The organism is Sorangium sp. So ce296 (genome assembly GCF_051529605.1).
In the GTDB taxonomy this organism is placed as follows: Bacteria; Myxococcota_A; Polyangia; order Polyangiales; family Polyangiaceae; genus Sorangium; species Sorangium cellulosum_D.
Map to the genome: position 1 here is coordinate 806,304 of NZ_CP150325.1, position 57,671 is coordinate 863,974.

Below are 57,671 nucleotides of genomic sequence, written 5' to 3' on the forward strand. Positions count from 1 at the left end.
GCCCGCGCTGCCGTCCGCGACGCGGGCGATCCCCGCCGTGCTCGCGACGATGTGCTCGAGGCTCTCTCGCATGAAGCGGATGTGGCCGAGCTCCTCCGTCGATTCCTCGTCGCTCTCCCTGACCTCCTCGTCGGCGATCATCCGCCGCTTGAGCGCCTCGATGGCGCCGAGGTCGCGCGCCGCGTCCTCGGCCGCGTCCGCGAGCTCCGCGGTGACGCCGCCGAGGAGCGCGACCTTCGCCGCCTCGTTCATGTACCGGCTCGCGTCGCTCGCGAGGGTGACGTGCAGCGTCAGATCCTCGTACGACGCCTCGGCCCGCCGCTGGAAGATCAGCATCTCCGCGATGGTGAAGTAGAACGCTCCCCCGGCGACGAGGACCGCTGCCAGCGCGACGCCGAAGATGGAGGCCAGTCTGGCTCGAATGCTCATGGGGAGCGGCTCCTGCTTCCGTGCTCCAGGGGTTCATCGCCGCCGCGGGCGAGCTCGATCTCGGTCGTGACGAGGAGCAGGAGCCCGACGTCGGGCGTCTCCCCGGCGAGCCCGAGCTCGAGCGCGGCGCCGAGCTCCAGGCCGGGCGCCGGGTGCCAGAGCACGCCGGACGCGACGGCGAGCGACGCGGCCTCGTCGAGCTCGGCGGCGAGCTCCACGGTCGGCGCCACGGGGCCGACCGGCAGGACGACGGCCAGCGCGACGCCAGGGCTGAGCTCCGCGGCGCCGCGCCGCGTGGCCGGCAGCCGGACCTCCGCCGAGGCGGAGAGGCCCACGTGGACGCCAGCCATCGCCTTGTCGACGCTCACGAACGGCTCCAGCGCGTAGCCCGGCGGGCCGAGCTCGCGCGCGCCGGCGGGGAGCGCGGCCTCCAGCCCCGCCGACAGCGCGAGCCCGAGCGCCCCGCTGTCGACCAGGTTGACCATCGCCCCCGCCTGGACGGCGCCGAGCCCGGCCGTCGCCCCCCGGTCGTGGCGCACGAGCTCGAGGGGGAGCTCGGCCCCGACCTGGAGGCGATCGGTGATGCCGAGCTCCAGCAGCAGCGGGACGCCGAAGCGGACCCGGCGCCCGGCGCGCTCCCACGCCGGCGCGCTCGTGACCTGCAGCTCGAGCGCCTCCTGCGGGAACGGCGTCTCGCCGAGGAACAGCTCCTCGACCGGGGGCTGCGCCGGCTCCCCCGCGGCCTCGGCCCGCTCCCGCTCCGGCGGCGCGGCCGCCGTCGACGCGGCCAGGAGCAGGCCCAGCGCGATCCCGGGGCGCGCGCGCCGCGGCGCGGTCGCCGCCGCCGGCTTCCGGGCGGCCGGCGGGCGCCTCGGGCGCCCTCGAGGCGGTCGGCCCGCGCTCACGGCGCCGGCTCCGGCCCGGCGCCGCCGGCCTCTGGCGGGGCGGCGAGCGGCAGCTCGATGACCGCCGACGTGCCGCGCGACCGCGGCTCGAGGGCGAGCGTGCCGCCATAGCGCCGGGCGACGCGCGTCGCGATGTTCAGCCCGAGGCCGAAGTGACCCGGCTTCGTCGTGGTGAACGGGCGCAGGATCGCCTCGCCGTCCACCTCGCCGGTGGAGCCCCCGGCGTCGGTGACGTCGATCAGGTACCGCGCGCCGCTCGCGGCGCCCTGCACCGTGACCACGCCGTCCCCTGGGGTCGACGCCACGGCGTTCTCGATGAGGCACCTCACCGCGACGGCGAGCTCGATCGGGTCCGCCTCGACGTCGCCGTCCTCGGCCGAGAGCTCGATGCGGGCCCCGGACGCGCCGACGCGCGCGCACGCCGCCGCGCGCCGCACGCAATCGGCCGCGCTCACGCGCGCGCTCCGGCGGGTGAAGACCCGCGCGGCGTCGACCGACTCGTCGAGCCGCGCGCTCGCCGCGATCACCTCTTCGTCGATGATCCCGAAGAACTCCGCGATCCTCGGATCCGCCGAGTAGGCCGCGTCTCCCGCGACCTTGCGTTTGATGTAGAACGACGCATTGCGGACGATGGCGAAGCGGTTGCGCAGGTCGTGGCGCAGCACGGACAGGATCTCGTCCGCGACCGCGGCCTGCTCTGCTGCGCCCAGGGGATCCCAGCTGATCATACGGCTCCTCGTCCCTCCGCCCGCATCGACGCCGCGCGCGGACTCATCGGCAAGAGCGCCCCGGGACGCCGGGCGCCGCGGGGGCGGCCCTCGTGAGCTCCGGCCCCTGCTGCGGCCCGCGCGCCGTGGACCCGGCCGCCGCGCCCGCGCCGAACCTCGAGGTGGGGGGCGCCGGCGAGGAGTCCGGCGGCGAGCCGGCGTCGGCAGGCTCGCAGGAGACCATCTCGCCCCCGGCGGCCGCCCCCGTCGGGCCCGACGATCCGAGGGAGTCGGCCATCGAGTGGACCGACCGCTTCATCTCGGCGAGGCGCGAGAGCTGCAGCACGATCCCGATGAGGCGGTCAGGGTCGAACGGCTTCAGGATGACATAGTTGTGGCTGCCGCTCATGGAGCGGATGTACTCGTCGGCCCCGGTGACGAGGAGACAGCTCGTGTACACGGACATGCCCGACACCCGCCGGAGCAGCTCGTCTCCCTTCATTCCAGGCATCAAGAAGTCGGAGCAGACGAGGTGGAACCGCCTCGCCTCGAGCAGCTTCAGCGCGTGCTCTGCCGACGAGCAGGTCACGACATCGACGTCCGTCGACAGGACGGCGGCGATGCTGCGAAGCGCCCTCTCCTCGTCGTCGACGACGAGCACTCGAAACCTTCGTCGTGAGACGAGATGGACGTCGCTCTCGTCCTCCCCCTGCGAGAGTGTGCGATGAGCTCTTAGAGACATGGGCACAACTACCGTCTCCTCTGGCTATCGCGCGGCGAAGCCTCGTACCGCTGCGTCGCGGGCGTACGAGAGCGCGCTTGGGTGATTCCTGCTGTCCCGTGCGACGCCCCCCTTCGGCCAGCGTCGCCTCTTCGTAAAGCTACGTGACAAATTCCGCGTCAGTCAACGGCATAATACGGCTGTCTACGGCTCACGGCGGAAGAGTGTATTTCCGTTCGGAGCGCCAGCGACTTGGCCTGTTTCCGTCCGTATACCGCCGTGCGTCGGGAACGAACCGCTGCGCTCGTGACGTCGGTTCATGTCTCTTCACCTCGTCTCCCCTGTCGAGGGGCGGCCGCGGAGCGCCGGAGCTCGCGCGGGCTCGATTCCGACGCTGTTTCAAAAATGCGGCAACGAGGCCCCGGTGCGCGCCTCGGTGGGCAGCTCCGAGAAAAAAAACGCCCATCGGTGATTGATTGGAAGGTGTCCCGGACACAGGGATGCAGGAGGAAGGCATGCTCATTCACCTGGATTTACGATCTGCCGCTCGTCGGCGGGCGGCCCGCGCGTCGGGGGTCGCGCTGCTCGCCCTGGCCTGTTGCACGGATGCGGAGGGCGCGGCCGGCGACCCCGGCGCAGGGACGGGCGGAGGCCCGCCGCCGGGAGCGAGCAGCGCGAGCGCGGGCGCCGGGAGCACCGCGGCTTCGTCGGGCGCCGGGAGCACGGCGGCTTCGTCGGGCGCCGGGAGCACGGCGGCTTCGTCGGGCGCTGCTGGCGGCGGCGGCGCGGCGGGCTCGGGCGGCGCGTCCGGAGGCGGCGGCGCCGGGTCAGGCGGGATGGAGCCGATGCCGGACATCACGATCTGGATCGCGGGCGACTCCACGGTCGCCAACGGGCAAACCCCCTGCCCGGCGGGCTGGGGCGGCCAGATCGCGGCGCTCTTCGACGAGCGGGTCACCGTGGTGAACAGCGCGGTCGGCGGCCGCAGCGTGCGCACGTGGCTCTACCACGTGCAGAGCACCATGGATGCCACCGGGGAGTGCGCGCTCGAGCGCGACGCGAGCGGCGAGCCCGTACTTCAGGACAGGTGGGTTCAGATGCTCGACGGCATGAAGGCGGGCGACACCCTGTTCATCCAGTTCGGCATCAACGACGGATCGCGCACGTGCGATCGGCACGTGGGGCTCGACGCCTTCAAGACCAGCTACGGGATGATGGCCCGCGCCGCGCAGGAGCGGGGCGCGCATCCCGTGTTCGTGACGCCCGTGAGCGCCATCGCCTGCAATGGCAGCACGGCCCGGGGGACGCGCGGGGAGTACGTGACCGCGACCCACGAGGCGGGCGAACAGCACGGCGTGCCGGTGATCGATCTCCACGAGCGCAGCGTCGCGCTCTACAACGAGCTCGGCTTCTGCCCGGTCCCCGGCGGAGACGTGAGCGCGACGACCGGAGGGCCGGTCGGCGAGTTCTTCTGCGATGATCACACGCACTTCTCGCGCTCCGGCGCGGCGCGGATCGCCCGGGTGGTCGCCGACGCCATCCGCGATCAGGGGCTCGGCCTGGCCGCGTACCTCCGGTGACGTGGCGCCGGCGCGCCGGGGCGCCCCCGCGCCGCGCCGCGCGGGCCGCGCCGCAGCGCGCCCTCAATAGCCGATGTCCTCGCGGATGGCGATGACCATCTTGCAGTGGTTCACGAGGTCGTCCGTCGTCTCGACCTCGCTCGTGTAATTGAGACCGTACGGCCAGAAATGCTGGTTGTCCGCGTGCACGGCGTCGCTCGCGTTCCCCGTGATCGCCCTGAGCTGGCTCGTCGCCGCCTCGCCCGTGAAGACGCCGTCCCTCACCATCGCCGCGAACTCGAAGCTGCCGACCCCCAGGGTGTGGGAGATCTCGTGCATGGCCGTGATGTAATTCATGGAGCTGAACGCGCCGAACCGGATGGATCCGTTGACGTTGCCGTCGGCCGTCGCGACCGACGGCACATAGGACACCGACAGGCTCTTCTCGATGCTCGTGTAACAGTTGTAGTGCGACAGCGCTTCATCCATGGCGCTCGTGATCATGGCGTACGCGGACTGCTGCTCTGCGGTCGGCGCGGGGGCCATCGCGAGCGTGTAGGTGATCCCGCCCATCCCCACGCAGCCGGCCCCAGCGCCGCCCTCGCCCCCGCCCGCGCCGCCGGCGCCGGCGCCGCCCGTGCCCGGGCCCGCGCCGCCCTCGGCCGCCCCGCCCTCGCCCGCCCCGCCGCCCCCGTCCGCGCCGGCGCCCGCGCCGCCGTCCCCGCCCGCGCCGCTGCTGGCCGAGGTCTGCCCGACGGACGCCGCCGCGCCGCCGCTCCCGCTGGCGACGGCGCTGCCGCCGGCGGCCCCAGGGCCGTCCCCCGATCCCGAGCACGCGATCGGAAGAGCCGCCGCGAACGCGAGCAAAACGATGTTCGTCGCCAGTTGCCTCAGCATGTCTCCCACTCCTTCAAGGAACCTCGCGCCGTCGCTCACCGGCCGTGGGGCGCTCGCGGCGCACCTCGCGACAGGTCGCCGGCGGAGCCGGCGCCATCGCCCTCTCACCGGCGGCGTCAGAGGTCAATTCGCTGCACATCGAAGCGATGGAGTCGATAGCTCCAGCAGAACATTCTAGCGACCTCGCACAGCGCCGGACGAGCTCCGCCGCCGGGCGAGCGGCGCTGCGGGCGCGCTCCGGTCCGCCTCTCCGCCTCTCCGCCTGCCGCCGCTCCGCGATCTCCGCCCCGAGGCGCCGGACGGGCGCGGGCGAGATCCAGAGTTTGTTCACCAGGCGCGCCGGAACCGGACGGCCATCGACGGACGTCCATGGGTCCACACCTTATATGAGCTACCGTGAGCAGCGAGGTCGGCCGTGGGACAGCCGCAACGACGAGGTCGGCGGCCGCCGTGCGCGAGCGCTCCATCGGCCAGGCGGGCCGCTCGGCGCCGCGCTCCGCGCCTCCCGGGGCGCGCCCGCTCGGCCGGTCCCGCGGCGCCGCCCGGCGGAGGGAGCGGCGATGACCCCGACCGCCATCGCCCCGGGCGCCGTGTTCCAGGAGCGCTACGAGATCGTCTCCGCGCTGCGGGAGAGCGGGTTCGCCGACGTCTACAAGGGGCGCCAGCTCGCCACCGGACAGATGGTGGCCATCAAGGTCATGCGGCCGGCCCGGGGCGGCAAGCCCGCCGACGTCGCCCGGCGCTGCGCCCGCTTCCACCAGGAGACGCGGTTCTGCGCGCAGCTCCACCACCCCAACATCGTCCGGCTCATCGACGCCGGCCAGACGGACGAGGGCACGCTCTACACCATCTTCGAGTTCGTGCCCGGCAAGAACCTGGCAGAGGTGCTGGCCGAGGAGACCGCCCTCGATCCAACCGAGGCGCGGCACCTGATGCTCCAGGTCCTCGACGCCCTCGGCTGCGCCCACGGGCAGAGCGTCGTCCACCGCGACCTCAAGCCCAGCAACATCATGATCGTCTCCACCGGCGCGCGGCGCAACGCGCTGGTGCTCGACTTCGGCATCGGCGCGCTCATCGCCGGGGCCATGGAGGGCGTCGACGCGAAGCTCACCCCGAGCAACGAGATCCTCTGCACGCCCGCCTACGCGGCGCCGGAGCAGCTCCTCGGACAGCCGGTGAGCGTGCGATCGGACCTGTACGCCTGGGGGCTCGTCTTCCTGGAGTGCCTCACCGGGCGGCCGGCGATCTCCGGCAGGTCGCTGCAAGAGGTGCTGTTCCGACAGGCCAGCTCCGAGCCGATCCCGATCCCCGCGGCGCTCCTCGGCCACCCGCTCGGCACCCTCCTCCGGCGCGCGACCCTGAAGAACGTGGCCGAGCGCGTCGCCACCGCCTCCGGCCTGCTGCGCGAGCTCGAGGCCTGCGGCGTGGAGGGGCTGAGCCGCGAGGATTTCGTGGCGCGCGGGCTGGCGTCGGCGCCGGAGCCGGACCCCGGCGCGTCGGACGAGGGCCGGTGGGGCTACGGCGCGAGCGCGACGACGCCGCTCGACCGGCCCCCGCGGGAGGGCCGGCCCGTGCCCAGCAATCGCGCGGCGGCCGACACGCTGCCCTCTCCGGCGACGCCCCGGCCGGAGGACACGCCCTCTCCCGTGGACGGGGAGCTCGCCAGCGGCGCCGGGTGCCTCGACGCCGAGCGGCGGCCCCTCACCGTGGTCTGCTGCGCCTTCTCGACCTCGGGCCCGGGCCTGAAGGACACCGACGTCGAGGAGGTCGACGATCTGCTCGGCGAGCAACAGGACGTCTGCGACGAGATCGCCCGCCGCCACCGCGGGCGCTTCGCCGGCGCGCTGGGCGATCAGATCCTGCTGCATTTCGGCTATCCGTCGGCGCAGGAGGACGACGCCCGGCGCGCCGCGCGCGCGGCGCTGGAGATCGCGGAGGACGTCCGCGCGCGCAGCGCGCGCCTCGCGGCGGCGCGGGGCATCGCGCTCGAGGTCCGGATCGGGCTGCACACCGGCCTCGTGGTCGCCGGCCAGCCGCAACGCTACACGCAGCACCTCGGGACGACGCCGCGGATCGCGACCCGGCTGAGCGCGCTCGCGGCCCCGGGCACGATCGCGGTGAGCGGCGACGCCTTCAGGCTGCTCCGGAGCCGGTTCACATTCGAGCCGATCGCGTCGCGCGACCTCTCGGGCGCGGAGCGGCAGAGCGCCATCTACCGCATGGGGCGCGAGATCCCTCGCTCGACGCAGGACCAGGACACCGCGGGCCGCGACACGGAGCCGCTGATCGGCCGGAGCCAGGAGCTCGAGCTCCTGCTCCAGCGCTGGAGCCAGGTCCGGCAGGGCATCGGGCAGAGCATCCTCGTCACCGGCGGGCCCGGGATCGGCAAATCCCGCCTGACGTGGGAGCTCGCGCGGCGGCTCCGCGGCGACGGCCACAGCTGCCTGGAGTGCCGCTGCACCCCCGACCGGCGCAACAGCGCGCTCCACCCCCTCATCGAGCTGCTCGAGCGGCTGATCGACCCCGGCCGGGACGACGCGCCGGGGCGCCGGCTCGCCCGGCTCGAGGCGCTCCTGGCCCGCCGCGGCTTCGATCTGGCGGAGACGGTGCCGCTGTTCGCGGCGCTCCTGTCGATCCCCCTCGACGCGCGCTACGCCGCGCCTCAGGACCCGCCGCCGCGGCAGAAGGAGAGGACGCTCAACGCGCTCGTGTCCATGCTCTTCGACATGGCCGAGGAGCGGCCCGTCCTGTTCATGGTCGAGGACCTGCACTGGGCCGATCCGACGAGCCTGGAGTGGCTCGGCATGCTGATCGTCGATGTGCCCTCGGCGCGGCTCATGATGCTGCTCACCGCGCGGCCGGAGTTCTCGCCGCCGTGGTCGACGTCGGGCATGCTCCAGATCCAGCTCGGCCGCCTGGATCGCGAGCACGTCGAGCACATGGTCGCGCGGCTCGCCGGCGGCCGCTCGCTGCCCGAGCCGCTCCTGGAGCAGGTGGTCGACCGGACCGACGGCGTCCCGCTCTTCGTCGAGGAGCTGACGCGGATGGTGCTCGAGTCCGGGGCCCTCATCGACGAGGGGGACCACTACACGCTCGCCGAGCCGTTCTCGGAGCTCGCGATCCCCTCGACGCTGCGGGGCCTCTTGATGGCGCGCCTCGACCGGCTCGGCAGGGCGAAGGAGACCGCCCGCATCGCCGCGGTGCTCGGGCGGGAGTTCAGCCTGGAGGTGCTGAGCGCCGTGACCACCCTCGACGGCGAGCTCGTCCAGGAAGATCTCGACCGGCTGATGGCCGCGGACCTCATCCACAGGAAGCGCCGGCTGAACAACCCGACGTACCTGTTCAAGCACGTGCTCATCCGGGACGCGGCTTACGAGTCGCTCTCGAAGCGGAGCCGGCGGAGGCTGCACGCCTGCGTGGCCCGGGCGATGGAGGAGCGCTTCCCCGAGCTCGTCGCGGCGCGGCCCGATCTGCTCGCGCACCACCACGCCGCCGCCGAGCAGAAGCAGCAGGCGATCGCCTACGCGGAGATCGCGGCGGAGCGCGCGCTGAAGCGGCCGGCGAACGCCGACGACACCGAGGCCATCGGGCACGTGACGCAGGCGCTCGGCTGGCTCTCGGCCATCGCGGACGACCGGGAGCGCGCGCTCGCCGAGCTGCGGCTGAACAGCCTGCTCATCGTGGCGCTCCTGGACCGCCGCGGGTACATGCCCCGGGAGCTCGAGGCGGCGGTGGAGCGCTGCGAGGAGCTGAGCGACGGGTTCGGGGACAGCCCGATGACCGCGCCGACGCTGTGGGCGATGTTCTGGTATCACCACATGCGAAGCCATCGTCGCGAGGCGCGGGCGCTGGCGGAGCGGCTCCACGGGATGGCCACGCGGTCACAGGACACCGGCCAGCTGGTCTCGTCCATGGTGCAGCTGGGAAACTGCTTGTTCCTCGAAGGGAGGCTCGCGGAGGCTCGCCCGCACCTCGCTCGCGGCATCGAGCTCTACGACCCTTCCCAGCGGGAGCGAGTCTTCCTGTATGGCATCGATCCCAAGGCCAACGGCCAGTACACGCTCGCGCTGCTGCTCCACCTGATGGGCTGCCCGGCGCAGGCGGTCGCGCAGGGAGAGGCCGCGGTGGCGTGGGCGCGCGAGCTCGACCACCCGAACACCCTCGGCATGGCGCTGCTCCACCTGGCCGGCGTCTATCACTACGGCCGCGAGCGGGAGAAGGTCGACGAGGTGACCGACGCCCTCATGCAGCTGATGGAGCGCCACCCGCTCTGGTTCAAGGAGCTCTGCTGGGCGATGCGCTCCTGGGCGCGGCGGGATCTCGAGAAGCTGAGGCGGGACGTCGAGGCGATCCGGGACACCGGCCAGAAGATGGGCTTGCCCTACTGGCTCTCGCTCGTGGCGGAGCTCGAGGCCGAGCGCGGGCAGCACGAGGCCGCGGTCGAGCAGCTCGCGGGCTGCTTGCGGCTCGCCGCGGAGCTCGGCGACGTCTACTACGTCCCGGAGCTCTACCGTCTGAAGGCGCTGTCTCTCCACGCCTCGGGCGCCCCCGCGGAACAGGAGAGCGAGCGCTGCCTGCGTCAATCGATCGCGATCGCGCGCGAGCAGGGCGCGCGGATGATCGAGCTGCGCTCGATCGTGGCGCTCTGCCGTATCCTCGTGGGGCAGGAGCGGCGCGACGAGGCGCGCTCCCTGCTCCGGGAGCTCGGCGGCTGGCCGGCCGAGTGCGCCGATCTGCCCGATTTCGTCGAGGCGCGAGCGCTGTCGCAGGCGCTGAGCCGTTGAGCTGCCGCGGCGCCTGCTCGAGCGCTCGAGTTGCCCGCGGAGGGCTCGCAGAGGGCTCGACGGCGCGCGGCCGCGGCTCCATGCATCCTGTGCGCGATATGCGTTACCTGCAACGGAGATAGCCATGGGTTCCCGTGCGTCACCCCACTACCCATCTGGTACATCGGAGACCGACAGCACACCTGCGCAGCGCGACGGCGGTTCGGCCGAGGTGCGCCCCCCGCGCGAGCGAGGCGAGATGGCGGACGAGCTCTCGGCGCTGGAGGCGGCGTGGTTGCGCGCCGTCGCGCTGAGCTGGGAAGACCCGGCGCAGCTCGTCCGGCTGAAGAGCGATCCGCGAGAGTTCTTGATGGCCTGCTGCGGCTATCCGCTGCCGCGGGGGATCGAGCTCACCGTCCGCGAGGCAGGGGAACCGGGCTCTCCTTGCGGCGAAGGGTGGCGCTTCTGCGAGCAGCGCAAGGGCTGGGATCCGTCGGCGAGCGTCCTCGTGCTCTACGTCCCGCCGAGGCCGCACCTGGACGATCGCGCCGTCGCGCTGGCCCAGCTCGCGAGCGACGCGCCGCTCGCCGTCATGCTCTGCTGAGTCACTCCTCTAGCCCGTAAAACCGGGCGCCGTTGTCCCAGAGGAGCTTGCGGAGCGCGTCGCCGGGGAGCCTGCCGCGGAGCGCGAGCGCTCGCTCCGTCATGCCGGCGTCGTGGTCGATGTGGGGGAAGTCCGTCCCGAAGATCGCGCTGCCCTCCCCGATCCACGGGATCGCCTGCTCCAGGAGCGGCTCGTCCGGCTCGATCTCGACGAAGCACTGGCGTCGGAAATACGCGGACGGCTCGCGGCGGACGTGCGGCGCGACCTCCTCGGCCAGGCCGCGGTACTCGATCTCGTCGAGGCGATGGAGCCAGTAGGGCAGCCACCCGCAGCCGGCCTCGAGGAAGGCCACCCGCAGGCGGGGGTGGCGCTCGAGCACGCCGCCCTCGATCAGCGCGAGCAGCGCCATCATCTGCTCCATCGGGTGCGAGCACGCGTGCAGGGCGAAGCGGCTGCGGAAGCGATCGGCGCCGGCCGCCGGAAGGGAGGCGTGCGCGCCCTCGTGGACGGCGACCGCGATGGAGCGCCGCTCGCACTCGGCCCAGAACGCCTCGTAGGCGGGGTCGCCCAGGGTCCGGCCCGCGACGGGGTTCGGCCGTATCACGACGGCGCGGAAGCCGAGCGCCGCCGCCCGCGCGAGCTCGGGCACCAGCTGCGCGGGATCGTGGGGGCTCATCAGCGCGACGCCCCGGAGCCGCTGGGGCTCGTGGTCGCAGAAGCCGCGGAGCCAGGTGTTGTACGCCCTCGCGAAGGCGCTCGCGAGCGCCGGTTCGAGCGGGGACATGCCGAGGAGCATCAGCGCGAGGGTCGGATACAGGAAGGCCACGTCGATGCCCTCGCGGTCCATGTCCTCGATGTGCGCCTGGGGCAGCTCCAGGGGGCCGAGCCGCGCGAGCTGCCCGGCGCGCCGGCGGCTGGCCGAGGCGACCGCGCGCCACGTCCGCGCGCTCGTCCGGTGAAGGAGCGGCCGCCCGTCCATCATCGGCTGCGGAGGGAGCGAGACCAGGCCCTCCGGTCCGGGATACGCCACGCGGTCGGCCAGCGGCTCGCCCTCGCCGACGTACGCGAGGTACGGCGCGTGATCGCGGAACTCCGGCTCCAGGTGGACCTGCCAGAGATCGAGCGGCTCAATCACGTGGCGATCCGCGTCGAGGATGCGATAGCCGTCGCGCATGGGAGGTCTCCTCGGCCGAGCGCGGCCTGGATGCAGAGGGGCACCGGGCTCAGGCCCCCTTCCCGGTTCGCCCGGTCGAGCCCCCCGAGGCGGACCGGCACATCGTGGAGCCGCGCCGGCCCGAAGCGTGGCGCCCGCGGAGCATGAAGCGCGCGCGCCCGCCGATCGGGAACACGGTGTCCTTGTCACCGGCGGGCTCGACCCGCGGGTGGTGCTTGAATTGCAAGATGTGTGACTTGTGCGACTGGAGCGACTGGAGCGACTCGAGCGACATGAACACCCGACCCCGGTGAGCCATCTGGTGCGTCGCGGCGCGCGGGAGACGCCCGTGGCGGTGCGCAAATCAGCGTCAGCGAGCGCCTGCCCGCGGGGCGGGCGGGCTCCGCCCGGCGCGCGTCGCGCACGCGGGCGGCGCGGCGCCCGGACCCCGGGACGGGATCTTGTGAGAGGGGGGTTAACAGAGTGTCAGTGATTCGCGAGGACAGCGGAATGGAAACGACGCCGCTGTCGAGCAGCTTCATCGATGCGATCCAGCGTGTCAGGCAGGACGACCGGCGCGTGGCCCTGCTCGTGTATCACCGCGACGGCGCCGAGCGCGTCGTGCTGCGGCCGAGCGCGCCGGTCGTCATCGGCCGCGCGCCGCCGTCGCAGGTCCAGATCCGCGACGTCAGCCTCTCGCGCGAGCACGCCCGCTTCACCGTGTCCGGCGACAGCGTCCTCGTCGAGGATCTGCGCTCGACCAACGGCACCTGGCTCGGCGGGGCGCGGGTCGCGCGCGGCGAGGCGAAGCCGGGCGACGAGGTGATCCTCGGCAAGGTGGTCGTCGCCGTCCGCTCGATCACGGCGGCCGAGGGCGAGCTGCCGGGCCTGATGAGCCACGAGCAGCTCCGCGTCGCCCTCGAGGAGGAGGTGAGGCGCGCGCGGTTCTTCGGGCGGAGCTTCGCCATCGTCATGGCCCGGCCCGCGCGCCAGCAGGGCGGTCACGTGAGCCACCTGTTTCCACGCATGCGGGCGCTGCTGCGCCCCGTGGACCGGATCGCCCTGTACAGCTCGGACGTCGTGGCGGCGCTGCTTCCCGAGGCCGGGGCCGACGCGGCGCTCGATCTGGCGCGCGCGCTCGCCGCGTCGGGCGCGGACGGGGCGCCGGCCGTGCTCGCGGGCTTCGCGATGTTCCCCGACGCGGGGACCGTGGCGGAGGACCTGCTCTATCGGTGCTGGAACGCGGTGCGCAGCGCGACGGAGGATCAGCCCGTGCGGTCGGCGCCGGGCGGGGCGTGGAAGAGCCACGCGGGCGCCCCGCACGCCGATCTCGTCGTCGTGAGCCCCGCGATGCGGCGCGTCTTCGAGATCGTCACGCGGGTCGCGCGATCGTCGATCCCGGTGCTTTTGCTGGGCGAGACGGGGACGGGCAAGGAGGTCGTGGCGCGCGCGGTCCACGACCGCGGCCCGCGGAGCGGGAAGCCGATGGTGTGCGTCAACTGCGGGGCGATCCCGCAGCAGCTCGTCGAGAGCGCGCTCTTCGGCCACGAGCGCGGCGCGTTCACGGGCGCGTGGCAGCAGCAGCGGGGGGTGTTCGAGGCGGCGGACGGGGGGACGGTCTTCCTCGACGAGATCGGCGAGCTGCCGGCCGCGGCGCAGGCCGCGCTCCTGCGCGTCCTGGAGACCCGGCAGGTGACCCGGGTCGGCTCGAACAAGCCGATCGACGTCGATGCGCGCGTGATCGCGGCGACCCACCGCGACATCGAGGCGATGTGCGCGTCCGGCGCGTTCCGCTGCGATCTCCTGTACCGGCTGAACGCGATGACGGTGACGATCCCCCCGCTCCGGGCGCGACCGGAGGACATCGAGCCGCTCGCGCGCCGCTTCCTCGAGCAGGCGAACCAGGCGAACGGCCGCTCCATTCGCGGCTTCGACGCCGGGTCGCTCGCGCGCCTCCGGGCGTACGCGTGGCCGGGGAACGCGCGGGAGCTGCGGAACGCGATCGAGCGGGCGGTGGTGATCGCCGAGGGCGAGTGGATCGCGGAGGAGGATCTGCCCGAGCGCGCGCGGGCGGCGCCCCCGGTCGCGCCGGCCGTGGACCGCGACCTTCCGTGCGATGGAGCCGAGCCCACCTCCGCGCCGCCGGGCGCCGACTTCCTGAAGGCGCGGCTCCAGCGCTGCGAGGCCGAGCTGATCGTCCAGGCGCTCCGCAAGGCGGGCGGGAACCAGACGGAGGCGGCGCGCGCGCTCGGCATGCCGCTGCGCACGCTCGTCTACAAGCTGAAGGCGCTCGGGATCAAGCGGCTCGGGTACGCGCCGCCCGGCGATCCGTAGCGTGGGCCCTGGGCGGCCTGCCGGTCGGGCGGGCCGCCCAGGGCCTCGTCGCAGCGCGCCCCGCGCGGCGGGCGCTCGCGGATCTCGCGCGCGGCGGTCGGCTGGGTTTTGGGTGGGGCTAGAGGGGGAGGTCGACGACGAACGTCGAGCCGCGGCCCAGGGCGCTCTCCACGCCGATGCGACCGCCGTGGGCGTGCACGATCTCGCGCGCGATGTAGAGCCCGAGCCCGAGACCACCGAAGTGCTCCACGTCGCCCGCGCGCTCGAAGCACGCGAAGATGCGCTCCTGGTCCTCCTCGGCGATGCCTGTGCCGCGGTCGCGGACGAGGAGCTGCGCTCCGCCGGGAGGGGCCTTGACCTCGATGGAGACCGGCCGGTCTTCGCCGAACGCGATGGCGTTCTTGACCAGGTGGAACACGAGTCGCCCGATCTGCTCGCGGTCCCAGAGGCCGACCACGCCCTCGGGCGCGTCGACCGAGATGGCGGCGGACGGGGCGCGGAGCTCGACCGGGAGCCCGGCGACCACCTCCCGGACGAGCGCCCCGAGATCGACGCTCTGGCGATCGGGCGCGAGCTGGCCCGCTCGGAGCGAGATCGCCTGGAGCATGTCGTCGCAGAGCCGGGCGAGCCGGTTGACCTGGCGGCCGACGACCTCGAGCGAGGCGACCCACGTCGACGCGTCCTCTGCGTGCCGCTCGCTCATGCGCTTCATCCGCTGCACCTGCAGCGCGAGCGAGGTTAGCGGCGTCTTGAGCTCATGCGATGCGAGCTTGAGGAACTCGTCCCGGAGGCAGTCCGCTCCGTCGTGCTCGGAGGCGCGAGCGGGCCGGCGTGCGTCGAGGGTTCCAGTGCGCTGCGGGTTCAGAGCGGACATGGCGAGAGCCCCGTTCGAGGATGGATGGTCGTTCGCGATCGTCTCCTGGACGCCCAAGCATCCTCGATGCCAGGCGCCCATGCCCCGCCGGAGCGTCATTCGCCCGTGATCTGAGCGAGGGCGCCGTCGAGCGCAGGCGATCGCCGCGTCGCGCTCGCGGGTCGTCCTGCGCCGCGCTTCTCCAAGGTCTACAGGAACGCGCGCCTCGTGATGCGCCGGCGCTTGCGCGATCGAGCAACGCGTGACGCGCAACCGGCGTGACGCGCAACCGGCGTGGCGCGTGGATTTCGGCGCGTCATCCGTCCAGCGGCTTCCATACGTCGTAGTCGAACCGCTCGTAGGGCGGCGTCACCTTCTGCCGCCGCTCGTCGTACCGCTCGAGGCACCAGGCCTGCGTGTCGACGCGCTTGCCCTGGGCCTCGATCCAGCGCGACAGCCCGAGGTAGGTCGCCTCGATGGCCTCCGCGGTCCCCTCGACCCGGGCGACCGCGTAGGTCCGCGCTGGGAGCACCAGCGGCCGCACGCCCTCCGGGAGCGCCCCGCTCGCGCTCACCTCGGCGCACACCCAGTAGGTGTAGACGCCGTCGTGGCTCGCCTTCCGGTGATCGCTCTCCGGGAACGCCCCGTAAAGCACGCTCCGGTCCACCAGGTGGGGGACGGCGTCGAGGCGGTCGACGAGCTCTAGCCACGCGAGGGGCACCCGGTGGCTGAGCTCACTGCGGCGGCCCACCACCTTGATGCCGGCCAGCCGGAGCTCGCCCCGGGTCACGACGGAGACGTTCATGCGCTCTTCTCCTGGGAGGTCCTTGGAAGCGACGCTCGAACCCTGCACCTTGAACCAGGTTGAAGCTCAAGGAGAAATCCGCCGCATGCTCACGATTTCCCAGTTCGCGGACCGCAGCGGCCTCTCGCCGAGCGCGCTTCGCTTCTATGAGCGCAAGGGCCTCCTGCTGCCGACCGGCCGGCGCGCGAACGGCTACCGCGCCTATGCGCCCGGGCAGGTCGAGGAGGCCCGCAGCATCAGCAGCCTGCGGGCGGCGGGGATCCCCATCGCGGCGATCCGCGAGTTCCTCCGCCTGAGCGGCCGGGCGCGGGAGGCGATGCTCGCGACGTGGCAGCAGGAGATGACGGCCCGCCTGCTGTCGCTCGAGATCGCGGATCAGTACCTGCGGGGGGTGTCGTCGTCGCAGCTGCCGATGCACCTCGAGCACTGGAAGGAGCGCTCGGTGCTGGTCTGGTACCCGGCGACGGCGCCGGAGGGCCCGCTGGCCTTTCGCGCTGACGTGGCGGCGCGCAAGCGGGAGCTGGCGCGCCGGCGCGTTCCGGTCCTGACCAGCGGGTACGTCCGCACGCTGGACCTGAGGGACGGTGAGCTTCATGGCGAGGTCGGGTTCCGGATCCGACCTGGCCGGCGGCTGCCGCCGGGGGCGCGGCGCCAGGACGTACCGCCGACCGTGTTCGCGACCCTGGAGTGCACCGCGCGCGACGAGAAGGCCGCGCACCGCGTGTTCCGCTTCCTGCACGGGCTCGGCTTCCGGCCCGGGGAGCTCCACCTGGAGCGGTACCTGCCCGGCGCTCCGGACCGTTACCTGCTCATGATGGCCGTCCGACGCATCCAGCCTTCCGGCTGCGGCGGCGGGCGGCCGCGCTGACCTCACCCCCGGCGGGGCGGGGCGGTCGTCCGTCCGTCGCCGGAAGAGGCGGGGCGACGAGCGTGTGTCGGCCAAGCCGCCGCGGGCGGCGCGTGCGCAGGCGGAGCGTCGCCCGGGTGAGCGGCAGAGGCGCGCCGGAGCGGGCCGGTCGAGGCAGCCGCGAAACGGCGGAGGGGCTTCCGCGTAGCAGCGGATGACCCCGCCTGACGGGGCGCGCAAAGACGCGCGCTCCCAAGGGCTCGGGGCGCGTCGTGCGCTGTCGTCACGACCGAGATGCGCCTCGACGATCGACCCACCGACAAGCCCGCGCCGCTGGGTTCACGGCGCCGTTCCAAGGAGCTTTCTCATGTTTCGCAGCACGATGAACATCACGGCCCTGAGCTTGGGGATCTTCGCCGCGAGCGCGCCCGGCGACGCCATGGCGCACGGCGCCGGCGTCCACCGGCACGGTCAGGTCTTCGTGATGACCAACGCCGGAGATGGAAATGCCGTGGTGGCGTATGACCGGGCCGCGGACGGCTCGCTCGCGTACGCAGGGACGTATGCGACCGGGGGGCTCGGCGCGCCGAGCCGGCCGATCAACCCGCTCGGCTCGCAAGGGTCGCTCGTCCTCAGCGAGGACGGAAAGCTGCTGTTCGCCGTGAACGCGGGGAGCAATGAGGTGTCGATGTTCGGGGTGGGGCCGCACGGCCTGACGCTGCTCGACGTGGTTGACTCGGGCGGCGACTTTCCCGTCAGCGTCGCGTCGCACGGCGGCCTGGTCTATGTCCTCAACGTGGGTGGCGACGGCAACATCGCCGGCTTCGAGGTGGACCCGTGCGGCGAGCTTGTGCCGATGAACGGGTCGGTCCGCGATCTCGGTCTCGGCGGCACGATTCCGCCGTCGCTCGGCGCGACGCCGGGTCAGATCGGGTTCTCTCCCGACGGGGAGGTGCTGGTCGTGGCAGGCAAGGGGTCGAACCAGATCCACGTGTTCCCTGTGAGCGGCCGCGGCTTCCCCAGCGACGCTCCGGTCACGACGATCTCCAGGGGTCTCGTCCCGTTCGATTTCGCCTTCGACCGGCGCGGACACCTCCTCGTGGCGGAGGTCGGCGGCGACGGCGTGCCGGCGACCGGCGACACGAGCGCGGTGTCCTCGTACGGCATCCGTGCGGATGGCAGCCTCGCCGTCATCAGCGACACGGTCGACACCTTCCAACGGGCGACCTGCTGGATCGCCGGCGCGCCTGGGAGCCGGTATGTCTTCACGGCCAACACGGGCAGCGACACGGTCTCCGGGCTTCAGGTCGACGCGCGCGGCGCGCTGACGTTGCTCGACGGCGGCGTGTCGGCGTCGTTTCCCGCAGGCACGGCGCCGATCGACCTCACGATGACGCGCGACGGGCGGTTTCTATATACCCTCAACGCCGGGGCCGGGACGATCGCGGCATTCCAGGTGAGCCGCGACGGTAGCCTGCTCCCGCGAGGCGAGGCAGGTGGGTTGGTGCCTGGTGGCGGCGCGCAGGGCATCGCAGTTCGGTGAGGAGGATGACCAGAATGAACCGACCCAGGTTGGGGATGAATCGACCCAGGTTGGGGGATGAATCGACCTGGGTCCGGCTGACCGGGGCTGGCGGTGCCGTACCCACGTTACGGTGGCTTAAGTGGCGGATAGCCTGGCGGCCGCCACCCCCCCGACGCACGTCGATCCCTTAAAATCCGTCACCAGAACCCTGGCACGGCATTTGTTAATGTGCGCCGGCCATGACCCAGCCCCGCGCGATCATCCCCGGCGCCACATACCTGATCACCCGCCGCATCCTGCGCCGGCATCACCTCCTCCGCCCAGACGCAGGCATCACCCAGCTCTTGGTCTACGCCCTCGCCGTCTCGAGCCGCCGCTACGGCATCGAGGTCCACGCATTCTGCGCGATGTCGACGCATCTTCACCTCATCGTAACGGACGTCGACGGCGTTCTGCCGCGCTTTCTACAGTTCTTCCATCGTATCGCGGCGCTCGGGACGAAGGTGCTACGCGCGTGGGAAGGACCGGTGTGGGACCACGAGCCCACGAGCGCGGTACGGCTGCTGACACGCGCAGCATTGGTAGAGAAGATCGCATACGTCCTCGCAAACCCTGTTGCCGCCGGCCTCGTCCGGCATGCGCATGAATGGCCGGGCGCCAAGGTCGACGTACGCGAGCTCGGCCGCGGCGTCCTGCACGCGATGCGGCCCTCGGTATACCTCGATCCGGAGAACCCACAGTGGCCCGAGGAAGCGACGCTCCCGCTCGCGCTGCCCCCAACCGTAGAGCAGGACAGCGCGGAAGGGTTTCGCCGCGACGTCGCCGCCGAGCTCGAGCGGCAGGAAGCGCAGGCACATGCCAAGACGCAGCAGCAGGGACTCCGCTTTCTGGGCGCCGAGCGAGCCAGCAATGTCTCCCCTTACGAGCGGGCCACGAGCACGGAAGCACTCCGCGAGCGCAATCCGACGTTCGCGGTGGGCCGTAATCAGGGTGACGCGTGGAGAATCGCCGGTGACGCCGTACGGACATTTCGCGCATCCTACCGAGCGGCGCTCGAACGCTGGCGTTCCGGTATACGCAGTGTCGTCTTCCCGATAGGAACATGGTGGATGCGCACGTTCCACGGCGCGAGCGTGGCTGCGGACGCTCTCAGCGCGTGACGACGAACCCCAGGGCTTCGACGCTCGCGCCGACCTCCCCGTTCCAGCCCAGCTGTGCATCCAGGCGCAGCTCGCCCGGTGCGAGCGATTCTGCCAATGCCAGCAGGGCGCCGACCTCGACCGCTTCGAGCTCGGCGCCGACGTCGCCCGCGAAGGGCGGGCAGAGCACGCGTCCGGCCGGCGCGAGCGCGAGCGCGGCGCGCAGCGGCTCGCCGAGCGCCGTGCGCAGGTCGGCGAGATCGCTGCCGATGGCGGAGGGAGCGGTGGCGGACGGCCAGAGCCAAACAGCGAGCCCGGGCAGACGGGCGATGCAGGCGGCTGCCGCGCGCTCGGACGGGAGCACGAGGCCGCGGACGTTGACGCTCGAGGCTGCGATCGCGGCGACGACGAGGCCGGGCGGGGCGAGGGTCAGCGCTGCGAGGCGGCCTAGATTGCGGTGCGCTGCGGCCCTGTGGGCGGCAACCACGGTGAGGTCATCCGGCCGGTCGTAGACGAGCTCGACTTCGCGCTGCACGGCCACATGCGGCGAGGTCTGCGCCGCCGCGGCGAGCGCCCGCTCACGAATCCCGCCGTCCGACACCGGCTCGCCGTTCTCCGGCCGCGGCGCGGCCTCCTCAATCTCCATCCGCTCGCGAAGGAGCAGCACCACGCGGGACGGCAGCCCCAGCGAGCCGAGCGCCCAGGCGGCGGAGAACCAGTCGACCGTGGTTGCGGGCTGCACCGTGGTTGCGGGCTGCACCGTGGTTGCGGGCTGCACCGTGGTTGCGGGCTGCACCGTGGTTGCGGGCTGCACCGGCGCGACCGGGGTTGTGGACCTCACCGGCGCGAGCGCCTCGGCCGAGGCGCGGTCCCACGCGGCGAGCGCCTCCCCGAGCGGATGACCGAGCTCCCGGAACAGCGCCCCCGCCTCCTCGAGCGCAGCCGCGGCGCCGAGATCGCCAAGGTCTCGCCGCGCGCGCCCCATCGCCCGCGCCGCATAGGCAATCCAGGTCCGCAGCGGCGGCGTGGCGCCCGCCGCGATGTCGCGGGCGGAGGTCGCGAGCGCGAGGGCGTCGTCGGCGCGTCCGAGCTCGAGCGCCAGCTCCGAGAGAAACGTGAGCGCGCGGGCGCGGCCGAACGCATCGCCGAGGCGCGCGCACAGCCACTCTTGCCGCTGGAGCGCCGCGCGGGCGTGCTCGACGGCGCCGAGGCCGAGCGCCGCCGCGCCGAGCTGACCGTAGGCGATCGCCTCGCCCACGGCGTCTCCCCGGCGGCGGTGGAGCTCGGCCGCGTGCTCCAGCAGCGCCTCGGCCGCCCCGTGGGCGCCGAGGGTCACATAGAGCGTCCCCAGCGAGTTCAGGATCTGCGCCCGCTCGTCGAGGAACGGCTCCGATCCGCGCAGCGCAGACAGCAGCGTGCGCTGCGCGGCCGCCGCGTCGCCGGCGATCCGCTCGGCCGTGGCGCGGTAATGGGCGGCCACGACCGCCGCGCGGCGACGGCCGTCGCCTGCGCCCGCGATGGCATCGAGCTCCGCGACGGCGGAGGCGCAAGCCGACCGCGCGTCGCGGCGCAGGCGCGCGAGCACCGCCTCGCACCGGGCGAGGTCCCGGGCCTCGGCCGCCCCTTCCTCACCGAACGCCGCAGCGGCGCCGTCGAGGAGGCGGACCGCGGCGTCCAGCGCGCCTTCGCGCAGCGCGAGCGCGCCCCGCCCGAAGGCGAGCGCCGCGGCGAGGAGCGGGCCTCTTGGAAGCGGCGGAGCGGCCGGTGCCGCCGCAGGCGCGTCGCCTTCCCCGAGGAGCGCCTCGATGCGGTCGAGCTCGGCGCGGACCTCGGCGCCCGGCGCGCTCCGGAGCAGCCGCGACAGGGGCGACACGCCGTCGAGCGGGTCAAGCGGGCGCACGGCCATCCTCCGGCGCCTCCGCGGCCGCGCGCCCGGGCGCGGCGCCGCGGCCCGCCGCCGCGGCGCCAGCGCCGACCTCCGTCGCGCCCTCCTCCGCGCTCCTCCCCGCCCCGCTCCCCGACCCGCGCGCGAGTTCGTGCAGCGCCGCCTTCACCGCCTCGATCGAGAGCTCCGGCCGGGCGGCGCGGATCCGCGCGACGTGCGCGGTCACATGGGGCGCCGCGAACGAGGTTCCGGTCCAGCGCCGGTCGCCGCCGCCGGGCGCGGGCGCGAGCACCTCGTCGCCGGGCGCGAGGATCTCGTGGTCGTCCGTGAGCTCGCTCCGGAGCGCCTCTGGGTCCTGGAAGGGCCCTCGACCGACGCCGATCAGCGACTTGAAGCGCCCCGGATAGGTGCGGAACGCCGCCGCGTTCGGGCCGGCGGCCACGAGCACGACCTCTGCCGTGTAGGCCGCGTCGGCGACCTCGTAGAGTTCGACGAGGGACCGGTAGTCGCCGGGGCGGAGCGGCGCGCTCTTCGGGATATCGATGCCGAGGCTCAGGTTGATCACGGAGAAGCGCTCGCGGACGCAGAAGCGCAGCGCCGCGATGAGCCCGTCGCGGGAGCATCGTCCGTCCTCGCCGAGCGCGCGGACGCTCGTGATTTCGGCCCCGGGCGCCATGCGGTGGACGATGCCCGCGCAAGCCGTCCCGTGCCCGCTGACGTCTCCTGGCGCGCACGGCGCGACCTCGTGCGCTGCTCCGCGGCGGCTCAGCGTGACATGGCGCAGCGCCGCCGAGCGCAGCGCAGGGTGCGAGGCGTCGACGCCGGAGTCGACCAGCGCGACGCGTACGCCGGCGCCGCGGCGCGCGGCGTCGCGGAGATCGCCGCCCGGCCCCACCGGAGAGGGCCTCGTCACGCCGCGCTCCCTTCCCCCTCGCCGAGCGGCCCCTGTACGCCGCCGCCGCGCGCGTAGGCGTCGATCCGCGCGAGGAGGTCGAGGGCGAGGCGAGCCTCGACCTCGCCGTGCTCGGCGAGCCTCCCCACCACCGCCGCGAGCTCCAGACGGCGGCGGTACTCGGGCGTGAGGCGGAGCGCATGGATGTGCCGCTCCAGAGCGGCGCGGAGCGAGGTCGGCGGTGGGTCCGCTGCTTCCTGAAGCGGCCGACCAGGGCCCGCCGCCCCAACCTGGTTCGGGCCCGCCGCCCCAACCTGGTTCGGGCCCGCCGCCCCAACCTGGTTCGGGCTTGCCGCCCCAACCTGGTTCGTGCTCGCCGCCGCCCCAACCTGGTTCGTGCTCGCCGCCCCAACCTGGTTCGTGCTCGCCGCCCCAATCTGGCATGGCGCGTGCCCGAGCAGGTCTGGCATAGCGCGGGCGAAGAGCTCGAAGACGACCCGTTCGGTGCGGAACGACTCCACGGTGAGCGCGAGGACCTCGGCGAGCCGCTCGGCCATGTCGAGCTCCCGACCTCCGAGGGGCGCGTCGTGCGAGAAGAGCGCCGCGCCGCCCACGATCGCCGCGCCGACGCGAATCGGCACAAATATTGCATAGGCCGGCACCCCGCCCAGAATCCGCCGGAACGGCGCAATCATCGCATCGCCGTCGGCCAACGCCACCGCGTGCCCGCCGCCGCCGCCGAGCAGGTACGCGAACGGGGTGCCGCTCGGCGGCAGCTCCGCGCCCGCCGTGCGGTAGCCGGCGGCGTTGGCGACGACGGGTACCGTGAGCCGCCCGAGCGCCTCCATCTCGAGCGCCACGAGCGCCTCCGAGCACGGCATCGCGAGGCAGGCGAAGCGCAGGTGCTCCCCGAGCCCGCGCACGCGCGCCTCGACCGCGCCGAGGAGCGCCGCGGACTCGACGGTCGAGAGCAAGTCGCGCAGGCGCGCGGTGAAGGGGGCGAGCGGCGAGCGCAGCGCGTGCGGATAGGGCGGGAGGGCCCGCGCCGGGGCGGGCGGCGCGCCCGGCGCGGAGCGGTCGGCGATCGGCATGGGGCGGCGATGCTACCGCCGGACGGCCGCCGAACGAACCGCAACCACGCAACCGGCAGCGCGCCGCGGGCTGGCCTCCCGCCCTGCGAAGTTCCGGTTGACGTGCCCCGCTCCTCTCCTAGCATGGCGAGGGCATGCGGCGATTCGGCTGCCCGGCGCACCGTCCGACGCGATCGTCCGCGCACGCGGCAGACGGCTCGCGGTCCACGGCCATGGAGCCCCTCAATCCAGCGTGGGTGCGATGAGCTCGTCCGACTGCGAGCATCGGCGTCGTCTCGCCATCGTCCTCTGGGGTGTCCTCGGCGTCGTCGCCGTCCTGGTCGAGGCCATCTACCGGCTCGGCGCCACGGCGGCTCGCATCCTGACGGCCCACGAGCTCACCACAGGCCAGCTCGTCCTGCTTGCGGCCTGGACGGTCGTGATCGCCTATTTCGAGGGATATCGCGGCTTTCAACAGCGCTTTTCGCCGCGGGTGGTCGCGCGCGCGCTCTACCTCGCAGAGCATCGTCGGCCGCTGCACGTGGCGCTGGCGCCGCTCTACTGCATGGCGCTCTTCCACACGACGCGCCGCCGGCTGATCGCGACGTGGGTGCTCATCGCGGGCATCGTGGCGCTCATCCTGCTTGTCCGGCGGATGTCCTCGCCGTACCGCGCGATCGTCGATGCGGGCGTCGCGCTCGCGCTGGCCTGGGGGACCGCGTCCATCCTCATCTACCTCGCGCGGGGTCTCGCGGGCCGCCCGCCCGACATCTCGGCGGACATGCCCGAGGAGGCGATCCGCGCCGGACGCGATGCGGAGCAGCTCGCCCGCCCGCCCGTACGCGTGGGCGGCCCCTGCGATCCGTGAGGGCGCACAGGCGAGCGGGCGGCCCCTGCGCGCCGGGAAACCCGTGCAAGCGGCCAATCGGCACGACGATAAGGGCGACAGGCGAGCGACCCAGTGATCCGCGATCGACGCGCCTCACGGTGCGCCCAGAGCTGAACCGCGTTGCGGCCTCACGTGTGGCCTTCTGGTCATCACCTCTGGCGTCGCGATCCCCGGCAACAGGCACTTTGTAAAGATTCCTTCGCAGCAGGCCTGTGGCGCGATGCCTCGCGAGGCGCGGCGCGCGGGCGGAGGAGATCGCGCTGCCCACCGCGCCTCGGCGCCTGCGATCGCGCTTGGCCCGGACCGTGCTCCAGCCGGGGAGCGCTCATGGGGAGCGACTCAACCGACGATCGACCGCGCTCCGTGGAGGGGCGCGCACCGGGGCACCGTGCAGGACTCGAGCAGCAGCCAGGAACCGGCGGATAGGAGCGTAGAGATCACCGACGAGCTCATCGTGCCAGTCGTCGCGCAGGAGCTCGAGGTGAAGAAGCGTACGGTCGAGTCTGGCCGCGTCCGCATCACGAAGCAGGTTCACGAGCGGGTCGAGGCCGTCGAGGAGCCGCTCGTGAGCGAGCGCGTGGTCGTGGAGCGCGTCGCCGTCGATCGGGTGGTGACGGAGCCGCCGGCGACCCGTCAAGAGGGTGACACTCTGATCGTACCGGTCGTCGAGGAGGTGCTCTTCGTCGAGAAGCGCTTGGTGCTGAAGGAGGAGCTCCGCATCACGCGGGTCCGCTCGGTCGAGATGAGCCCGCCGGAGCGCGTCACGCTCCGGCGCGAGGACGTGCGGGTGGAGCGCGTGCCCCCGCGCGATCGCGACGAGAAATAAGGATCCTCGGACGGGCTCCGGCGCCCGGGCGATCGAGTCACGAACCCCACCTCCGCGCGTGGCGCGAGGGGATAACGGTCCACATGGACCACGACATCATGGAGGTCACGTCATGAATCACAGCGAACGTTCCATGTCCCCGTCCCAGCGTTCTCAGCAGCTGAGCAGGTCCCAGCAGACCGCCAAGGCCGCCCCCTCGACGGCGAAGACGGATGAGCTCCGGGCCGACGTCCTGCAGGAGCAGATCGCGGTCCCCGTGATCGAGGAGGAGCTGCAGGTCGGCAAGCGCGACGTGAACCGCGGCGGCGTACGCGTATCGAGCCGGCTGGTCGAGCAGCCGGTCCAGGAGTCGGTGAGGCTGCGCGAGGAGCACGTCCACGTCGAGCGGCACCCGGTGGATCGGCCGGTTCAGCCGGCGGCGCTCGACACCTTCCAGTCCGGCACCGTGGAGCTCGTCGAGACCGACGAGGAGGCGGTCGTCGCGAAGAAGGCGCGCGTCATCGAGGAGGTCGTCGTCAGCAAGGCGGTGACCCAGAGGACCGAGCAGATCCGGGAGACCTTGCGCCACACGGAGGTCCACGTCGAGCCGGTCAGCGCGGCGGAGCGCAGCAACGGGACGACGGCGTACGAGCGCTACGACACCGACTTCCGGCAACACTACCAGGCGGGACCTTACTCCAAGCACGGCTATGCCTACGACCAGGTCGCGCCCGCGTATCTGTTCGGCTATCAGCTCGGGACGTCCCAGAACTTCAAGGGACACGACTGGACGACCATCGAGGCGGAGGCGGGCAAGGCCTGGGAGGAGCGCAACCCCGGGACCTGGGAGCACATGAAGTCCGCCGTCCGGCACGCATGGGACAAGGTCACGGGCAAGGCGTAGACCTCTCCTTCACCTCCCGCCCATCGAGCTCGCATCCTGGGATTTCCCGGAGGCGCATAGCGCGTCGCTCGAGCTCGTCCCTGTGATCCTTAGGGGAACCGCGGGAGCAGCCGTGGTTCCCGTGCATCGCCTGGATCGTCGTACGACGAGGCATCAGGGACGGTCCACGGTCGATCTCCGATGTATTCCGGAGGGGATCACGCTGGCTCCACGAAGACGGTGGCGATGAGCTCGTGGTTGCTGGTCATCTTGTACATGACCCGTTCCACGCGGTACTTCGACTCGCATCCATCTTTCTCGATGAGCAGCAGCTCTCCCTGGCGAGGGATGACCGCTCCGTGGAAGACCTGAAGCAGCTCCCACGACGTGAGGCAGATTCGGTGTCCGGGATGATGAATCATAGACGGGCTCGGAGCGTAGCCTATCCCGAGGCGTTTCGTTCCGACATTGCGCCGCGTCCCGCGATCCGACCCAGGTGGCGCCGCTGACCCCGCCCCGACCCAGGGTTGAGTCGCCGGAGGCGAAGCGCGGCCCAGGTGACCCGACCCAGGTCGCACCGGCGACCCGACCCAGGTTGAAATCGTGCTCCCGTCAAGTTGCGCGACCCGACCCCGACCCGCCGGCCCGACCCAGGTTGAGGCCGCCGACCCGACCCAGGTTGAGGTCGCCAACGCCGACCCAGGTTGAGGTCGCCGACCCGACCCAGGTTGAGGTCGCCCCGACCCAGGTTGAGATCGCCGCACCGCCGCCGCCGGCCCCACCCAGGTTGAGGTCGCGCCGCCGGCCCCACCCAGGTTGAGGTCGCGCCGCCGGCCCCACCCAGGTTGAGGTCGCCAACGCCGACCCAGGTTGAGGTCGCCCCGCATTCCGTTGCCGCTCGCCCGCATTTCCTATATGTAACACGCATCACATATCACAGGGCATCAGGTAGGAGCCTTTCCACCGTCTTGTCACCACGGAAAGAGGCCAACGAATGACCTTCAAGCACCTGGCTTTCACAAGCGCGCTCTCCGCGCTCCGCGGCGCCCTCGCGCTGACCGCAATCGCGGCCTGCTCGTCGGACCATGCGCCTCCCGACGCGGCCGAGCCCGCGGCGCACCTCGCCCCAGCGGCGCTCGACCCGGCCGAGCGCTCGACCGAGCTGGCCGCCGACACCCCCATTTACCTGAACCGCCGCTACTCGCCCGAGGAGCGCGCCGCGGATCTCGTCTCTCGCATGACGCTCGCCGAGAAGGCCAGCCAGATGGTCAGCAGCCAGGCAGCGGCCATCCCATCGCTCGGCATCCCCGCCTATGGCTGGTGGAACGAGGCCGCGCACGGCGTCGCCCGCGAGCAGGTCAACCACGGCGGCAACCCGCCCAACACCGTCAACACCACGTCCTATCCCGTCGACCTGTCCCTCGGCTCGACCTGGAACCCGGAGCTCATGTACCGCGAGGCGCGCATGATCTCGGACGAGGCGCGCGAGATCTTCCGCGACAACAAGCTCGACCTCAACGTCTACGCCCCCACCATCAACCTGGCGCGGGATCCACGCTGGGGCCGTAACGACGAGGCCTTCAGCGAGGACCCGGTGCTGACCGCCGCCATCGCCGCGCAGTTCGTGAACGGCATGGAGGGCAAAGACCAGCGCGGCCGCCCCCTGCCCGAGGGCCGCGGCTACCTCAAGGTGAACACCACGCTCAAGCATTACGCCGCCAACAACAGCGAGTTCAACCGCCGCAGAGGCAGCTCGGACATGGATGAGCGCACCCTGCGCGAGTACTACACGGCGCAGTTCCGCGACGTCATCCGCGCCGCCGATCCGGCGTCGATCATGAGCGCCTACAACCGCGTCAACGGCGTCCCCGTGGCCGCCAGCATCCAGCTCAAGGAGGTGCTCGCGCGCTCCACGTTCGGCTTCCGGGGCTTCTTCACCTCCGATTGCGACGCCATCCGCGAGATCCAGGCCGGGCACCGCTGGCAGCCGCCCGGCTATCCCCACCCGCTCGACGCCGTCGAGCGCCACGCCTTCGCCGCCGTCGCCGGCGAGGATCTCAACTGCAACTGGGGCTATCACGACCGCTTCAGCTACGCGAACACCCTCCCCGACGCGGTCGCGCGCGCCATCCCCACGCCGACGGGCATCTTCAACGAGAACGACGTCGACCCGCTGGTCACTCGGCTCTTCGCCGCGCGCATGCGCCTCGGCGAGTTCGACGACGACGCCCGCGTCCCCTGGGTCACGCAGGCGCGGGCCCGCGTCGCGCCGGGGACGTGGCTCAACAGCGACGACAACGGCGCGATCACCGAGACGCCCGAGCGGCTCGCCATGGCGCGCGAGGTCGGGGCCGAGGCGATCGTGCTCCTCAAGAACGGCGAGACCCGGCGCAAGGACGGCAGCACTGGCAAGCTCCTGCCGCTCCGCGTCCCGCGCCGCGGCGCGTTCCGCCTCGCCGTGATCGGCACCTACGCGAACCCCGCCGAGGTCTTCCTGGGCGGCTACTCCAGCGACCAGGGCCCCGCGGGCAACGCCAAGACGGTGAACGGCTACAGCGGCATCAAGGCCGCCGTTCAGGCCATCAACCCCGACGCCGCCGTCGACTTCTACCCCGGCGTGACGCCGGAGACCCTCGCCGAGGTGGACGCGGCCTCCGTCGCCGCCGCCGCCGATTACGACGTCGTGGTCGTCTACGTGGGCACGGACGGTCGCCACTCGCGCGAGGACGTGGACCGCACCACCCTCGATCTGCCCGGCGCCCAGGCCGAGCTCATTCGACAGGTGGCCGCGCAGAACCCGAGCACCATCGTCTATATGGAGACCGTCGGCCAGATGGACGTCGGCAGCTTCGAGCCCGGCGTGGCGGCGCTGCTCTGGAGCTCCTACAACGGCCAGCGCAAGGGCGAGGCGCTCGCCGACGTCCTGCTCGGCGCCGCTGGCCCGAGCGGCCGCCTGCCCTTCACCTGGTACACGAACCTCTCCGACCTGCCCCCGATCGACGATTACGCCGTTCGACCGACGGCGAGCAGCCTTGGACGAACCTATATGTACTTCCAGGGCCCGGTCACCTATCCGTTCGGTCATGGCCTGAGCTACACCAGCTTCCGCTACACCCGACTGCGCGCGGATCGGCAGCGCGTGGACGCGAATGGCGCGCTGCGGGTGAGCGTGAATGTCAGCAACGCCGGGCGCGTCGCCGGCGCCGAGGTGGTCCAGCTCTACGTGAGCACGCCCGACGCCCCCGCCTCGCTCGAGCGTCCCAGGAAGCGGCTGCGCGCGTTCCAGAAGATCTCGTTGCGCCCCGGGGAGACCCGGCGCGTGAGCTTCGAGCTGCCCGTCGCCGATCTGGCCTTCTTCGACCAGGCGCAGGGTCGCTATACCGTCGACGCGGGCACCTACGCGCTCCAGATCGCGCGCTCTGCCGCGGATGAGGACATCGAGGAGCAGACCTTCGTGACGGTGACCGGCGCGCTCCGCCCGACGGCCGCCGTGGCGACCGCCAAACCGCAGATCGTGGGCGATCACGACCTCGGCATCCAGCAGCGGGTCTTCTTCCCCGTCGGCGCGGAGATCGATCCGCAGCTCACCGTCTCGCTGACCGACGAGACGCTCTACGGCTACATCACCAAGGGCGAAAGCCGCCCGCTCCCCGCGGGCACGCGGGTGAGCTTCCGCAGCAACCGCCCCCGCGTGGTCTCCGTCGACCGCCGCGGGACGATCCGCACCGAGGCGCCCGGCGTGGCCACGGTGACCGCGTCCGTGGAGTACCGCGGCGCCACCGCCACGGTCGATTTCGTCATCTACGTGCGATCGACGTGATCGGATCCGGTGCCGCGGAGCTCCCCCGCCGCACCGCACGACGGGCAGTGCCCCAAATTGAACATGAAGGCGGGAAGGCGGGAAGAAAAGATCAACGATCTTCCTGCCTTCCCGCCTTCATGTGAACTCTCTCCGGGCAAATTTGAGCACTACCGCAGGACGAACACATCGGCTCGCGGCGCGGCTCAGAATGACGGCGAGCGAGCTCCGCCAACCCAGGTCACCGCGCGCGAGCGAGCGCCTCGGGCTCGTCGGCGCGCCGCGCTCGTAGCGAAGTGAATTCTGCTCGGGGTGCTCCCGGCCGCCGTCGCTGAATGCACCGAGTTTGACGGGCTCGGCACCGGAGACGCGGAGTCCGAGCTCGTCCTCGAGATCAAATACAGGGACGAAGGGCATATACCGGGACTGGTCAGGCGCAGGTTCCGAAGACGCCTTGCCCGATCCGCCCTTCCTGGAAGAGTGACACCCTATCAGCAACTTTACACGTCGGAAGGGCCGTCTTCGCTCCGTCGCCTGCCAGCATGAGCTCATTCAGAGGCCGAGAGAACATACAAATCCAGTAACACCCAATATCCCTGCTGCATGCTCGCTCCGCGGAAGGAGCAGGCATGCCGCTGATAGTGTGTGGTTGCCCGCTCCGATGTGGGAGCGGGTCGCACCTGACGGATTAAGCTTACCGGAGTGCGAGAGCGACATGCGATTCAACGACCTGCTACACGTTTCTGCAACCGACCGCCGTAGATCTCGACAGTGCCTGGCCGCGCTCGCGGCGCTGGCCGCGTTGTCGCTGAGCGCGTGCGGCAGCGACGATGGGAACTCGTTGACCGGCGAGCCCGAGGGCGGCGCGGGGGGGCCCGGTGCGACGGTCGGAGCAGGCGGCGCCAGCTCGAGCTCGCACGCGGGCACGGGCTCGGGCTCGGGCGCGGGCGCGGGCGACCACGCGAGCGTGGGTTCGGGCGGCACGGGCGCAGGCGGCACGGACGACCATCCGTACGACCACTGCAAGAACGGCTACATGCCCGACCCGAGCGACTCGAGCCCCACCATGAAGGACGGGCCCGCTGACTTCTTCCCGCCCGGCAACAACGATCCGGAGATCGTCGACACCACGGTGCAGCCCGAGGTCCTGAAGTGGATGTATGACCACTCCTGGCAGGCGGCCCACGTCGAGTGGCATGCGATCCGCGCCTGTAACCTCCCGGGCGGCGGCGGGTTGAGCAAGGTGAACATCTGCTCGTTCACCAACCTGGTCCCGAAGGATCAGAACTGCCAGACCGCCGGCGACGGCTATCAGTTCCTGGTGTTCCACCGCCACATGATCCAGGCGCTGAAGCAGCTCTGGCCCAACCACAGCGAGCAGTTCGAGGGCTTCTCCAAGTTCCCGACCAAGGCGGAGGACGTGCCGCCCCAGTGGCGCAACCAGTGGAAGGACTGGGATTCGGCCGCCCTCGAGGCCGGGAGGATCGGCGACGAGATCGACAAGCCCGAGAACCTCGCGAGGTTCCCGGACGAAGGCACGCTCGGCTTCTGGCTCCAGTGCAACGTGGGCCAGCGGCTGGCGGGGGCGACCAACATGCCGTGGGTGGGCCTCCACTTCGTGCTGCACGCCAAGTGGGCGCGGCCGGGCAACACGACGCACGGCGTGAACAACACCAACGCGAACATCGACAACTACATGTTCTGGAAGCTCCACGGCTGGATCGACAACGTGTGGGAGAAGTATCGCCGCGCCAAGGGCCTCACCCCGGACGACCGGAAGCTCAAGGAGGATCTCGAGGCGCAGTGCCGCGAGATGGACACCGAGATCAAGATCATCCAGCAGAACCTGGATCCCGACGACGTCGTGAATCCCAACGAGCCTTTGCCGGTGGAGTCGGGGTTCTTCCACGAGAAGGTGCGGCCCATCTTCGAGAGCCGGACCAACCTGTGCAGCGGCTGCCATGCCGAGACGGGGCCCAACGCGAAGCTGACGCTCGGCGGCCACATCAGCTCCAAGAAGATCGTCGACGGCCTTGTCAACCAGCCCTCCATCGGCGGCGGCCAGTACAGGCTCGTCGTCCCGGGCGATCCCGACCGCAGCTGGCTCTACCTCAAGGCCTCCGGCAAAGCGGAAACCGCGGGCTGCGTGCAGACCGACATGGCGCAGTGCATCAGTGGTGTGATGCCGCCCAGCACGACCGGGCCGACCGTCAGCCCGCAGCAGCTCGAGGTCTTGCGGCAATGGATCCTGGACGGCGCCCAGGGCCCGACCTGATCCGGAGCGAAGACGAAAGGGAAACGACACCGATCGGCGCTGGCGACGCGCGCCGGACGGGCCGCGGGGGCGCTCCAGGGACGGAGCGCGCCCCCGCGCCCGCGGCGCGCGCAGGCCGAATCCACGCCGGGCCTCATCGCGCGGCGTCCGGCGAGCGCGTCGGGCTCGCCGCGGACCGCTGCAGCGCCTCGGCCAGGAGCGATCGGTACAGCGGCGAGCTCTCGCGGAGCGACTCGTGCGTGCCCACCGCCGCGACCCTGCCCCCGTCGAGCAGCACGTTGAACGTCGACCGGAGGAGGTGCGGCGCGTGGGTCACCACGATCGCGGTGCGGCCGCCGGCGACCTCGCACGCGGTGCGCAGGAGCGCCTCGGCGGTCGCGCCCGGCAGGCCCGCCTCGGGCTCGTCCAGGACGAAGACGCGCGGATCGCGCAGCAGCACCCGGGCGAGCAGCAGCCGCCGCACCTCGCCGCCCGACAGGCTCGGCGGTGAGGCGCGCACCTCGGTCGCGAGCCCGCGCGCCGCGGCCGGAGCGGCGCCCGCGGGCCCCGCCGCGCCCGCGGCGGCGGCCGTCGTCGGCGGCGCGCCGGGCGGAACCTGCGGGCCCGCGAGCTCGTCGAGCTCCACCTGGCGGAGCGCCTCCCGCATGCGGTCGTCGGACGGCGGCGGCTCGAGGCCGAGCGCGAGGTTGTCCCGGAGGCTCCGCTCGAACAGGCGCGCCGGCTGGCCCACCACGCCGAAGAGCCGCGGGAGCTCGCCGGGCGGGATCCGCCGGAGGTCCACGCCGCCCACGGCGATCGCGCCGGACGACGGCTCGTCGAGCCGCAGCAAGAGGCGCAGGAGCATCGACTTGCCGCTGCCGGATCGGCCGCAGATGCCGACCACCGCGCCGGCCGGGATCGAGAGCGACACGTCGTCGAGGACCGGGCGGGTCGCGCCGCTCGGCGTGAACGTGACGCGCTCGAACGCGATCGCCAGCGGGCGCTTCGCCTCGCCGCCGAGAGCGGCCGCGAGGCCGCCGCCCGGCCCCTGGGCCACCGCGGCGACAGCGGGCCCGGCGGCGGCAGGGCCGTCCTGCGCGGGCGGGTACGCCGGCAGGCGCAGCAGGGCGAGGGTCGCCTGCAGCAGCGGGGCGCGCTCGAGGAAGCCGGCGCGGAGCGCGTCGAGCGCCTCGAGGCGCGCCATCAGGAGCGGCACCACGAGCAGGAGCTCGCCGACCTCGCCCGCGCCGGCGTCCCCGCGGGAGGCGGCGATGGCGGCGACGATGACCAGCGGCGAGAGCGCCGCGAACACCCCCTTGATCTGGCCGGAGACCGCGAGCGCCTGGCCGAAGCGGCGGCGGGCGTCCGCGACCCGGTAGGCCGCCCCGGCGAGCTCGCCCTCGACCTGGGTGCGGGCGCCGAGCAGGCGCAGGTCCTCGGCGCCCGCGAGCGCCTCGCCGAGGGCGCTGAAGACGGCCGTGTCGGCGTGCTGCATCTCCCGCATCGCGCGCGCCACGCGGCCCGAGGCCCGGTCCGCGGCGAGGCGCGAGAGCGCGAAGAGCGCGGCGCCGCCCGCGAGGACGAGCGCCATGCCGCTGGAGACGAGCGACGCGGCGAGCACCGCGAGGGTCGCGAGGGCCTGGGGCAGGCCGGCGGCGAAGGCGACGCCGAAGTCGGCGACGAGGCCGGCGTCGCGCGCGATCGCGAGGCGCACGACCTCGACGCCCCGCGCGGGCGGCGCGGGCCGCGGGCCGGGGGCGGCCGGCGGCAGGGGCGGCGCGGGCCGCGGGCCAGGGCCGGCCGGCGGCAGGGGCGCCGCGGGGCCCGCGGGGCCCGCGGCGTGCGCGTCGAGGAGCGCGCGCCCAGCGGCGTCGACGTCCCGGGGCGAGGCGGACAGCGCCGCGCGGAAGAGCGCGACGCGCAAGGCGGCGGTGAGGTCGCCGGCGAGCTCGGAGCTCTTCCGGCCCGACAGCACCGCCGCGGAGGCGGAGGCGAGCGTGGCGCCCAGCGCGGCGAGCACCACGGCCGCCGGCGGCGCGCCGTCGAGCAGGCGGGCGAGCGCGCCGCCGAGGCCGCTCGCGGGCGCCGCGCCGCCGGGCGACGCCGCGCGGCCGGCCACGGCGCCGAGGGCCGCGCCGGCCATCGCCGGCAGGAGGCCGGACAGGGCGCCCGAGAGCGAGGAGAGCGCCACGACCAGGGCCAGGCGCGCCCCGGGCGCGCGGCGCAGGGCTCGGGAGAGGGCGCTGCGGCGCTCTGCCGGCTCTTGCGCCTGCGCCCCGGCCTCTTGCGCCTGCGCCCCGGCCTCTTGCGCCTGCGCCCCGGCCGGCTCCTCCGACATGTGCGCCCCGCGCCCCTCGCGCAGCGAGCGAAGACCGATCCGCAGGATCGCGAGGAGCGCGCGCATCGACGTGCGAGGTCACGCTACACCGCCGACGCCGTTGCGCGCGACGCCCATCCGATCGACCCTCTCGGCGTGCGCACCGCGCTCGTGGTCCTGCTCCCGCTGCTCGCGTCCTGCGGCCGCCCCGAGCCCGCGCCGCCGGCGGAGGCCGACGCCGGGGCGCACACCCCCTGGACGCGCAGCGCCGCGGCGTCCCTGAGCGAGCGCGGCGCCCAACCCCGGTCGGGCGGGCCGCCGGCGGCGACCTCCGCCGAGCCGGGCGCGCTCGAGGAGATCCTCGCCGCCGCGCGGCAGGCCGCGCCCAGGCCGGGCGACGGCGCGAGCCTCGCGAAGATCGGCACGAACACCGGCCTGCCGGCGCCCTCCGCGCCCCCGCCGACCCCGGCGCCCTCCCCTTCCCCCGCCCCGCGGTCGCGCGTCGAGATCGGCGCGCCCATGGTGCAGGCCGACATGTCGAGCCCTGCGATCGAGAAGGCGGCGCGGGCGCAGCTCTACTGGGATCTCGTGCAGCGCTGCCGCGACCCGGACGGCAAGATCCTGCCGCCCGACGCCGTCCGGGTGGAGTTCAACGTCGACGCCGAGGGCTACATCGTGGTGCCGACGATCATCGGGAGCGCCTCCGACCCCCGCTACGACGAGGCGGCCACGTGCATGCGTCGGGAGCTGTCCGGCGCCGCGTTTCGCGCGCCGGCGGGCGCGCGCGGGCTGCCGACCCGGGTCGACGCGACCGTGCCGTCGGTCGACTGACGCGTCGGCGCCATGCGCGCAGTCCCTATTCAGGGAAACGAAGCGTCTCGACGGCGATGCCGTCCTCCGCTGTCACCGTGCTGCCATCGTGGTTCAAGCGGATTGCCGCCGTTGCCCGGCGGCTCCAGCGCGTAGGTGACGCCCTCGAGCGTGAGCTGGTCCTCGTCCAGGCACTCGATGCCGATGAGTCGTGTTCGCAGTCACGTGGCACCCTACGACGCACTGCTGTGAACACCAGCATCGGTGGGACAAAGGCCGTGCATCGCGAGCAGCGCCCCTTGCCGCCCGGTAGCCGCCCGCCCGGGCCGCGGCACAGGACGCTTACGCGGACGCGCTCTCGTCCGTTTGTGTCGGGCCAGGCCAGAACCAACCGCGCGACCTTACGGTCTGCGCGCACAGTCTGGTACGCTCGCAGCATGCGTCCCGCCCGTCGCCCCCGCTCCGCCGCCGCGATCCTCCGCTCCGTCCCCCCGGAAGATCGCCTCATCATGCGCCGGCTCGGCTTCGACCTGAACGACCCGGAGTTCGCCGCGCTGTTCGTCGAGGGAGTACGAGCCGCCGACGACGCGATCGCGGAGCAGGAGCGGTGGGAACGAGAGCTAAGTCTACGTTGAGCGCGCCCGTGCCGTTCTGCGGCCGGGACCTTGATGCTCGGCGCCGTCGAGACCTGCCCGAACTGCGAGCGCATCGACGGCCGGCTCGGCGCGCCCCGGACCCGGGTTCGATCCTCTGCGCCTCCACCACGAAGACACGGCGAGAGCCGTGTCTTCTGCTTTTTGTGTGCCCTGCGTGTGACCTGACAAAGTTCAGCAGGGTGGATTTGGGGCAGAACCGGTGTGGTCCCGACCACCAGGAGCGGGCGCAGCGGGGGACGCGAGGGTACGACCGTCGCTGGTTGCGAGCGCAGGCGTCCAAGCCGTGCGTGGTCGCGGCACGAGCCGTAAGGCACCGGCGCGGCCTGCCCTTGTCGCGCGGGCGCCGTAGATCGAAGACGGGCGGCTGCGCAGCGGCATGATCGAGCTCTTGAACCGTTTGTTCTCCCGCTCCGCTCGCCGGAGTACCGCGCGCGGTGTGAGCGAGGTGATGGCGCTCCTGGGCGATCTGCATCGCCTGCGCGAGGTGATCGGCGTAGGCGCGGGTCGGCAGCTCGACGACGCCGAGAGGCCCGCCGGCCGGAGCAACAGCGGCGACGCCCTCGAGCAGCGGCGAGGACTGCGGACCGTCTGTAGCGCGTCAGAAAATTTTACTGACGCTCTACACGCGTACCCCACCGCTGTCTGTGGCAGGTCCTGGCCAGCTGGCGGCCTCCTCTTGACACGGGACGGCATCTCCGCTGGCCTCGCAGAGGGGCATGGCGACGCGGGGTACCAGGAGCAGCGGCGAGAGTCAGGAGGAGACCTCCGAGTGCCACGCCGCACGGCGTGAGCATACGCCATCGGCCGACATCTTCCAGCCAGTCTGGAATTGCGAACTGGAAGAGGCGAATTCAAATAGCCTGTCGTCGGCACCACGGCATCGTTGAACTTATCTAGCGAGGAAGAGAGGACGCCCGATGGGACGCCGAAAGAGCATTCTCGGAACGTTCGTGCGCGAAATGGAGAAGTCAGCCAATCGAGCCGCCGCCGATCGCCGCCGACGAGAGCGGCGTCTCGAAGGGGTCCAGAGCCGCGCGATTGAGCGAGAACTGGTCCGCCACGAGCGTGAACAGGAGAGAGCCCGGATACGAGCTGAGCGCGAAGCCGAACGCCGTCGCATTACCGAGGAGAGGGAACGTGCTCTGCTACAGAAACAGGAAGCGAAGGATGCGCAGATTAGGGCCTGGCGCTTGGAGTACGAGGAACACAATGAGCGCGAGCAGGAAATCGAGCGTATCGCCAACGAGTCCCCAGAAGTAGAAGATCGCGACCGGCTCTATGCCGAACTCTTAGAGCGTAGAGCATTCGAACCGGCCCTCTTCGTCGCCCCGACTCCACCAAACAGCAAGGCCAAAGCAAAAAAGCTACACGAGCAGGCCGAGCGGGAGGTCGAATCACAGTTGACCTCCTTCCGGCCGAAGGTTGCTAGCGTGCGACGAGTGCAAGCTGTTGCGTGGGCAGTCCTTGCCGCCGGACTGGCACTGTTTTTCACGGAAGCCATGAGCGACTCATCGGCTCCATTAGCCACCATCTTCATCGGGGTTGTCGGCATTGTAGTGACACAGGTTGTGGCAACGAGGCAAGCCAATCACCAGCGCGACACGTTTCAGGCGAGGGTGGAGCAGGAGGTGAATCTCCGGTTACAGGAGGCTCTCGAGGTGCTCACGCGCGAGGACGAGGCGCAAGCTCAGGCAGCCCTCCAGAAGGCACGAACCACCTACGAGACTGAAACCGAAGCTGCACGCGAAGAGTTCGACCGCGAAGAGGATGAGCGCCTACGCTCATTGCACCAACTCCAGGACGGCGACACTGGCCGTATGCGAGAGGCTCTCGAAGCCGCGCTGCCGCTCGATCTGCCGGTTCCATGCCAGGTACGTTTCGATGTGCAGTCCGCCCACACCATCTCGCTTGAGCTCGATGTGCCAGAGCCGAGTGTCATACCGACGACGGAGGCGAAGCTCCTCTCCAGTGGCAAGGTGACCTACAAGGAGAAGAGCGAAAAGCGGCTTCGCGAACAGTACTTGCGACTTGTTGCCGGGCTGGCGATCCGGCACGCTTCCGAAGCGCTCCTGAACCTGCCAACCTGCCAGGTAGTGGAGCTTCGAGCATTTCGTACCGCGCTGGATCCGTCGATCGGAAGACCGACACGACGCATGGTACTGGAGCTGAGCGTTGATTACCCCACGCTTGCACCAATGACCATGGATGGCATTGACCCATTGAGGGCACTAAAGCATTTCAGTCACCGAATCAACGTGGATCGAGACCGCGATCTACAGCCACTCGGCGCAAGCATTCATTAGGCACCGCTCGATGTGAGGCACGTCTCGGTGTCGCTCGGGGACACGCGCGAGATGGCCGGCTTGCCCGGGATAGTGAGGGGGACGCCGAACCTCATCTCGCAGGTTCCTCGGTCCGCTTCCGCTCGCGCCGCGCCCGCTTCCGGCAATGCTCCAAGTACCTGGAGGAAGCTCTCGGCTCAGCAGCACATCATGACACGGCTGCCAGATCCCCGGGATGCGATACGCTAGAGGGGAGAATGAGAACGTTCGGTCGCATGCGGCGGCAGCGAGCTCAACGCCGCCGACACGCTCGGAACGTCATTCGTCTAGTCTTGAAAGCCCATCGAGACGGCTGCGGAACCTGGCTTGCCCGGGTTCGCGTTTAGATCGCCAGCGCCTCCGCAGTCACCAGGAATACCGAACTTGATCGGCGAATCGGGCTCGACATTGGGGCCCAGATCGGCGGTATGTGCCACCGCAAGCGAGTGTCCACCGTGGCCTCCACCGCCCCGACCGCCGTTGCCGCCTTTCCCACCATCGCCGCCACGACAGCCTGGCTGCGAGCCAGCCCTGTTACCCCCGCCAATACCGCCGTACCCACCGACGCCGCCGTACTGACCGTCCCCGCCTCGTCCGCCGCTCCCGCCCCGCCCCGCGGTGATGCTGGTTTTACTTACACGGACGCTGGCGTGGTAAGACAGGATCCCGATGCTGGATCCGCCTGGACCGCCGCCCTTCCCGGGCTTGCCGCCGCAACCGCCAGCACCGCCGGAACCTCCAGAAGCGCCGCCCTGTGCCGCTCCTGCGCCGCAGAACATAGATCCACCGCGCGAGCCGCCTCCACCGCCGCCGCCGTATCCGTGCTGCCCCGCTTGGCCATCTTCGCCTGCGCTGCCTTCCAGCCCCGTGTCTGTGAGCCTTCCCGGCCCTGAAGCACCGTTACCGTTCGCGCCGTCATCCCCCGCCAGGCCGCCCCGTCCCTCTGTGCAGGGCAGAGTGCCTTGTCCGGTTCCACCCAGACCGTAGCTCATCGGATTCGTGATCGGCAGAGGGGAACCACTTTCGCCGTCGCCACCATCGTTCTTTGTGCCGATGCCGCCCATCCCCCCCGATGAGATGCCATCGTCACACGAGGTTATGACTCGCGCCCCTCCCTTCACCGTATCGGCAGAGCATGCCATGGCTCCGGGTTTCCCCGGTGCTCCCTCTTGTGCTGGTACAGCGCCTCCGTCAGCGCCAGTGGTCCCATCGGCGCCGTCCCCCGCGACGATCTCGCTCAGGCGCACCTCTACCGCCGCCCCCACCAAAGCGCGCATGGCGATGGCAGAGCCGCCCGGCACGGTGGCGTCTTGCGCGACCATCCGCATCCTGGTGAGCGTCGTGGCCGCAGCGCCGTCGGGTGTAGGCTCGGCCGCCTCGTCCACGACGGTGAGGGGGATCCGGTTCGGTCCCGGAGCGATTGTCGTGACTTCGCCGAGCGGATGCAGAGGCCAATGCCCCCGGGGATCGCGACAGTCGAGCCCGCCCCACACCTCCATGCCTGCCGGCACACGCACTTCGACGTTGAAGATGTCTGCACACGCGTAGACCCGCATCCCATGATCACGGGCGAGATCAAACGCCCGCGCGAAGGTCGCGACCGGCTTGCCTCGCGTACCCGGATTATCGTCACGTCCATCGACGGTCAGGTAGACCCCCTCGCAGTCGACCGCACGACCAGGGATACCGGGATCGGCGTTGCAGGCGACTACGGGTGTGCACGTGAGGGTTTCCTCGCACCATTCCCACGTACCCGACTCGGCCCCGCACCCGAGCGCTGCGATTCCGCACGATAGCGCAGCTGCGACCCGTAGCGACCATTTCGCGGGTGTGCGATGTCGCAGGTTGAGCCTCGGACATGTGCCCATCATCGTTACTCCTCGTATCGCTGCCGCTCACTCCGGCGCTCCGGAGTTTGGGTCGTTCGGATCGTCGGCCGCGAAGGGCAGGAACTCGGCCGCGACGCCATCGTCTCCCCCGCTCCCGGCGGCATCTGGGTCGCCACCAGGCCCGCCCTTGCCCGCGGTTCCGAGAAGAAACGTTGCCTCGACGTCCTGCCGCATCAGTTCCACTGTCCCCAGGTACGCGACGCCCACTGAGTGGCCGCCGAGGCCGCCGCCTCCGCCGCCACCGGGCCCCCCATTGCCGCCATCTCCTCCTCGGCATCCTGGAAGCGTACCCGTCACTGCTCTTCCTCCCTCACCACCAGGAGCTCCGCTCCCCCCTGGCAAGCCTGCCCCTCCCGCACCGCCACGACCGCCACGACCCGTCTGGACGGTCGACCCGCGGATTATGACCTTGGCCCCCCTCGTAGCAATGCCGATGCTCGCTCCTCCCGCGAAGCCGCCTTTGCCCGGCTTGCCGCCGCAACCGCCTGACCCGCCCGAGCCGCCGAACGCCCCACCAACCGGTCCTGCACCACAGGCCGTCGCACCGCCGCGTGACCCACCGCCGCCACCACCGCCCTGACCAGGGCGCCCGAACTGCCCATCCTGGCCCTTGCCCAGCGTACGACCCCACACGACAACGCCGGGGCGCCTCGCTCCGTGCCCCTGCACTCCGACGGCACCGTCAAGGCCGCGCTGCCCATCGCTGCATGCCACGTCTCCCTGCTGACCGAGGCCTCCCGCACCGGCGCCGGTCGGGTTCGGAGCTGGCAGAGGCTCCCCATGCCCTCCGTCGGAGCCCCGATCCGCCAGCCCTAGACCGCCGTCGCCGCTGATCGAGCTCCCGTCGTCGCATTCGGTCGTGACGGCCCGCGTCCCCGCCGTGGCGTCCATCGTGCACGCGTCGGCTCCTGAGCGTCCTGGCTCGCCGTCGGCAGCTGCCGCGCCCTCTGCCGCGGCTCCGGACTCACCGTCCGCTCCGTCACCTGCAACGATGCGGCTGTCGATCACCTCGATTTCGCTACCAGCACGAAGATAGATTGGGATCGAGCTGCCGCCTGGTTTCCCGCCCCGTCCTGTGATGACCTCGCTCGCCACGAGCTTGAGCTGGACCCCTTCGAGTGTCGATATCCCGATGGATCCTCTTTGCGCCCGATCCACGTCGTTGCCAGCCGGAGCCACCAGCCGCAGGTTCGTAAACGTAATTCCTTGCCCGCCGAACCGCACCACCTGGGGAACCGGCCCCTTCGGGGCAACGACGGTTCTCGCGCTGGCTCCCAGATGCCGCCAGCCGTTCGCGCAGTCGAACCCACCCCAGATGCTCGTGCCGTAAAACCAAAGCGTTTCTTCGAAAGTTTCCGCGCACGCGTAGACACGGTGGCTGCCCATGTCTGCAAGCTCGAGTGCTTTCGAGAAGGTTTTCACCGGCTTCGCGCGGCTTCCGGGGTTCGCGTCGTCTCCGAGAGTTGCACTCAGGAAAACGCCGCATCCGTCATCCGGAGGCCTTAGCGTGGGGTCGTCTTCGCAGATGGGGTCCTCGTTGCCGGAGGAACACCCGCAGGCGACAAGAGCGATTCCGCACCCGAGCGCGATGCGCATCCAGGTAGCCAACCCGCGCCGGCCTTCCGAGGAGGTATTCATGTCCTCGAGCTCCAGTTTCGTCACCATGCACCGACCATGATCAGCCCTGCGTGCTGCCCGCTCGCCGTGGGAACGACACGTACGCCATCACTAGACGACGAAGTTCGGCCCACGAACAGAGAGACGAGCGTCAGCGCACCGACTGCGCCGCCGGTCGCAAGGCTCACCCATCCGACTTGCCTCAAGAGATCCCGCTGTTTCTGGAGATCGCGCAGCTCCGAGCACGCACGCGGTGCGTTCGGGCGGGCACATCGATCCGCTTCCCTATCTGCGCCGCGCAGCGCGGTCGCTCGATCGTGGAGTTCATCCTCGGTGTACGCACTCCAGGTCAGGAACCCGCCGCCGGCTAGCATGGTTGTTCCCGCCAGGACCGCGCCAGCGATGCGCAGCTTCGACGCCGTGGAGGAGGGCGCCACGGACGAGGCCTGTGCTACTCGCGCGGACCGCTTCGGCTCACGTGTCACCGTGGCGGCGTCTTTCGCCGGAATGGCTGCCTGTGTCGCGGCGCGCGGCACCTGCATCGAGATGGTCGTCGCCTTGCCCGCCTGCGCGTCGAATGACTGGAACGCTTCCTCGTGGCCCGCCAGCCGGGCGCGCACCATGTGTTGCCCGGGCTTAAAGAATAGACGGTAGGTCCGCGCGGGGGTACTTATGGGCTTGCCGTCGATGAGCACCTCTGCGTCGGGTGGCTCGACGGACAGGTAGAGCGTCGCGACGTGCGGCGCTGCCTTGCGCTGCCCGGCCTCGAACCGAAGCTGTAGTTGAAGGGGCAAGACGTTGCGCTGTTCGAGGCTCCAGGCCAGATGCTCCGCCGCATCGCGGTACTGCTTCAGCGCGAGCTCACAGAGGCCGAGCTCTCCCGCGATCTCCGCGCGCTCTCTCTCCGTGCTCGACGCCGGGTCCGTTGCCTCGAAGGCCGCCTTGTAGGCCGCCTGTGCCTCGGCCCACCGTCCGGCATCGCGAGCTCTCCGACCGCGGCGAACGTTGTCGCTTACCGCTGGGCCTTCGCTTCGTTCGGGCATCGAATAGATGTCCTCCTCGGCGCTGGCCGAGCTCGTAAAGCCAGCTGTCGCGCCGAGCGCCAGGCAGAGAGCCCACGAAAGCGCAACGAATCGCATGCGGGGACCGTACTTACGCCGGGCGCGCGGCGTCAACCTCGACCAATTCGCAGCGGACGGACGCTTTGCCGGGCAAAAATCAGCTCCATGGCGTAAAGGCCCCCGTCGACTCTCCGGACGGGCAGTCGCGCACGCAAACTCACCACATTCACTTACATTGCCGCACCAAAGTCGGCCGGTCCTGCTTTTTCTTGAACCCTTCCGGCCAGCTCAGGGGTGCTACCAGCTGTGGGCAAGCCAGCACGAACTCCCCCCCACTTCGAGCTCTTCCGCCGCCTCGTCAGGCGAGCCGGCGTCCCTGCGCGAAATGCCGAGGACCTCGCGCAAGAGGCGCTCCTACGAGGCTGGGAAGCGAAGGAGCGGATCGAGCCGGGTGGGGATCCGGCGCCGTACTCCGTCACGATCGCCCTGAACCTCGCCCGCAGGCACCTACGGGACGCGAGCCGTCGGGGTGAGGTCCTGACCCCGTTCGACGAGCACGACTTCCGCGGGGACCAGCCGAGCCCGGAAGCCCTGCTCCGCAGGCAACAGCGGGAAGCCGTCATACGCGACCTGATTGAGCAGGTCGACCCCAAGTACCGCGACATCTTGGTCAAGCACGAGCTCGAGGAGAAGTCGCTCGCCGAGATCGCTGCCGAGCTGGGGCTCAAGCTGGACACGGTGAAGACGCAGCACCGTCGGGCGCGCGAGGACCTGAAGGAGGCGAAGCGGCGCTGGATGGCGCAACAGGAATCGCGGGGCTGGGACAAGGAGGCCTGCGTCCCGGTGGCGTTCGGCCTGTTCCGTCGCTCGTGGTGGACGACCGCGCTGCACCTGCAGAAGGTCGGGGCGAAGGTCCTCGTGCAGGCTGCGCTCGTCGTGCTGACGGGCGCCGTCGTCGCGACGGCTCCACGCTCGTCAAGCTCGGCCAGTACGACCCCGCGGTCACGGCCGGCAGCGGTCCACGCCCGTGCGGCGACGCCCCCGGAGCAGCACACCGCGCCGCCCGTCGGTCAGCCAGACGCCCCCCGTGAGGTCGCCACGGCCTCGCCCCCGGTGCAGGGCAGCCCAGCACCCGGCGAGCATCCACCGGCCGAGATGAACGGCAAGCCCGCTTCGAACGGCAAGCCCGCTTCGCCGGCCGCAACAGGTGCTCGTTCCTCGCCTCCCTCCGGCGAATTACGCCCGGTCGTGAGCGAGCGCGAGAAGGACCTGATCCTCCGGGCGCGCAAGGCCATCGAAGCCCACAACGCCAGGGGTGACGTGGAAGCGCGACGCCTGCTCGAGATGCACGCCATGGAGTTCCCGCGCGGTCAGCTCGCCGCGGAGCGCGAGGCGCTGCTACTGCAAATTCGCTGAATCCTCGGCTGCCCAGCGACAGGTAGCCAGCGGTGGAGTCGGCGGTGTCCTTGCGGCGCCAGGCCGAGATCCGCCCTGCGCCCGGGCAGGACGAGGAGCACGTCTAGGAGACACGACGTCGTGGAAGGAATGTTGCCGCTGAACACAGCCTCGCCGGAGCAGGTGGCCATGGCGGAGCGTAAGGGTACATCGCGCCCAGCCGGAACTGCTGCGAATCCCGCAGTGCGCGTTCCGTTCGACGCCATCATGAGGGAATCGGGGATGATCCGCACGGTGCTGCGCCAGCTCGCCGTCACCGCAGGCGACCAGCCGGACCTCATGCAGGAGATCTTGCTGTCCGCCTGGCGTAGCGTGGAAGCTGGACGATTTCAGCCGTACCAGCACGTCCCAGTGAAGAAGGCCCTGAGACGCTGGTTGTTTGCCATCGCCTGGCACCATGTGATCCACTACCGGGAGCGCGTGTACCGGTGGCACAAGGAGCGAGCGGCATGCGCGACTCCGGAGAACGCACCGTCGCCCTTCGGCCAGGTGGAGGCCCGGCTGGCGCTTCGTTGCCTGGAGGGGCTCAAGCCCGAGCTCCGTGCCGTGCTCGCGGGCACCGCCGTTGGCTACACCGCTGAGGAGATCGCAACAGAGCTCGGTGCCCATCCAGGCACCACGAACAAGCGGCTGCACCGCGGCAGAGGGCAGTTGCGGAAGCTCCTCCGCTAAACGAGGTGCTGAATGACCGTCCCGCGCCCGGAGCCCCCGCGCGAGGCGGACTGGCCGCTCTCTCGCCAAGACAGGCAAGCTACCGTCCGCCCGTCATGACCCGTGACCCGGCCCCCTCCACCTTCGCGAGTCGCTTCTCGCATCTCTCGATCGCCTCGACGATCCTCGCCTTGCGCTCGCGCTCCGTTCGCCAGCGCCGCGGCTCCGGCAGACCGAGCCACCGGGCGAGGCGCTCGAGCGCAGCGACATCGGCGCGGAAGAGACTCTCACGGCGCAGGCGGATCACGATGGCGGCAGGGTAGATCCTCGATGCCGTCGCGTCCGCATTTCGCTCGGCGAGCATCCCACGTACACCGCCGCCTGCATGCTCTCGCCGCTCCGGGCCGAGCCGAACGCGCGGCACGCTTCGAGTGGGCAGGGGTGGCGTAGCTCGCCACGGTCGGGCGTGCGAGCCGGCCGACGAAGCGCTGCGCGCCTTCGCCGATGCCACGCGGGCGCTCGACGGCCTCGCAGAGCAACCGGCGGGTCGAGGCGGTGCACCTCGCCTCCTGGGGGAGCGAGGAGGTCAGCGTCGGCTTGCCCCCGACGACGACGTACGCCGACTGGCTAGACGCCGGCTCCCGCGTCTTCCGCGTCGACGTGCCCAACGTGGAGCCGCTCGACGTCCTGCTCCTGGACTGCTCCTTCACGCTCGAGTTCCTGGCCAGCGGCACGAACGACCAGGCGCGCGTCCGCCTCGTCGCCGCGGCGCCGAACGGGTCGACGGTGGTCCCCACGGGCGCGCACGTCGCCTCCGAGTTGCGCAACTCCAGGGCCCCGGTGGCGATCTCCGGGTTCCTCGTGGCGGCCCAGGCCGGCACCTACCGCGTCAAGCTCCAGGGCAAGACCCGGAACGGCGACCCCGGGCAGCTCGGCATCTACGACGCCTTCGTCCTCCGCGTCCTGCACCTGAAGAGGTAACCATGTCGAGGGTCCTGAGCTGGATCGACACGCTGTTCTTCGGCGTCCGCCGCATCTTCGCCGCGGGCGTCGAGCTTCCGGAGCGTCCCGCCCTGAACTTCGTCGGGGCGGTGGTCACCGACAACCCGGCCGAGAATCGGACCGACGTATTCATCCCGGGGACGTGGCTCATCAGCCCCGTCGTGACGACCTCCTACACCGCCCGGCCGGGCGAGCTCGTGCGGGTCAACACGCACGACCCGGTGACCGTGAGGTTACCGTCGGCCGCGGGGAACGCCGGCGCCGAGGTCGTGGTCAAGGAGGTCGCGGGGGAAGAGGAGGCGCTCGAGGTCATCACGAACACCGGCCAGCAGATCGCGCGGGTGGGTGGCTCCTACGTCACCATCCGGCTGATCTGCGACGGCGCGACGTGGATCGTGATCTGACGGGCGGCGTGGTCGGGCAGGAAGAGGGACCCGAGCCCGACGGGGAGGAGGAGCAGCCGGCGGAGCCCGAACACGGACATCGACAACCATATGGTTCATTCGCACGCAACGATAGTTTAGCGCGCAAACCAGTTATACACCTCAAGGCCTGGTCGCCAACTTAGACAAGTTCGCAAGCCTACTGATCGATACAACGGTACTGCCGCTTCCGAAGCTAAATTCGCCGTTGAGACGATGACGCTGATAGCCGCCTTCCAACAGTTGTCGAAACTCGTCAGAAGTGGCAACTCCCAACAGGCGCAACACAACCAGAAAATGCTTAGTCGACTCAGCCAACACAAACAGCTTCATAGACTCGTAGTGAGCAGCATAGATAAGCGTAACAGGAACCCAAAGCGAATCACAACGCAGTATACTGTACAGCGCGAGAACAAAGTCGGCCTGCTGAATATCAGAAAACGCAACAACTTCAGGCCTCGCACGCTCCTTGACCAAATCCGCCATTATAGATATCCGAGACTGCTTGAGTCGCGCATTGCGATGACGCTCTAGATTATCCAGATACGGACGGAACTTTGAAAAGGAGACCAACTCCTCATATTTTCTATGATAATATGCGGATGACATAAGACCGCGCGCCTGGTCGTAAAGCTTTTCACGAATCAGCACAGCAGTCGCATAAAGAAACAGCTCGTAGGCCAAGAATCGCTCAACCTCGGACTGATACGCTTCGCGAGGCCCCTCGCGGCCAAGCAGATCGCCGAAGAAGTCAAACAGCTCTTCCTGCAACTCATCTCCTGGTACGTGAAGCGCAAGATACCTAACAAGCTCAACAAACTCGTCGCGCCTCGGAAGAAAACGGTCTATGCAGACCAGTATGCGCTCATCGATGGGCAGTTCCGGCGGACATTCGTAGGCTGTCGCGTCGGCAAGATCCTGAGAGAATAGTCGCAGATATTCACGCGTCAGACCTCTGGCTTGCCTACCACGCGACACCGCATCTTTAATTTGAATGAGCCGAGAAGCCGTCCTCGAACGCGTCGGCTCTTCTTCAAGCAAGTATGCAGGCGGCTCTCCGAGAGGTGGCTTCCTATCAAGTGGCTTTTCGAAGATCGTTCGAATAATCGTCTCCAGATTGCCGTGAAAGGATTCCGGAGTAGATATATCGATGTACTTCCGCGACTTCAGAAACGCGGGCAAACACGCTTCCCCTCCGTCGCGCTCCGCCACAAGGGGAATGAACTTTGATTGCTCCACCTTGCCGTATATCTCTGGCGATATGATCTGCGTCTCCGTCCCAACGCCGCCCGATCGATTGTTGGCCTTCGACGCGTACAGCTTGTCACAAACAACGAGAACTTTAGTCACCGCCGAATCGGTAACCATCTGCTCCATGAATCTGTGTACGTCGTGCCCCTCCTTCAGGTCCCATCTATCCAATATGATGTCTACCCCGTTGTCTCTGAGCATGGTCGCCAAGTCCAGCACGCGCTGCTTGTGCTCTTCAGATGACCAGCTATGTGAGACAAACACCTTGGGAGTCACAACGCTGCTCATGGGCACCTCAAAGGTCTGATTCAACAACGAAGAGTTGGCACGTTATACGACACCCCGCGACCGCCACCCATATAGCACCCCTACACTGGGCATTCGAAACATGTGCCAGGCTGCGTCGTGCGAGGGATCTGTTGGCGCGGGGCAATGTGTTGCTCGACAGTTGCGGAGGACCGCAGCGTTGCTCAGGAGCCGCTCGTGGCGAGGAGCTCCCGGGCGTCGCTGACGACCACGGCTCGGCGGAGCCAGCGGTCCAGCTCGGCGAGGTCAGTGCTCGCGAGGACGCGCTCCCTCACATCTGCTGGAACCTCCAGCCCGCGGACTTCGAACACGGCGAGCACGTCGTGCGCCTTGGCTTCGAGGATCCCCTCCAGCCGGCCCTCCTGCCGTCCCTTCGCCACGTAGCTGCGCGCGAACTCGCTCTGGAACTCGTATCCGCTCTTCATCATCGCCTCCAACGTCCGCCTCGCCGCTTCGTTCAGCGAGGATAGCACCAGGTCCCCGTACAAGGCGCGCCGCTCCTCATCGAGCCCGGCTGCCGCCGCCAGGAACGCCACGCCGATCGCCTCCCCCACCTCTTCCTGTCCGTGCGCCATCGCCGAGAGCACGACCACCTCGGGCGCCGCCTTCGCCTGCTCGGCGTCCGTGACGACCGGGACGCCCTGGGGGCCGAGCACCAGCGGCACCAGGATCCAGCCAGGGTGGCCCGTGTCGATCGGCTGCGAGCACCACCGCGCCATCTTCGGGTCGATCGTAACCGCCAGCAGCCGGGTCGGGCAGCGGTACCGGGCCCTCGTCTGGGTGACGTACACGGGCCAGACGTACGGCTTGTCCGGGTCCGTGCCGAGCTGGACCTCGACGACGATCGCCATCGCGGGGCGCTCCTGCTCGCCGACCAGCAGGACGACGATGACGTCCGCCCGGCGAGCCGAGGGAATGATCTCGGTGAGGTCGGAGGGCTCGACGTGCGCCTCCGTGAAGGCCGGGACCGTCTGGCCGAGCGCGTCCTGCAGCAGCTCGGCGGCCAGCGTCGGCCGGTTCTTGAACAGCTCCACCAGGGCTTCATGGGTCACGGAGGGCATCGGTCATCTCTCGGGTGGGTACAGTCCTGCTGGATTTCAAGCGGCGTGCCAGGCTCATGAGGTGAACCCCTCCGGGGCCGAGCAGCCGCTCCGTACTCTCTCTATTCCGGGCAGCCTCCCGGGTTCGCCACGCCGTGTGACCTCCGTGTGCCCCGACGCCAGGGCACGGGGCTCCACGAGAGGGCACTCGGGTATACGAGAGGAATCGAGCCCTCGATGGCCTCTGACACCGCTCCGACGCGTCCGACGCGGCGTCCGCCGTATCTCTCGCGCATGCGCCCCTCAGGTTCAGCTCCGGGTTCGATTCCCGGCGCCTCCACTCAGAAGACACGGCGAGAGCCGTGTCTTTTTTCTTTTGTGTGCTCTGCGTGTGACCTGATAAATTTCGGCGACGCTGGACTTGTGGCGGATCGATGTGACCGGGAGCACCGGCAGCCGGCGTGGCAGGTGACGCTAGGGTACGGGGCTTCACGGAGCTCCACGGCGGGCACGAGGCCGGCGAGGGCGACCCCGGGTCCGAGCTGGATGCTACGGCAGCTCGAAGACGAGCGAGCGGGCGCCACCGCAAAGGATCCAGGCGGAGAGCGGGCTCGTCGCCCTGCGGCGGCCGACCCGTCCCCTACTCCGGCCGGGCCCCTGCCGAGCGCATGCCCCTTCTTGACACGGGACGGTGTCTCCGCTGGCCTCCCATAGGGTGGCGGCTATGGAGGTAGCAGGAGTAGCGACGGGGTAGCAGGAGTAGTGACGAGGACCAGAGAGCTACCGCCGGACGCCTGCCCGCGGCAGCATGTCAAAACACGAGACTCGGGAACTGACGGCGGCAAGCCTTCAGCCAGCAACCGGTCGCGTGCCGGATGAGCATTTCCAACCAGCAGTAAGCTGGATATAGTGACACGATCGGCATCTGTCCCGGTAGATGCTCCGTGCCGAGGGAGAGCACTGGCCGGGGTCTACGGATCCAACGTGTCCGTCGCGGAGAACCTACCATGCGTCATCGCACATCACCCACTCGGCGCCAGCCTCGTTCCTCAGCTCCAACTTCGGCGTCGGTGCCGCGGCTCCACCGAGTGCGCGTCGGACTTTTTCCTTGGATGCTCGTTGGAGTCATGCTCTGCGCGAGCGCCGCGCATGCGCAACCTGATGACGTAGACGGCGACGGCGTTCCGCACATAGCCGACAACTGCCCCACTGTCCGCAACCCCGATCAACTCGACACCGACGACGACAGGCTCGGCGACGCGTGCGATCCCGACGACGACAACGATGGCGTAAACGACGCAGCCGACAACTGTGCTCGTGTCCCCAATATCAATCAGAGCAACAACGACCTCGATGGCCTCGGCGACGCGTGCGACCCCGACGACGACAACGATGGCGTGGACGACGCCGCCGACAACTGCCAATTCGCGCCGAACCCGAACCAAATCAACACCGACGGCGACAGCCTCGGCGACGCGTGCGACCCCGACGACGACAACGATGGCGTGGACGACGCCGCCGACAACTGCCCTCGTGTCTCCAATCTCGATCAGCGCGACAACGACCTCGACAGCCTCGGCGACGCATGCGATGCCGACGACGACAACGACGGCCTCACGGATGCCCAGGAGGCGGCGCTCCGGACCGATCCGACCAGCGTCGACTCCGACAGCGACACCATCGCGGACATCGAGGAGGTGGCGAACCCTGCTGATCCGCTCGACGTGGCCAACGACACCGATGGCGACGCGACCATCGACGCATCGGACCCGGACAGCGACAACGACGGATTTCTCGACGTCGAAGAGGCAGGGGATGCCCTGCTGGAGACGCCGCCCGTCGACACCGACAATGACTCGATTCCAGACTACCGGGACGTGGATTCCGATGACGACTCCGTACTCGACGCCGACGACAACTGCCCCTATACGCGAACGTGGCCCCCGGACCAGACCGACACGGACGGCGATGGCAAAGGCGATGCCTGCGACGCCGACTCGGACGGCGACGGGGTCAGCGACGAGGACGACAACTGCCCGGTCCTAGCGAACGCCGGGCAGGAAGACGCCGACGGCGACGGCATAGGCGACTCGTGCGATCCGGACGTCGACTCCGACGTCGACTCGGACGGCGACGGAGTCAGCGACGCGGACGACAACTGCCCGGTCCTAGCGAACGCCGGGCAGGAAGACGCCGACGGCAACGGCATAGGCGACTCGTGCGATCCGGACGTCGACTCCGACGGCGACGGGGTCAGCGACGAGGACGACAACTGCCCGCTCCTGGCGAACGCCGGGCAGGAAGACGCCGACGGCGACGGCATAGGCGACGCTTGCGATCGGGACGGGGACAGCGTCCCCGACCTTCTCGACAACTGCCCGGACCTCTCGAATCCCATACAGCCCGGCAGCTCGGTCCAATCCGACAACGACGGTGACAACATCGGCGATCCATGTGACACCGACGACGACGACGATGGCGTCATCGACTCGCAGGACAATTGCCGTCTCGTATCGAACCCGTCCCAGATCGATGTCGACGACAATGGCATCGGCGACGCCTGCGACTGCGGTGATCCGGCTCAAGTATCGTGCGACGACGGCAATCCGTGCACGCAGGATGACATCTGCCAGGCTGGCGTCTGCACCCCGGGGCCCGAGGTGATCTGTCCCGATCCTCCCGGCATCATGTGCCAGGTCGGTTTGTGCAATCCGCGCAACGGCGCCTGCGCGATAGCGCCTGAGCTGGAGGGCACACCCTGCCCTGGCGGCATCTGCCTGGCCGGCGGATGCTTGATGGATCCGGATACAAACGACGGCGCCGGCGGCTCAACAGCCGGCGGCGGTGCGGCGAGCGCAGCCGACGGCGGCGCGGGCGGAGCCCCGGCGGAGGGCGGCGCGGGCGGCGCTGCCTCAGCCGGCACCGACGATCCCTCATCGGTTGAATCGCGAGGCGTGACGCGCCTGCATGGCAACGGGTGCGCGGCGGGCGGTTCGACACGGCCGGCGAGCGACGGCGCAGCTTGGTTGCTCCTCGCCCTCCTGGGCCTCCGGGCCTCGAGGTCACCTCGGCGCGCCTGGGTCTTCCACGGGGCGAAGGTACCCGGCCGGTGGCCCAGCCGTTCGTGAACGCCCGCCTCAGCCCTCCTCAGCGCGACGTGGCCGCGTCCGGCGTGGTCACCCGATTCAGGCAGGAGGCATGAGCGGCCTCGCACGCCTCCCGGCTCTTGAACATCATCTCTTCGCAGGGCCTCTCGCCGCACACGTAACAACCACACGGAAGCGGCCTGCATCCGTGGCCATCCCAGGCGAAGGACCCCTGCCCATAAGGACAGCAGGACCTCGCGACGAGGTCGAGGCCCTCGTTGATGGTTGGCCGGCAATCGACCTTCTCGGATGAGCCTGTGGATTGCGCGGCACTGCAGCCGATGAACGCGCACAGGACTGCCGCGAGCTCGGCGATGGTCACGAGGCGTCGCGCGCGCGGCGCCCCGGTAGAATCATGTGCCATATCGTCCAGGTTGACTCGAGTTCTTGAGGACAGGAGGTGAGAAGCCATGGATCGCTCGACCCGCGGACATGCGCCCCGTGGCGGGCGCAGGCGAGACGCCGCCACCGACGGCGCCGCGACCAGCACCATGGCCGAACCGGCTCCTGAAGGCCAGCGTACCGCGGCTGCGCAGACGGAGGCTGCCCCGCGCGCGAGCACGAGCGACGCGGAGCTCGCCGAGGCGCTCACCGAGGCCGATGACCGCAGCATGACGTCGCTCGCGTGGAGCGCTTCGCGCCAGGCAGAATCCCAGCGACCTACGTACACCTACAGCGGAACGGCTCCAAACGCCGCTGGCCGGGAGCATGGCGGCCGGGCCAGGCCCCGGCGGTGCGCCGCGCGGGGTCGCGAAAAATGTCTCGCCCTGTCGATCCCGCCGGCGGTCGTTCGTCGCGCCAGTGAGGCCAGGGTCGTCAACCCGGTCGATAACCCCCGGAGCCCGGCTTCGCGTAGCGCATATGGCGCGGGCAAAGAGCCGCAACCCGAGGTAAATGACCTGCTCGTGCGTGGAGGAGATGCGTGATGATCGGTTTGAAATTGACCCGTCGGGCGACCCTGGGAGCGTTTGTGTTGACCCTCGCCGCCGCCGGCTGCGGCGGCGACGACGAGGTGCCCGTCGCGAGCTGGACAGCCGCGTGGGGGACGACGATGCAAGGGCCGGACTCGCCGTTCCCCGACACGACGCCGCGTAGCTTCGCCGACGAGACCTTGCGCCAGCGGCTCGTCGTCACCGCCTCCGGCGATCGGGTCCGGCTGCGGCTCTCGAACCTCTTCGGGACCCAGCCGCTGGAGCTCGCCGAGGTCCGCGTGGCGAAAGAGGCCTCGCCCTTCGTCTCGGCGCCGGGCACCGACCGGCGGGTCCAGTTCTCCGGCCAGCCGAGCGCGTCGATACCGCCGGCCAGCGAGGCGGTGAGCGACGGCGTGGAGCTCGCGGTGAGCACGGGCGACCGCCTCATCGTGAGCATCTACAGCGCGGCGACGTCGGAGCCCGCGACGTGGCACCCGTTCTCCTTCACGACGCACGCGGTCGCCACGGGGAACCAGGCGGCGAGCGAGGCATTGACGTCACCGGCCAACATCACGTCCACGTATTGGCTCGCGGGCGTCGACGTCGAGTCCACGGAGCCCCAGAAGGTCGTCGTCACGTTCGGCGACTCGATCACGGACGGCTCGACATCGACGATCGACGCCGACAAGCGCTACTCGGATCGGCTCTTCGCGCGGCTCCAGGCGGATCCGGAGACGCGGACGGTCGCGGTCGTCAACCAGGGCCTCGGCGGGAACAGGCTGCTCCGGGACAACATCGGTCCGAGCGCCGTGTCGCGCTTCGAGCGCGACGTGCTGGGGACGCCGGGCGTGACGCACGCCATCGTCTTGATCGGGATCAACGACATCGGCATGCCGGGCTTGTTGGGGGAAGCCGAGAAGGTGACCGCCGCCCAGCTGATCGACGGGCTCGAGTCGCTCGCCGACAAGGCGAGAGCGAGGGGTGTCAAGGCGTTCGTCGGCACGCTCCTGCCGTTCGAGGAAGCGTTCCCGCCCTACTATACGCCCGAGGGGGAGGCCGTACGCCAGGAGGTCAACGCGTGGATCCGCGGCAACACCTCCTACGACGGGGTCATCGATTTCGAGGCCGCCGTGCGTGACCCGGAGCAGCCCACGAAGATCCTCGCCTCGTTCGACAGCGGCGACCACCTGCACCCCAACGACGCCGGCCACGAGGCGATGGCGAACGCCGTGCCCCTCTCGATCTTCAAGTAGCCGGTCTGCCTCAATCCATCCGCGACACGCTGAGCGGCCGCATCAGCGCCCGCTTCTTGTCCTGGTGCTCGTGCATCCGCTTCAGCACGTCGACCACGAACGCCACCGTCGCCACGATGTTCTCGCCCTGATTCAGCATCACGCACTCCGCCCGCGAGCTCATCGCCGCGTCCGTCACCTCCCCGCGCGTCGGCACCCCCGTCTTGTTCAGGCTCTCGAGCACCTGCGTCGCCCAGATCGCCGGGACCAGCGCGGCCTCGCAGAGCCACAAAAGCTCCTCCTGGACCTCCGCCAGCCGCACGAAACCCATCTCGACGGCCATGTCGCCGCGCGCGAGCATCACCCCCACGTGCTCGCTGCGCATCGCCGCGAGCAGCAGCCGCGGGAACTGCCGGAACGCAGGGGTCGTCTCGATCTTCAGCACGATCCCGAGGTGCGCCGCCCCGCGCGCGGCGAGCTCCTCCTGGAGCCGCTCCACATCGGAAGGAGACCTGACGAACGACAGCCCCACCATGTCGGCGTTGCGCGCGATGAAGTCGAGATCCTCGAGATCCTTCGGCGTGAGCGACGCAATCCCGAGCTCGGTGTCCGGGAAGTTCAGCCCCTTTCCCGGCTTCAGCTTCACCCCACCCTGGCGCGCGAGATCCACCTCCACCAGCGCGGCCCCCTCGGTCACCCGCTCGACCGTGCCGCCCAGCCGCCCGTCGTCGTAAAACACCCGGTGCCCGGGCCGGAGGTCGTCGATGACCTCCGGGATCGTGCAGCTCACGGCGAGCGCCTCCTCGACGTCGGCGTCGCCCGCCGCGGCGCGCGCCCTCTTCGCGTCCTTCACGTCCTTGCACAGCCAGAGCTTCGGCCGCTCGCCCGACTCCGGGAGCGCCACGCGCGCCGACCCCCCGCCGATCTTGCTCACGCGCGGGTTGGGCCCGGAGATGTCGCAGAGCACCTTGCAGGCGATCCCGGTCTCCTGCCCCGCCTTCCGCAGCCGCGCGATGAGCTCCGCCCACCCGTCCGCGTCCCCCTTCGAGCAGTTGATCCGCGCGATATCCATGCCGCCCTCGAGCAGCCTCTTCAGCTCGCCCTTCCGCGCGTCCTCGGGCAGCGTGACCATCACCCGCGTCTGGCGCCCCTCCCTCCCCTCGCCGAGCAGCGCCCGCGCGTGCTCCTCGAGCAGCGCGGCCCCCGACTCGAACGAGGTGGGGCACTCGCCGGGCGCCCGCGGCTCGGGGCGCCGCGCGAGCGCGTCGAGCGCGCCGAGCACCGCGTCCAGGGACGCCAGCGTGCAGCTCTCGAGCCGGCCCAGGGAGCTCAAGCCCAGCGCGGCGAGCCGCCGCTGGAGGCCGCGGATGTCCTGCTGCCGGACGGCGAGGTAGTGGAGCAGGTTCGTCGCCCCCGCCCGATGCTGCGGGTGCACCGCCTCGAGCAGCGGCCGGTAGCGCTGCTCGTGCTCGACGGCGCTCGCGCGCAGCGCCTCCACGGCGGCGAGGGCCTGCTCAACTACCTGCGGGTCGGGATAAGCCATGTCGCGATCTCTCGGCTGGAGTGCGCGGATCCTCGCGTCCGCTGCAGCGCGCCGCACCGCGCGGCGCCCCGGCGAGTCCAGCACCGCGCCCCGAGGCAGTCCAGCGCCGCCGCGCCCCGGAGCTCCGGTGAGAAGAGGACGTCACCGCCCCTCCGCGGCGCCGTCACAGAGCCGTCACCCGGCGACAGCGCCGCGGCGGCGGCACACAGCGCCGCGGCGGCGGCCCCCCCGGGCCGCTACGCGGGCGCGCGGTACCGCGCCACGACCACCGTGATGTCGTCGTCGGGGCTCGGACACCAGCCCTCGACCTCCCTCAGGATCCGGTCGCGGATCGCCTCGACGGGCGCGGCCTGGGCGGCCTCGATGGCGGCGCAGAGCCGCTCCACCCCGAACTGCTCGCGGTGCGCGTTGCGGGCCTCCGTCACGCCGTCGCTGTAGAGCACGAGGACGTCCCCGTCCTCCAGGAAGAACTCGGCGTCCCGCGTCGCCGCGTCGATGGCGGGCAGCACGCCGACCCAGACACCCGAGCTCGGAATGCACACGCACCGCCGCGTCCGCGCCGAGCACACGATGATGTCGTCGTGCGCCCCAGCGAACGTCACCCGGCCGCTCCGCTCGTACCGGAGGAGCAAGAGCGTCGCGTGCTCGTCCCGCTTCAGCCGGTCGCGGACGTTCTTGAACACCGCCTTGTTGAGCGCCGCGAGCAGCTCGCTCGGGCTCGCGCCAGGCTCCCGGCTCGTCAGCGCCGAGACCATGCTCTGGATCATCAGCATCACGAGCCCCGCCGCGAGCCCGTGCCCCGCGACGTCGCCGATCCCGAGCCACCCGCCCCCGGGCGTCGGGATGACATCGTAATAATCGCCCCCCACCTCGGCGGCCGGCGTCATGATCGCGCTGAGCTCCAGCCCCTCGACCTCGAGCCGCTCCGGCACCAGCGTGGTCTGGAGCCGCGCCGCGAGCGCCGTCTCCTGCCGCTCGCTCTCCTGCTCCAGCCGCTCGCGCAGCTCCACCTGGCGGACCATCTCCCGGTGCAGCGACACCGTCTTCACCGCGGAGCCGACCTGGAGCCGCATGGCGTCGTACACCATCTCGTTCACGCCGCTGTTGAGCGCGATGATCCCGAAATAGTCGGCGTCGCCGAAGATGATCGGCATCACGACGGTGCTCCTGCGCTCGCGCGAGCTCAGGAACCCGGGCGGCGCGAGGGCGTGCACCGGGAAGCTCTCCTCGGGCGGCTCCACCTCGCGGCCGTCCTGCATCAGAAAGAGCGTCTTCAGGGTGTCGCGCTGGGCGTCGTCGTAGAGCGAGACGGCGACGCGCGTGAAGAGCAGCCTCGGCATCTCCGAGGCCAGCATCCGCCGGAAGAGGGGGAGGCTCAGGGACGTCGAGAACCACCTCGCGCTCCAGTTCAGGCCGATCGAGGCGACCTCGACGTCGAGGCGATGGCGCCCCTCGGCGCGCACGGACGCGCTCCCGATGAGGATGCGGGCCGCGTGCCAGAGCTGCTCCAGGGTCTCGTTCGCGGCGGCCCCGACCGGGTCCACGGCGGGCCGGCGGAGCCGCGCGCGCAGCAGGCTGATCACGCCCTGGAACAGGTCGAGGAACACCCCCTCGCGCGCCGCCGCGTCGAGCAGCCGCTCCAGCACGTGCAAGAAGCGCCCCTCGGTCCCCTCGAGCTCCTCCTCCAGCGCCGACAGGAGCTCGCCGGACCAGCCGGCGAGCGACGCCGCCGAGACGCCCACGGCGCGCTCCAGCGCGCGCTCCAGCTCGTCGCGGCGGCCGCCGAGCGAGAGCGCACCGAGGCGCGGCGGCGGGTCCGTGACCGGTCGCATGAAGACGACGGCCTGGTACGAGCAGCCGCACGACTCGCGCCGCGTGAGCTCGATCTCCTGCGTGGTCCGCTCGGGGACGCGCTCGCCGTCGAGCATGCGCAGGACCGTCTCGAGCGCGAGCTCCCCGAGCCGCTTGATCGGCTGGCGCACCGTGGTGAGCGACGGCTTCGCGTACCGCGCCACGCCGACGTCGTCGAAGCCGCACACGAGGACGTCCCGCGGGACGGCGCGGCCGGCCGCCATCAGGACCTCGATCGCGCCGAGGGCCATGTTGTCGTTGGCGGCGACCACCGCGTCGAGCTCGACCCCGCGGGCCAGGATCTCGGCCATCGCGGCCCGGCCGGTCTCGATCGTGAACTCGCCGGCCGCGACGAGGCGCTCGTCGCAGGGCAGCTCGCGCGCGGCGAGCGCCCTCCGGAACGCCTCGGCGCGGAGCCGCGCCTCTCCGTTGCTGTCCGGACCGCCGATGTAGGCGAGGCGCCGGCAGCCGT

40 protein-coding genes and 1 pseudogene (2 of these 41 cut by a window edge) are annotated in these 57,671 nt (G+C 70.8%); 21 read left to right on the forward strand and 20 right to left on the reverse strand.

Going from position 1 to position 57,671, the window contains the following annotated elements:
* The 4 genes in view from WME98_RS03075 to WME98_RS03090 are tightly spaced (at most 43 nt apart) and all read right to left on the reverse strand, a layout consistent with a single transcriptional unit that may run on beyond the window.
* Positions 1–429 carry the 5' end (the start) of a sensor histidine kinase gene (locus WME98_RS03075; protein ID WP_437949882.1) on the reverse strand. Its footprint begins 1,107 nt before the window's first position, so only the first 429 of its 1,536 coding nucleotides appear in the window; it begins with the start codon at positions 427–429; its stop codon lies off the left edge, out of view.
* A complete protein-coding gene (locus WME98_RS03080; protein WP_437949883.1) occupies positions 426–1,334 on the reverse strand; it encodes a hypothetical protein in 909 nt (302 codons plus the stop codon). Before WME98_RS03080 ends, WME98_RS03075 begins: the two co-directional genes overlap by 4 nt.
* On the reverse strand, positions 1,331–2,062 hold the full coding sequence (locus tag WME98_RS03085; protein WP_437949884.1) for a sensor histidine kinase: 732 nt from the start codon (positions 2,060–2,062) through the stop codon (positions 1,331–1,333). The genes WME98_RS03080 and WME98_RS03085 overlap by 4 nt, the downstream gene beginning before the upstream one ends.
* 43 nt (positions 2,063–2,105) lie before the next feature.
* Positions 2,106–2,702, reverse strand: coding sequence for a response regulator (locus tag WME98_RS03090; protein WP_437949885.1), 597 nt, complete (start codon positions 2,700–2,702; stop codon positions 2,106–2,108).
* Positions 2,703–3,277: 575 nt separating this feature from the next.
* Here WME98_RS03090 and WME98_RS03095 point away from each other — a divergent pair.
* Positions 3,278–4,342 carry a GDSL-type esterase/lipase family protein gene (locus WME98_RS03095; RefSeq protein WP_437949886.1) on the forward strand — a complete coding sequence of 355 codons (1,065 nt, stop codon included), beginning with the start codon at positions 3,278–3,280 and terminating at the stop codon, positions 4,340–4,342.
* Positions 4,343–4,405: 63 nt separating this feature from the next.
* Here the strand turns inward: WME98_RS03095 and WME98_RS03100 are convergent, their stop codons facing one another.
* Positions 4,406–5,218: a hypothetical protein gene (locus tag WME98_RS03100; RefSeq protein WP_437949887.1), complete on the reverse strand. Its 813-nt coding sequence runs from the start codon at positions 5,216–5,218 to the stop codon at positions 4,406–4,408.
* A 560-nt stretch (positions 5,219–5,778) separates the two neighbouring features.
* Here WME98_RS03100 and WME98_RS03105 point away from each other — a divergent pair.
* Both WME98_RS03105 and WME98_RS03110 read left to right on the forward strand, forming a co-directional pair.
* Positions 5,779–10,002: a TOMM system kinase/cyclase fusion protein gene (locus WME98_RS03105; RefSeq protein WP_437949888.1), complete on the forward strand. Its 4,224-nt coding sequence runs from the start codon at positions 5,779–5,781 to the stop codon at positions 10,000–10,002.
* A 238-nt stretch (positions 10,003–10,240) separates the two neighbouring features.
* The gene (locus WME98_RS03110; RefSeq protein ID WP_437949889.1) at positions 10,241–10,585 is read left to right on the forward strand and encodes a BMA_0021/BMA_0022 family TOMM bacteriocin; all 345 of its coding nucleotides are present in this window, start codon (positions 10,241–10,243) and stop codon (positions 10,583–10,585) included.
* Between the two features lies 1 nt (position 10,586).
* Here the strand turns inward: WME98_RS03110 and WME98_RS03115 are convergent, their stop codons facing one another.
* Positions 10,587–11,759 (reverse strand): amidohydrolase family protein, encoded by a 1,173-nt coding sequence (locus WME98_RS03115; protein ID WP_437949890.1) that lies wholly within the window; start codon positions 11,757–11,759, stop codon positions 10,587–10,589.
* A gap of 49 nt (positions 11,760–11,808) precedes the next feature.
* Entirely contained in the window at positions 11,809–12,057 is a 249-nt protein-coding gene (locus WME98_RS03120; RefSeq protein ID WP_437949891.1) for a hypothetical protein, read from the reverse strand.
* Between the two features lie 191 nt (positions 12,058–12,248).
* Between WME98_RS03120 and WME98_RS03125 the strand changes: the two genes are divergently transcribed.
* The gene (locus WME98_RS03125) at positions 12,249–14,072 is read left to right on the forward strand and encodes a sigma 54-interacting transcriptional regulator (RefSeq protein ID WP_437949892.1); all 1,824 of its coding nucleotides are present in this window, start codon (positions 12,249–12,251) and stop codon (positions 14,070–14,072) included.
* Between the two features lie 118 nt (positions 14,073–14,190).
* On the opposite strand, the gene WME98_RS03130 is transcribed toward WME98_RS03125, so the two are convergent.
* Both WME98_RS03130 and WME98_RS03135 read right to left on the reverse strand, forming a co-directional pair.
* Positions 14,191–14,946, reverse strand: coding sequence for a sensor histidine kinase (locus WME98_RS03130; protein ID WP_437949893.1), 756 nt, complete (start codon positions 14,944–14,946; stop codon positions 14,191–14,193).
* 295 nt (positions 14,947–15,241) lie between these two features.
* A complete protein-coding gene (locus WME98_RS03135) occupies positions 15,242–15,730 on the reverse strand; it encodes a GyrI-like domain-containing protein (RefSeq protein WP_437949894.1) in 489 nt (162 codons plus the stop codon).
* An 85-nt stretch (positions 15,731–15,815) separates the two neighbouring features.
* Here WME98_RS03135 and WME98_RS03140 point away from each other — a divergent pair, with 85 nt between their 5' ends.
* From WME98_RS03140 to WME98_RS03150, 3 genes are all read left to right on the forward strand, one after another.
* A complete protein-coding gene (locus WME98_RS03140) occupies positions 15,816–16,598 on the forward strand; it encodes a MerR family transcriptional regulator (RefSeq protein WP_437949895.1) in 783 nt (260 codons plus the stop codon).
* 346 nt (positions 16,599–16,944) lie between these two features.
* Positions 16,945–18,120 carry a lactonase family protein gene (locus tag WME98_RS03145; protein WP_437949896.1) on the forward strand — a complete coding sequence of 392 codons (1,176 nt, stop codon included), beginning with the start codon at positions 16,945–16,947 and terminating at the stop codon, positions 18,118–18,120.
* 221 nt (positions 18,121–18,341) lie between these two features.
* On the forward strand, positions 18,342–19,262 hold the full coding sequence (locus tag WME98_RS03150; RefSeq protein ID WP_437949897.1) for a transposase: 921 nt from the start codon (positions 18,342–18,344) through the stop codon (positions 19,260–19,262).
* On the opposite strand, the gene WME98_RS03155 is transcribed toward WME98_RS03150, so the two are convergent.
* The 3 genes from WME98_RS03155 to WME98_RS03165 are packed head-to-tail and all read right to left on the reverse strand — an operon-like array spanning position 19,252 to position 23,109.
* Positions 19,252–21,141, reverse strand: a complete 1,890-nt coding sequence (locus tag WME98_RS03155; protein ID WP_437949898.1) for a hypothetical protein — start codon at positions 21,139–21,141, stop codon at positions 19,252–19,254. The two genes, WME98_RS03150 and WME98_RS03155, sit on opposite strands and share 11 nt — an antisense overlap.
* Positions 21,128–22,039 (reverse strand): S8 family peptidase, encoded by a 912-nt coding sequence (locus WME98_RS03160; RefSeq protein ID WP_437949899.1) that lies wholly within the window; start codon positions 22,037–22,039, stop codon positions 21,128–21,130. Before WME98_RS03160 ends, WME98_RS03155 begins: the two co-directional genes overlap by 14 nt.
* Positions 22,036–23,109, reverse strand: coding sequence for a hypothetical protein (locus tag WME98_RS03165; protein ID WP_437949900.1), 1,074 nt, complete (start codon positions 23,107–23,109; stop codon positions 22,036–22,038). The genes WME98_RS03160 and WME98_RS03165 overlap by 4 nt, the downstream gene beginning before the upstream one ends.
* Before the next feature lie 241 nt (positions 23,110–23,350).
* On the opposite strand from WME98_RS03165, the gene WME98_RS03170 reads away from it, so the two are divergent.
* The 3 genes from WME98_RS03170 to WME98_RS03180 all read left to right on the forward strand — a co-directional run bounded on the left by WME98_RS03170 (position 23,351) and on the right by WME98_RS03180 (position 25,686).
* On the forward strand, positions 23,351–23,956 hold the full coding sequence (locus WME98_RS03170) for a hypothetical protein (protein WP_437949901.1): 606 nt from the start codon (positions 23,351–23,353) through the stop codon (positions 23,954–23,956).
* 475 nt (positions 23,957–24,431) lie between these two features.
* Positions 24,432–24,803 carry a DUF2382 domain-containing protein gene (locus WME98_RS03175; RefSeq protein ID WP_437949902.1) on the forward strand — a complete coding sequence of 124 codons (372 nt, stop codon included), beginning with the start codon at positions 24,432–24,434 and terminating at the stop codon, positions 24,801–24,803.
* A gap of 112 nt (positions 24,804–24,915) precedes the next feature.
* Complete coding sequence (locus tag WME98_RS03180) at positions 24,916–25,686, forward strand: YsnF/AvaK domain-containing protein (protein WP_437332086.1); 771 nt, start codon at positions 24,916–24,918, stop codon at positions 25,684–25,686.
* A 197-nt stretch (positions 25,687–25,883) separates the two neighbouring features.
* Here the strand turns inward: WME98_RS03180 and WME98_RS03185 are convergent, their stop codons facing one another.
* Positions 25,884–26,087, reverse strand: a complete 204-nt coding sequence (locus tag WME98_RS03185; RefSeq protein ID WP_061623806.1) for a hypothetical protein — start codon at positions 26,085–26,087, stop codon at positions 25,884–25,886.
* A gap of 572 nt (positions 26,088–26,659) precedes the next feature.
* On the opposite strand from WME98_RS03185, the gene WME98_RS03190 reads away from it, so the two are divergent.
* Positions 26,660–29,485, forward strand: coding sequence for a glycoside hydrolase family 3 C-terminal domain-containing protein (locus tag WME98_RS03190; protein WP_437949903.1), 2,826 nt, complete (start codon positions 26,660–26,662; stop codon positions 29,483–29,485).
* An 820-nt stretch (positions 29,486–30,305) separates the two neighbouring features.
* A complete protein-coding gene (locus WME98_RS03195) occupies positions 30,306–31,739 on the forward strand; it encodes a hypothetical protein (protein WP_437949904.1) in 1,434 nt (477 codons plus the stop codon).
* Between the two features lie 133 nt (positions 31,740–31,872).
* On the opposite strand, the gene WME98_RS03200 is transcribed toward WME98_RS03195, so the two are convergent.
* Positions 31,873–34,122: an ATP-binding cassette domain-containing protein gene (locus tag WME98_RS03200; protein WP_437949905.1), complete on the reverse strand. Its 2,250-nt coding sequence runs from the start codon at positions 34,120–34,122 to the stop codon at positions 31,873–31,875.
* A 69-nt stretch (positions 34,123–34,191) separates the two neighbouring features.
* On the opposite strand from WME98_RS03200, the gene WME98_RS03205 reads away from it, so the two are divergent.
* The 3 genes from WME98_RS03205 (at position 34,192) to WME98_RS03215 (ending at position 37,804) form a co-directional block, all read left to right on the forward strand.
* Positions 34,192–34,866 (forward strand): energy transducer TonB, encoded by a 675-nt coding sequence (locus WME98_RS03205; protein WP_437949906.1) that lies wholly within the window; start codon positions 34,192–34,194, stop codon positions 34,864–34,866.
* 416 nt (positions 34,867–35,282) lie between these two features.
* On the forward strand, positions 35,283–35,480 hold the full coding sequence (locus tag WME98_RS03210; RefSeq protein ID WP_061625198.1) for a hypothetical protein: 198 nt from the start codon (positions 35,283–35,285) through the stop codon (positions 35,478–35,480).
* A 938-nt stretch (positions 35,481–36,418) separates the two neighbouring features.
* The gene (locus tag WME98_RS03215; RefSeq protein ID WP_437949907.1) at positions 36,419–37,804 is read left to right on the forward strand and encodes a hypothetical protein; all 1,386 of its coding nucleotides are present in this window, start codon (positions 36,419–36,421) and stop codon (positions 37,802–37,804) included.
* Positions 37,805–41,369: 3,565 nt separating this feature from the next.
* On the opposite strand, the gene WME98_RS03220 is transcribed toward WME98_RS03215, so the two are convergent.
* Complete coding sequence (locus WME98_RS03220; protein WP_437949908.1) at positions 41,370–42,467, reverse strand: hypothetical protein; 1,098 nt, start codon at positions 42,465–42,467, stop codon at positions 41,370–41,372.
* A gap of 228 nt (positions 42,468–42,695) precedes the next feature.
* Between WME98_RS03220 and WME98_RS03225 the strand changes: the two genes are divergently transcribed.
* Both WME98_RS03225 and WME98_RS03230 read left to right on the forward strand, forming a co-directional pair.
* Positions 42,696–43,805, forward strand: coding sequence for a sigma-70 family RNA polymerase sigma factor (locus tag WME98_RS03225; protein ID WP_437949909.1), 1,110 nt, complete (start codon positions 42,696–42,698; stop codon positions 43,803–43,805).
* A 129-nt stretch (positions 43,806–43,934) separates the two neighbouring features.
* Positions 43,935–44,516 (forward strand): RNA polymerase sigma factor, encoded by a 582-nt coding sequence (locus WME98_RS03230; protein ID WP_437953953.1) that lies wholly within the window; start codon positions 43,935–43,937, stop codon positions 44,514–44,516.
* A gap of 79 nt (positions 44,517–44,595) precedes the next feature.
* On the opposite strand, the gene WME98_RS03235 is transcribed toward WME98_RS03230, so the two are convergent.
* Complete coding sequence (locus WME98_RS03235) at positions 44,596–44,859, reverse strand: hypothetical protein (RefSeq protein WP_437949910.1); 264 nt, start codon at positions 44,857–44,859, stop codon at positions 44,596–44,598.
* Between the two features lie 140 nt (positions 44,860–44,999).
* On the opposite strand from WME98_RS03235, the gene WME98_RS03240 reads away from it, so the two are divergent.
* Together WME98_RS03240 and WME98_RS03245 are read left to right on the forward strand one after the other, a co-directional pair.
* Complete coding sequence (locus tag WME98_RS03240) at positions 45,000–45,476, forward strand: hypothetical protein (protein WP_437949911.1); 477 nt, start codon at positions 45,000–45,002, stop codon at positions 45,474–45,476.
* A 2-nt stretch (positions 45,477–45,478) separates the two neighbouring features.
* Positions 45,479–45,901: a hypothetical protein gene (locus WME98_RS03245; RefSeq protein ID WP_437949912.1), complete on the forward strand. Its 423-nt coding sequence runs from the start codon at positions 45,479–45,481 to the stop codon at positions 45,899–45,901.
* A gap of 141 nt (positions 45,902–46,042) precedes the next feature.
* Here WME98_RS03245 and WME98_RS03250 read toward each other — a convergent pair whose 3' ends face one another.
* On the reverse strand, positions 46,043–47,458 hold the full coding sequence (locus tag WME98_RS03250; protein WP_437949913.1) for a toll/interleukin-1 receptor domain-containing protein: 1,416 nt from the start codon (positions 47,456–47,458) through the stop codon (positions 46,043–46,045).
* 182 nt (positions 47,459–47,640) lie between these two features.
* Complete coding sequence (locus tag WME98_RS03255; RefSeq protein ID WP_437949914.1) at positions 47,641–48,537, reverse strand: hypothetical protein; 897 nt, start codon at positions 48,535–48,537, stop codon at positions 47,641–47,643.
* Positions 48,538–49,676: 1,139 nt separating this feature from the next.
* On the opposite strand from WME98_RS03255, the pseudogene WME98_RS03260 reads away from it, so the two are divergent.
* Both WME98_RS03260 and WME98_RS03265 read left to right on the forward strand, forming a co-directional pair.
* A pseudogene (locus WME98_RS03260) lies at positions 49,677–51,644 on the forward strand (thrombospondin type 3 repeat-containing protein); the annotation flags it as partial.
* A 988-nt stretch (positions 51,645–52,632) separates the two neighbouring features.
* Positions 52,633–53,826 (forward strand): SGNH/GDSL hydrolase family protein, encoded by a 1,194-nt coding sequence (locus WME98_RS03265; RefSeq protein WP_437949915.1) that lies wholly within the window; start codon positions 52,633–52,635, stop codon positions 53,824–53,826.
* 10 nt (positions 53,827–53,836) lie between these two features.
* On the opposite strand, the gene WME98_RS03270 is transcribed toward WME98_RS03265, so the two are convergent.
* Positions 53,837–55,348 carry a pyruvate kinase gene (locus WME98_RS03270; RefSeq protein ID WP_437949916.1) on the reverse strand — a complete coding sequence of 504 codons (1,512 nt, stop codon included), beginning with the start codon at positions 55,346–55,348 and terminating at the stop codon, positions 53,837–53,839.
* 236 nt (positions 55,349–55,584) lie between these two features.
* Positions 55,585–57,671, reverse strand: the 3' portion of a protein-coding gene (locus tag WME98_RS03275; protein WP_437949917.1) for a SpoIIE family protein phosphatase. Its footprint extends 388 nt past the window's final position; 2,087 of the gene's 2,475 nt are visible here — the last part of the coding sequence; its start codon lies beyond the right edge, outside the window; the stop codon is at positions 55,585–55,587.

Bases quoted from the DNA above. Each gene is read 5' to 3' on its own strand.
- WME98_RS03085 (WP_437949884.1), bottom strand. From the start codon at position 2,062: ATGATCAGCTGGGATCCCCTGGGCGCAGCAGAGCAGGCCGCGGTCGCG.
- WME98_RS03095 (WP_437949886.1), top strand. From the start codon at position 3,278: ATGCTCATTCACCTGGATTTACGATCTGCCGCTCGTCGGCGGGCGGCC.
- WME98_RS03100 (WP_437949887.1), bottom strand. From the start codon at position 5,218: ATGCTGAGGCAACTGGCGACGAACATCGTTTTGCTCGCGTTCGCGGCG.
- WME98_RS03105 (WP_437949888.1), top strand. From the start codon at position 5,779: ATGACCCCGACCGCCATCGCCCCGGGCGCCGTGTTCCAGGAGCGCTAC.
- WME98_RS03110 (WP_437949889.1), top strand. From the start codon at position 10,241: ATGGCGGACGAGCTCTCGGCGCTGGAGGCGGCGTGGTTGCGCGCCGTC.
- WME98_RS03115 (WP_437949890.1), bottom strand. From the start codon at position 11,759: ATGCGCGACGGCTATCGCATCCTCGACGCGGATCGCCACGTGATTGAG.
- WME98_RS03120 (WP_437949891.1), bottom strand. From the start codon at position 12,057: ATGGCTCACCGGGGTCGGGTGTTCATGTCGCTCGAGTCGCTCCAGTCG.
- WME98_RS03125 (WP_437949892.1), top strand. From the start codon at position 12,249: ATGGAAACGACGCCGCTGTCGAGCAGCTTCATCGATGCGATCCAGCGT.
- WME98_RS03130 (WP_437949893.1), bottom strand. From the start codon at position 14,946: ATGTCCGCTCTGAACCCGCAGCGCACTGGAACCCTCGACGCACGCCGG.
- WME98_RS03135 (WP_437949894.1), bottom strand. From the start codon at position 15,730: ATGAACGTCTCCGTCGTGACCCGGGGCGAGCTCCGGCTGGCCGGCATC.
- WME98_RS03140 (WP_437949895.1), top strand. From the start codon at position 15,816: ATGCTCACGATTTCCCAGTTCGCGGACCGCAGCGGCCTCTCGCCGAGC.
- WME98_RS03145 (WP_437949896.1), top strand. From the start codon at position 16,945: ATGTTTCGCAGCACGATGAACATCACGGCCCTGAGCTTGGGGATCTTC.
- WME98_RS03150 (WP_437949897.1), top strand. From the start codon at position 18,342: ATGACCCAGCCCCGCGCGATCATCCCCGGCGCCACATACCTGATCACC.
- WME98_RS03165 (WP_437949900.1), bottom strand. From the start codon at position 23,109: ATGCCGATCGCCGACCGCTCCGCGCCGGGCGCGCCGCCCGCCCCGGCG.
- WME98_RS03170 (WP_437949901.1), top strand. From the start codon at position 23,351: ATGAGCTCGTCCGACTGCGAGCATCGGCGTCGTCTCGCCATCGTCCTC.
- WME98_RS03180 (WP_437332086.1), top strand. From the start codon at position 24,916: ATGAATCACAGCGAACGTTCCATGTCCCCGTCCCAGCGTTCTCAGCAG.
- WME98_RS03185 (WP_061623806.1), bottom strand. From the start codon at position 26,087: ATGATTCATCATCCCGGACACCGAATCTGCCTCACGTCGTGGGAGCTG.
- WME98_RS03190 (WP_437949903.1), top strand. From the start codon at position 26,660: ATGACCTTCAAGCACCTGGCTTTCACAAGCGCGCTCTCCGCGCTCCGC.
- WME98_RS03200 (WP_437949905.1), bottom strand. From the start codon at position 34,122: ATGCGCGCGCTCCTCGCGATCCTGCGGATCGGTCTTCGCTCGCTGCGC.
- WME98_RS03210 (WP_061625198.1), top strand. From the start codon at position 35,283: ATGCGTCCCGCCCGTCGCCCCCGCTCCGCCGCCGCGATCCTCCGCTCC.
- WME98_RS03215 (WP_437949907.1), top strand. From the start codon at position 36,419: ATGGGACGCCGAAAGAGCATTCTCGGAACGTTCGTGCGCGAAATGGAG.
- WME98_RS03220 (WP_437949908.1), bottom strand. From the start codon at position 42,467: ATGCGATTCGTTGCGCTTTCGTGGGCTCTCTGCCTGGCGCTCGGCGCG.
- WME98_RS03230 (WP_437953953.1), top strand. From the start codon at position 43,935: ATGTTGCCGCTGAACACAGCCTCGCCGGAGCAGGTGGCCATGGCGGAG.
- WME98_RS03235 (WP_437949910.1), bottom strand. From the start codon at position 44,859: ATGCTCGCCGAGCGAAATGCGGACGCGACGGCATCGAGGATCTACCCT.
- WME98_RS03240 (WP_437949911.1), top strand. From the start codon at position 45,000: ATGCCACGCGGGCGCTCGACGGCCTCGCAGAGCAACCGGCGGGTCGAG.
- WME98_RS03245 (WP_437949912.1), top strand. From the start codon at position 45,479: ATGTCGAGGGTCCTGAGCTGGATCGACACGCTGTTCTTCGGCGTCCGC.
- WME98_RS03250 (WP_437949913.1), bottom strand. From the start codon at position 47,458: ATGAGCAGCGTTGTGACTCCCAAGGTGTTTGTCTCACATAGCTGGTCA.
- WME98_RS03255 (WP_437949914.1), bottom strand. From the start codon at position 48,537: ATGCCCTCCGTGACCCATGAAGCCCTGGTGGAGCTGTTCAAGAACCGG.
- WME98_RS03270 (WP_437949916.1), bottom strand. From the start codon at position 55,348: ATGGCTTATCCCGACCCGCAGGTAGTTGAGCAGGCCCTCGCCGCCGTG.